Annotated in this window: 49 protein-coding genes and 2 tRNA genes (2 of these 51 only partly in view); 20 read left to right on the forward strand and 31 right to left on the reverse strand. The window is 50.9% G+C overall.

The features are described 5' to 3' along the window. The 4 genes from EG028_RS02265 to EG028_RS02280 all read right to left on the reverse strand — a co-directional run. Window position 1, reverse strand: partial view of a JAB domain-containing protein gene (locus EG028_RS02265; protein WP_120514422.1) — a 1-nt sliver only. Its footprint begins 476 nt before the window's first position; only 1 of the gene's 477 nt is visible here; the start codon is cut by the window's left edge — 1 of its three bases falls inside, at window position 1; its stop codon lies off the left edge, out of view. 170 nt (window positions 2-171) lie between these two features. After that, entirely contained in the window at window positions 172-480 is a 309-nt protein-coding gene (locus EG028_RS02270; RefSeq protein WP_120514423.1) for a MerR family transcriptional regulator, read from the reverse strand. A 133-nt stretch (window positions 481-613) separates the two neighbouring features. Continuing rightward, window positions 614-1,918, reverse strand: a complete 1,305-nt coding sequence (locus EG028_RS02275; protein WP_120514424.1) for a site-specific integrase — start codon at window positions 1,916-1,918, stop codon at window positions 614-616. A gap of 297 nt (window positions 1,919-2,215) precedes the next feature. Continuing rightward, window positions 2,216-2,289, reverse strand: a tRNA-Pro gene (locus EG028_RS02280). A gap of 162 nt (window positions 2,290-2,451) precedes the next feature. Between EG028_RS02280 and EG028_RS02285 the strand changes: the two genes are divergently transcribed. The 5 genes from EG028_RS02285 (at window position 2,452) to EG028_RS02305 (ending at window position 7,327) form a co-directional block, all read left to right on the forward strand. Then, window positions 2,452-3,717: a dihydroorotase gene (locus tag EG028_RS02285; RefSeq protein ID WP_241559036.1), complete on the forward strand. Its 1,266-nt coding sequence runs from the start codon at window positions 2,452-2,454 to the stop codon at window positions 3,715-3,717. A gap of 3 nt (window positions 3,718-3,720) precedes the next feature. Further along, complete coding sequence (locus EG028_RS02290) at window positions 3,721-4,200, forward strand: DUF4199 domain-containing protein (protein ID WP_120514425.1); 480 nt, start codon at window positions 3,721-3,723, stop codon at window positions 4,198-4,200. Continuing rightward, window positions 4,197-5,156 carry a glycosyltransferase family 2 protein gene (locus tag EG028_RS02295; RefSeq protein WP_120514426.1) on the forward strand — a complete coding sequence of 320 codons (960 nt, stop codon included), beginning with the start codon at window positions 4,197-4,199 and terminating at the stop codon, window positions 5,154-5,156. The genes EG028_RS02290 and EG028_RS02295 overlap by 4 nt, the downstream gene beginning before the upstream one ends. Beyond that, the gene (locus EG028_RS02300) at window positions 5,153-6,265 is read left to right on the forward strand and encodes a glycosyltransferase (RefSeq protein WP_120514427.1); all 1,113 of its coding nucleotides are present in this window, start codon (window positions 5,153-5,155) and stop codon (window positions 6,263-6,265) included. The genes EG028_RS02295 and EG028_RS02300 overlap by 4 nt, the downstream gene beginning before the upstream one ends. Before the next feature lie 81 nt (window positions 6,266-6,346). Further along, window positions 6,347-7,327: a hypothetical protein gene (locus EG028_RS02305; protein WP_120514428.1), complete on the forward strand. Its 981-nt coding sequence runs from the start codon at window positions 6,347-6,349 to the stop codon at window positions 7,325-7,327. A 4-nt stretch (window positions 7,328-7,331) separates the two neighbouring features. Here EG028_RS02305 and EG028_RS02310 read toward each other — a convergent pair whose 3' ends face one another. The 6 genes from EG028_RS02310 to EG028_RS02335 form a co-directional block, all read right to left on the reverse strand. Beyond that, on the reverse strand, window positions 7,332-7,823 hold the full coding sequence (locus EG028_RS02310) for a hypothetical protein (protein WP_123864524.1): 492 nt from the start codon (window positions 7,821-7,823) through the stop codon (window positions 7,332-7,334). A 195-nt stretch (window positions 7,824-8,018) separates the two neighbouring features. Then, a complete protein-coding gene (locus tag EG028_RS02315) occupies window positions 8,019-9,191 on the reverse strand; it encodes a M12 family metallopeptidase (RefSeq protein WP_120514430.1) in 1,173 nt (390 codons plus the stop codon). Window positions 9,192-9,367: 176 nt separating this feature from the next. Beyond that, window positions 9,368-11,908, reverse strand: a complete 2,541-nt coding sequence (locus EG028_RS02320) for a DNA gyrase/topoisomerase IV subunit A (protein ID WP_120514431.1) — start codon at window positions 11,906-11,908, stop codon at window positions 9,368-9,370. 25 nt (window positions 11,909-11,933) lie between these two features. Further along, a complete protein-coding gene (locus EG028_RS02325) occupies window positions 11,934-12,335 on the reverse strand; it encodes a hypothetical protein (RefSeq protein WP_123864525.1) in 402 nt (133 codons plus the stop codon). Window position 12,336: 1 nt separating this feature from the next. Then, window positions 12,337-13,179, reverse strand: coding sequence for a DUF1835 domain-containing protein (locus tag EG028_RS02330; protein WP_120514433.1), 843 nt, complete (start codon window positions 13,177-13,179; stop codon window positions 12,337-12,339). Between the two features lie 20 nt (window positions 13,180-13,199). Next, window positions 13,200-15,104, reverse strand: coding sequence for a DNA topoisomerase IV subunit B (locus tag EG028_RS02335; RefSeq protein ID WP_120514434.1), 1,905 nt, complete (start codon window positions 15,102-15,104; stop codon window positions 13,200-13,202). A gap of 399 nt (window positions 15,105-15,503) precedes the next feature. Between EG028_RS02335 and EG028_RS27620 the strand changes: the two genes are divergently transcribed. The 7 genes from EG028_RS27620 to EG028_RS02360 all read left to right on the forward strand — a co-directional run bounded on the left by EG028_RS27620 (window position 15,504) and on the right by EG028_RS02360 (window position 23,854). Further along, on the forward strand, window positions 15,504-15,659 hold the full coding sequence (locus EG028_RS27620; protein ID WP_162946217.1) for a hypothetical protein: 156 nt from the start codon (window positions 15,504-15,506) through the stop codon (window positions 15,657-15,659). A gap of 61 nt (window positions 15,660-15,720) precedes the next feature. Next, window positions 15,721-15,843, forward strand: coding sequence for a hypothetical protein (locus EG028_RS28000; protein ID WP_262707095.1), 123 nt, complete (start codon window positions 15,721-15,723; stop codon window positions 15,841-15,843). Between the two features lie 322 nt (window positions 15,844-16,165). Beyond that, the gene (locus EG028_RS02340; protein ID WP_120514435.1) at window positions 16,166-18,475 is read left to right on the forward strand and encodes a PSD1 and planctomycete cytochrome C domain-containing protein; all 2,310 of its coding nucleotides are present in this window, start codon (window positions 16,166-16,168) and stop codon (window positions 18,473-18,475) included. 127 nt (window positions 18,476-18,602) lie between these two features. Continuing rightward, window positions 18,603-20,060 (forward strand): DUF1501 domain-containing protein, encoded by a 1,458-nt coding sequence (locus tag EG028_RS02345; RefSeq protein ID WP_120514436.1) that lies wholly within the window; start codon window positions 18,603-18,605, stop codon window positions 20,058-20,060. 4 nt (window positions 20,061-20,064) lie between these two features. Continuing rightward, a complete protein-coding gene (locus EG028_RS02350) occupies window positions 20,065-21,081 on the forward strand; it encodes an NHL repeat-containing protein (RefSeq protein WP_120514437.1) in 1,017 nt (338 codons plus the stop codon). Between the two features lies 1 nt (window position 21,082). Next, window positions 21,083-23,212, forward strand: a complete 2,130-nt coding sequence (locus EG028_RS02355; RefSeq protein WP_120514438.1) for a c-type cytochrome domain-containing protein — start codon at window positions 21,083-21,085, stop codon at window positions 23,210-23,212. A gap of 351 nt (window positions 23,213-23,563) precedes the next feature. Further along, on the forward strand, window positions 23,564-23,854 hold the full coding sequence (locus EG028_RS02360; RefSeq protein ID WP_120514439.1) for a hypothetical protein: 291 nt from the start codon (window positions 23,564-23,566) through the stop codon (window positions 23,852-23,854). 57 nt (window positions 23,855-23,911) lie between these two features. Here EG028_RS02360 and EG028_RS02365 read toward each other — a convergent pair whose 3' ends face one another. From EG028_RS02365 to EG028_RS02380, 4 genes are all read right to left on the reverse strand, one after another. Beyond that, the gene (locus tag EG028_RS02365) at window positions 23,912-25,618 is read right to left on the reverse strand and encodes a RagB/SusD family nutrient uptake outer membrane protein (protein WP_120514440.1); all 1,707 of its coding nucleotides are present in this window, start codon (window positions 25,616-25,618) and stop codon (window positions 23,912-23,914) included. A 19-nt stretch (window positions 25,619-25,637) separates the two neighbouring features. After that, window positions 25,638-28,757 carry a SusC/RagA family TonB-linked outer membrane protein gene (locus tag EG028_RS02370; RefSeq protein WP_120514441.1) on the reverse strand — a complete coding sequence of 1,040 codons (3,120 nt, stop codon included), beginning with the start codon at window positions 28,755-28,757 and terminating at the stop codon, window positions 25,638-25,640. Window positions 28,758-29,449: 692 nt separating this feature from the next. Continuing rightward, a complete protein-coding gene (locus EG028_RS02375; RefSeq protein WP_241559037.1) occupies window positions 29,450-30,079 on the reverse strand; it encodes a response regulator transcription factor in 630 nt (209 codons plus the stop codon). A gap of 84 nt (window positions 30,080-30,163) precedes the next feature. After that, complete coding sequence (locus EG028_RS02380; RefSeq protein WP_120514443.1) at window positions 30,164-33,292, reverse strand: ligand-binding sensor domain-containing protein; 3,129 nt, start codon at window positions 33,290-33,292, stop codon at window positions 30,164-30,166. Between the two features lie 117 nt (window positions 33,293-33,409). Between EG028_RS02380 and EG028_RS02385 the strand changes: the two genes are divergently transcribed. The 5 genes from EG028_RS02385 (at window position 33,410) to EG028_RS02405 (ending at window position 39,193) form a co-directional block, all read left to right on the forward strand. Continuing rightward, window positions 33,410-34,432 (forward strand): beta propeller repeat protein, encoded by a 1,023-nt coding sequence (locus EG028_RS02385; protein WP_120514444.1) that lies wholly within the window; start codon window positions 33,410-33,412, stop codon window positions 34,430-34,432. A 359-nt stretch (window positions 34,433-34,791) separates the two neighbouring features. Next, window positions 34,792-37,185, forward strand: a complete 2,394-nt coding sequence (locus tag EG028_RS02390) for a glycoside hydrolase family 31 protein (protein ID WP_120514445.1) — start codon at window positions 34,792-34,794, stop codon at window positions 37,183-37,185. Between the two features lie 142 nt (window positions 37,186-37,327). Continuing rightward, window positions 37,328-38,551 carry a sterol desaturase family protein gene (locus EG028_RS02395; RefSeq protein ID WP_120514446.1) on the forward strand — a complete coding sequence of 408 codons (1,224 nt, stop codon included), beginning with the start codon at window positions 37,328-37,330 and terminating at the stop codon, window positions 38,549-38,551. Window positions 38,552-38,557: 6 nt separating this feature from the next. Next, a tRNA-Cys gene (locus tag EG028_RS02400) sits at window positions 38,558-38,632 on the forward strand. A gap of 84 nt (window positions 38,633-38,716) precedes the next feature. Beyond that, window positions 38,717-39,193: a CinA family protein gene (locus tag EG028_RS02405; protein WP_162946218.1), complete on the forward strand. Its 477-nt coding sequence runs from the start codon at window positions 38,717-38,719 to the stop codon at window positions 39,191-39,193. 106 nt (window positions 39,194-39,299) lie between these two features. On the opposite strand, the gene EG028_RS02410 is transcribed toward EG028_RS02405, so the two are convergent. The 9 genes from EG028_RS02410 to ftsY form a co-directional block, all read right to left on the reverse strand. Beyond that, window positions 39,300-39,941: a hypothetical protein gene (locus tag EG028_RS02410; protein ID WP_123864526.1), complete on the reverse strand. Its 642-nt coding sequence runs from the start codon at window positions 39,939-39,941 to the stop codon at window positions 39,300-39,302. Between the two features lie 382 nt (window positions 39,942-40,323). After that, window positions 40,324-42,249: an ATP-binding protein gene (locus EG028_RS02415; RefSeq protein ID WP_120514449.1), complete on the reverse strand. Its 1,926-nt coding sequence runs from the start codon at window positions 42,247-42,249 to the stop codon at window positions 40,324-40,326. A 207-nt stretch (window positions 42,250-42,456) separates the two neighbouring features. Then, window positions 42,457-43,035, reverse strand: a complete 579-nt coding sequence (locus tag EG028_RS02420) for a toxin-antitoxin system YwqK family antitoxin (protein ID WP_120514450.1) — start codon at window positions 43,033-43,035, stop codon at window positions 42,457-42,459. 103 nt (window positions 43,036-43,138) lie between these two features. Then, on the reverse strand, window positions 43,139-44,053 hold the full coding sequence (locus EG028_RS02425; protein WP_120514451.1) for a DUF4382 domain-containing protein: 915 nt from the start codon (window positions 44,051-44,053) through the stop codon (window positions 43,139-43,141). Window positions 44,054-44,684: 631 nt separating this feature from the next. Further along, complete coding sequence (glgB, locus tag EG028_RS02430) at window positions 44,685-46,664, reverse strand: 1,4-alpha-glucan branching protein GlgB (protein WP_120514452.1); 1,980 nt, start codon at window positions 46,662-46,664, stop codon at window positions 44,685-44,687. Window positions 46,665-46,750: 86 nt separating this feature from the next. Then, window positions 46,751-48,517, reverse strand: a complete 1,767-nt coding sequence (locus tag EG028_RS02435; protein ID WP_120514453.1) for a DEAD/DEAH box helicase — start codon at window positions 48,515-48,517, stop codon at window positions 46,751-46,753. A gap of 79 nt (window positions 48,518-48,596) precedes the next feature. Continuing rightward, entirely contained in the window at window positions 48,597-49,904 is a 1,308-nt protein-coding gene (gene rimO / locus EG028_RS02440; protein WP_120514454.1) for a 30S ribosomal protein S12 methylthiotransferase RimO, read from the reverse strand. Between the two features lie 187 nt (window positions 49,905-50,091). Next, window positions 50,092-50,970, reverse strand: coding sequence for a cupin-like domain-containing protein (locus tag EG028_RS02445; RefSeq protein WP_120514615.1), 879 nt, complete (start codon window positions 50,968-50,970; stop codon window positions 50,092-50,094). A gap of 222 nt (window positions 50,971-51,192) precedes the next feature. Beyond that, complete coding sequence (gene ftsY, locus EG028_RS02450; protein WP_120514455.1) at window positions 51,193-52,155, reverse strand: signal recognition particle-docking protein FtsY; 963 nt, start codon at window positions 52,153-52,155, stop codon at window positions 51,193-51,195. A 202-nt stretch (window positions 52,156-52,357) separates the two neighbouring features. Between ftsY and EG028_RS02455 the strand changes: the two genes are divergently transcribed. After that, window positions 52,358-52,819 (forward strand): DUF6934 family protein, encoded by a 462-nt coding sequence (locus EG028_RS02455; RefSeq protein WP_120514456.1) that lies wholly within the window; start codon window positions 52,358-52,360, stop codon window positions 52,817-52,819. A gap of 18 nt (window positions 52,820-52,837) precedes the next feature. Beyond that, window positions 52,838-53,071, forward strand: a complete 234-nt coding sequence (locus EG028_RS02460) for a hypothetical protein (RefSeq protein WP_120514457.1) — start codon at window positions 52,838-52,840, stop codon at window positions 53,069-53,071. Window positions 53,072-53,244: 173 nt separating this feature from the next. Here the strand turns inward: EG028_RS02460 and EG028_RS02465 are convergent, their stop codons facing one another. From EG028_RS02465 to EG028_RS02485, 5 genes are all read right to left on the reverse strand, one after another. Next, the gene (locus EG028_RS02465; protein WP_120514458.1) at window positions 53,245-53,418 is read right to left on the reverse strand and encodes a DUF4295 domain-containing protein; all 174 of its coding nucleotides are present in this window, start codon (window positions 53,416-53,418) and stop codon (window positions 53,245-53,247) included. Window positions 53,419-53,513: 95 nt separating this feature from the next. Beyond that, on the reverse strand, window positions 53,514-53,696 hold the full coding sequence (gene rpmG / locus EG028_RS02470) for a 50S ribosomal protein L33 (RefSeq protein ID WP_120514459.1): 183 nt from the start codon (window positions 53,694-53,696) through the stop codon (window positions 53,514-53,516). Window positions 53,697-53,728: 32 nt separating this feature from the next. Further along, window positions 53,729-53,968, reverse strand: coding sequence for a 50S ribosomal protein L28 (gene rpmB / locus EG028_RS02475; protein WP_119079658.1), 240 nt, complete (start codon window positions 53,966-53,968; stop codon window positions 53,729-53,731). 116 nt (window positions 53,969-54,084) lie between these two features. Continuing rightward, window positions 54,085-54,672, reverse strand: coding sequence for a carboxymuconolactone decarboxylase family protein (locus EG028_RS02480; protein WP_120514460.1), 588 nt, complete (start codon window positions 54,670-54,672; stop codon window positions 54,085-54,087). Between the two features lie 67 nt (window positions 54,673-54,739). After that, entirely contained in the window at window positions 54,740-55,294 is a 555-nt protein-coding gene (locus tag EG028_RS02485; protein WP_120514461.1) for a peroxiredoxin, read from the reverse strand. A 126-nt stretch (window positions 55,295-55,420) separates the two neighbouring features. Between EG028_RS02485 and EG028_RS02490 the strand changes: the two genes are divergently transcribed. Then, window positions 55,421-55,672, forward strand: coding sequence for a hypothetical protein (locus EG028_RS02490; protein WP_123864527.1), 252 nt, complete (start codon window positions 55,421-55,423; stop codon window positions 55,670-55,672). A gap of 19 nt (window positions 55,673-55,691) precedes the next feature. On the opposite strand, the gene EG028_RS02495 is transcribed toward EG028_RS02490, so the two are convergent. From EG028_RS02495 to EG028_RS02505, 3 genes are all read right to left on the reverse strand, one after another. Then, the gene (locus tag EG028_RS02495) at window positions 55,692-55,895 is read right to left on the reverse strand and encodes a hypothetical protein (RefSeq protein WP_120514462.1); all 204 of its coding nucleotides are present in this window, start codon (window positions 55,893-55,895) and stop codon (window positions 55,692-55,694) included. An 851-nt stretch (window positions 55,896-56,746) separates the two neighbouring features. Further along, a complete protein-coding gene (bshB1, locus tag EG028_RS02500; protein ID WP_120514463.1) occupies window positions 56,747-57,478 on the reverse strand; it encodes a bacillithiol biosynthesis deacetylase BshB1 in 732 nt (243 codons plus the stop codon). A gap of 75 nt (window positions 57,479-57,553) precedes the next feature. Further along, window positions 57,554-57,671: the final stretch of a DUF4294 domain-containing protein gene (locus EG028_RS02505; protein WP_241559038.1), read on the reverse strand. 482 nt of this gene lie beyond the right edge of the window; the window shows 118 of its 600 coding nt (coding positions 483-600); its start codon lies beyond the right edge, outside the window; its stop codon occupies window positions 57,554-57,556.

Here is a 57,671-nt window from a genome sequence, read left to right on the forward strand (position 1 = left end):
TAATAAAAAATTTAATTGTTTAAAAATTATGGAAGTGAAAACCGGCTTTTACCAAGTAAGACCGATGGCGCATGCGGAATAAAAAGCGCAGCGGTTTATGCCGAACGCCTTGGTCGCCCCGAAGGGAAAAGCCGAACTTTTGGAATAACTGGTAACAATAAAGATTTGTTATTATTTTTTTGCCTTATCAAGCACCTTTTTAATATCCGCATAGTTGTAGAACAGACTCCCTCCCATCTTGGTAAATGGCAAGGTTCCATTGATCCGTAGCGTTTGTAGAGTACCGGATGATATGTTGAGCATTTCCTTGACCTGATAGCTACGCAGCCACTTCGGCGTCTCTTTCGGACGCTGCTCATCTAAGAGGCACCGAATTTCAGAAAGAAGCTCCTGCTTGAATAATTCCAAATCGGTCCTGGTAACCCACAATTCGTGGCGACCAATAGCTCGATCCTCTTCATCACTTTTTCTTGCGCACATATTGCTTGAATTGAGAGAGGCAATATGCTTTAGGACCGATCTTAAAATATACAGGTTTATACAGTGTGTAAAAAATAAAAAGCCCTGATTGGGCTTTCGTCAATCAAGGCTTTATTAATTCAAAGCGATACTCTTACGCACCTGACCTGAGCGGCAACCGTTGAAGATACTCGACAGGAGACGGCAATGTAGCGCGGTTACTCAGTGCCGTTTCCAAATGATCAATATCACGCTCCACGGTCGCCTCATCTACTTCCGTATAAACTAGCGTCGTTGCGAGCTTCCTGTGTCCGAGTATTATTTGGATTGTCGTTATCGGAACACCATTCTGAAGCGCAATTACTGTTGCGAAAGTATGGCGGGCCACGTGAAAAGTTAGGGTGATGGGAATGGACAACGTTTCCTGAATGATTTTCAAGCCGCGATTCACCTGCTGATTGGTAATCTTTGGAAAAATTGTACCGTTTTCTATGCTCTTGGTGCTATCCATGTATCGCCTGATCATCCTGACAGCATCCGGCAACATAGGCACGGCAAAAGGCTCACCACTTTTGGTACGGTACATCTTGCAGTAGAACTTACCTGAAGGGTTTACCTCAAAATCATTCATACACAATTTGTCCACTTCAGCAAAGGACATTCCAGTATAAATACTGAAAACGAACATATCTCGAACTAATCGCAAGTCCTCGCTGTAAAACTTTTTTTCCTTGACCAAAGTAATGTGATGAAATTTAAGTTTCGCACGATGTTGTTCTTCAGTATGTGGCGTAAACTTTGCGACCTTATTTTTCTTAGTCCAGCCAAGCAGGTGAGCCCAGCCAATCAGCTTCTTTACCCGCTCAATATGCTTGGCAGTTCCGTTTGCATTACATGGATCGTGTTTTTTTATCGGATGATTTGGAATGTAAAACTCAAAATCTGATAAAAACGCATAGTTCACAACGGCAACTGGCAAATCATCACCAGTTTGCTTCTTTTGGGCTAATTTGTACTTAATGAAATTCTTTAAATAGGTTTCCGTGGCATCATAGTTCTTTAATGTGCCTTCTTTCAGTTTTTTCCTCCATTCACTCCCATGCTTTTCCAGGAGCTTTAAAAGCGTATGGTCTTTTTTCGCCGGCGCTCTTTCCCCGAGATATTGACTCTTGATGTCCTGAGCGCTAAACGGCTCTTGCATATCTACCAACTCCCGATAAGCAACTGTTATGTTAACTCGAACGTTTGCGATGTGATTGTTTAAGCTCGTGGCATCAATCGAGTTGCCGGTAACCCGCTCTTTTTTGCCATCCCATTTATTATGCTGAAATTTTCCAGCGAGCGAAATTTCGGCAGGAGGTTGGCCATCCATTGTGATGACCGCATACACATTGGCAAGCGAGGAATTTTTTTTTGTTTTACGAACTGTGAAGTTTACGGCGAATGTAGGTCCAGCCATGTCTTTAGATTTTTATCGGTTTTCGAATGAATTGATTCGATTCCCGCATCTTGGTCTATTGAGGCTGTAAACCGAGGTTCCAAAACCAAACAAAAGGCATCAAAATTTATGACACTGCTGTGTGATATTTAGAACATTGCAAAGAATTCTATGAGTAAATTTCTGTGAAAATTTTACTCATGGGATTACTCATGAACAGATTGGTGGAAATTGATAGATTTTGTTAGGGGCTAAAAGCAAAAAAGCCCGTAAAACATACGTTTTACAGGCTTTTAATACCGGATAAATCCGTTTTTGTCGGGACGACTAGATTCGAACTAGCGACCCCTTGCACCCCATGCAAGTGCGCTACCGGGCTGCGCTACGTCCCGAACTTCCGGTACCGTGTTTTGAAGACGGGATGCAAAAGTAACCATTCATTTCATTTTTGCAAAAATTTTATCATCTTTTTCTATGAATTTCTGTTTACATCCGTTCCTCTCCCCTATACATCTCACCACATAAATACGTACATTTGCCCGGGATAAATTCAAATGATGCATATTTTACTGAAAAGCGCAAAGATCGTAGCTCCTTCATCCCCTTTCAACGGGCAAATACAGGATATTCTCATTGAAAACGGCGTCATTACAAACATCGCCGCAAATATTCAACATTCTTCTGCCCAGGTCATAACCGGCAATAACCTCCATGTTACTTCCGGTTTTACGGACGTTTTCGCCCAGTTCTGCGACCCCGGGCATGAATACAAGGAAGATCTCCATTCCGGCGCCACAGCAGCCGCTAAAGGCGGCTTTACCACCGTCATGATCGTCCCCAACACACAGCCCGCCCTTCACACCAAATCGCAGATAGAATACGTACTCAGCAAAACCCGCTACGGGGCCGTACGCGTACTTCCCATCGGCGCCATCACCAAAAATCTGGAAGGCACTTCCCTCGCGGAAATGTACGAAATGAAAGAAACCGGCGCAGTCGCCTTTTCGGACGGGCTCAAACCCGTACAGGCCTCCGGTATCATGCTCAAAGCCCTCCAGTACGTAAAAGCATTCAACGGTACTATCATACAGATACCTGAAGATACCAGCATATCCGGCCATGGCCTCATGCATGAAGGCATCTTTTCCACCCGCCTGGGTATGCCCGGCAAACCCGCCATCGCGGAGGAGATCATGATCAAACGCGACCTGGATCTCCTGCGCTACACAGACTCCAGCCTGCACTTCACCGCCGTGAGCACCCGCAGGTCCATAGAGCTCATCGCCGCCGCCAAAACAGAAGGCATCCGCGTGACCTGCTCCGTCACCCCGTACCACCTGCTTTTCACCGAAGAAGACCTCGTTACCTACGACAGTTTCCTGAAAGTGAACCCGCCGCTGCGCAGCCGCGACGATGTGCAGGCCCTGCGCGAAGCCGTCACCAACGGTATCGTGGATTGTATCGCCACCCATCATCAACCGCAGGACTGGGACGCCAAACAGGTGGAGTTCGAATACGCCAAACACGGCATGATAGGCCTCGAAACAGCCTTCAGCGTTCTGCGCACCGCCCTTCCGGACCTTTCCCTGGAAAGGCTTACAGAACTGCTCAGCATCAGCCCGCGTAAAATATTCAACCTGCCGGAACTCAGCATCGCCCCGGACGCGCCCGCCAATCTCACCCTTTTTGACCCGGCCGAAGAATACCAGTTCACAGATGACCGCATCGGTTCAAAAAGCAAAAACTCCCCCTTCATCGGCCGGACACTTACCGGTACTGTAAAGGGGATTATCAACAATAACCAGACATTCTTAGCATAGATCATGAGGAGCAAGATCCATATCAGGTTCGGCCTGCTGGCCGCGGCAGTCAATTTTGCATTACTGCTGATCCAGTTTTTTGCCGGTATTTCGGTGGCGAACCCCGTTTTCAGGTTCCTGCCCGTGATATCGCTGCTGATCCTGGTGATGGCAGCCTGCCTGAAATTCAGTAAAGACGCCGGCGGAGAAGTCACTTTTGGCGAGGTATTTGGTACAGGCTTCCGCACAACGGCCGTCACCATCGTTATTTTTGCTATATTGTTCATCGTTTTTGTGCAGGTGGTGCCCGCCTACAAAGAACGGTTCATACAGGAAGCAGTAGCGGCAGGACCTAATGGCGCAAGCTCGGAAAACCCGGCGGAAGACATTGCCATGCTGCGCGACCGGTTCACCGTATCCGTATTGTCCGGCATCATCCTGATGAATTTTATACCGGGCCTTATCGCGTCCGTAATAGGCGCCGCAATAGCTAAAAAGAAATGAAACACCTAGATATATCCGTAATCGTTCCCTTAAAAAACGAAGAAGAATCGCTGCCGGAACTGGCCGCCTGGATCGCCCGTGTGATGGATGAAAACAATTTCACCTACGAGGTATGGATGGTGGACGATGGCAGTACAGATGAAAGCTGGAACATGATCCGCCACCTTTCCTCGCAAAACCCGCATATCAAAGGCATCAAGTTTCAGCGCAACTACGGCAAATCCGCCGCCCTCAACGAAGGTTTCCGCAAAGCCCAGGGCAATGTGGTCATCACCATGGACGCGGACCTGCAGGATTCCCCGGACGAGATCCCCGGCTTATACTCCATGATCGTCAACGATGGTTATGACCTCGTGAGCGGCTGGAAAAAAGTACGTTACGACAATACCCTCACCAAAAATATTCCTTCCAAACTATTCAACTGGGCCACTGTAAAGATGAGCGGCATCAAACTGCACGACTTTAACTGCGGGCTGAAGTCTTACAAAAGGAAAGTGGTAAAAACCATCGAAGTGTACGGCGAGATGCACCGTTACATCCCGGTGATAGCCAAGTGGAGCGGTTTCAGGAAGATCGGCGAAAAAGTGGTGGAACACCGCAAACGCAAATACGGCACCACCAAGTTTGGCCTGGAACGGTTTGTGAACGGATTCCTGGACCTCGCGTCCATCACCTTTGTAGGCCGCTTCGGCAAACGCCCGATGCACTTTTTCGGTGCGCTGGGCAGCCTTTTTTTCTTCATTGGTTTTATCATAGCCGGTTACCTGGCTGTGGCCAAAATATTCTGGATGCAATACAAAATGACCGAAAGACCCATGTTTTTCCTGGCCATGCTGTTGCTGATCATCGGTTCCCAACTATTCCTCACGGGTTTCCTCGCTGAAATGGTAGCCCGTAACTCCCCGGAAAGAAACTCTTACCTGGTGGAGGAAACACTGGAAAACCATCAAGGATGACCCACCAAAAAATAGTGATCATCGGCCCGGCCCACCCCATCAGGGGCGGGCTGGCTGCTTTTAACGAACGTCTTGCCCGCCAGCTGGCCGCCCAGGGCAACGAGGTATCCATCCACACCTTTACTTTCCAGTACCCTGAATTTATGTTCCCCGGCAAAACGCAGTACACCAAAGGCCCTGGCCCCGCGGACCTGCGCATTCACCGTACGGTGCATTCCCTCAACCCGCTCAACTGGCGCGCCACCGGTCTCCGCATCCGTAAAGAAAGGCCAGACGTAGTGATCATCGCCTACTGGCTGCCGTTAATGGCCATGAGCCTGGGCAGCATTGCACGATATATCCGGAAAAACGGGCATACCCGCATCATCGGGCTGGTACACAACCTCATCCCGCACGAAAAACGCCCGGGAGACGCCCTGTTGACGCGTTATTTTGTCAACAGCTGCCACGCCTTTATCACCCTCAGCAAAGAAGTGCTGGCGGATATCCGCAAACTCACGGACAAACCCGCCGTATTTTCCCCGCACCCGGTATATGACAGCTTTGGAGATGCCCTGCCCGCCACCGCAGCCAAACAGCACCTCGGCCTGGACGCCAACAAACGTTACCTGTTGTTTTTCGGCTTCATCCGTGCCTACAAAGGCCTGGACCTGCTGCTGGAAGCCATGCGCGACGAACGTATCCAGGCTATGACCAACCTCGAGCTGATCGTGGCCGGCGAATTTTATGAAGACAGGAAAAAATACGAGCCGCTGCTCAGCGACCGCGTAAAAGTGATCTCAGATTTTATCCCTGACGGCGAAGTAAAATATTATTTTTCCGCCGCCGACCTCATCGTACAGCCTTACAGAACCGCCACACAAAGCGGTATCTCGCAAATGGCCTATCATTTTGAGAAACCCATGCTGGTAACAGCCGTGGGCGGCCTCCCCGAGATCGTGCCGGACGGTAAAGCAGGTTATGTGGTGCCCCCGGACCCCAAAGCCATCGCGGACGGCATCCTGCGCTTCCTCGCCCAGCCACCGGGCGTTTTCGACGCTTTTATCCGTGAGCAGAAACAACTATATTCATGGGAGCATTTTGTAAATACCCTCGGTACTTTACAATAAATTGAAGAATTTAAGGTTATAGAAACACATGAAACCGAGCCCGGGCGGAGTTTCATTCGACTTTTAACTATAAATATCCGGATGAAAGGATTTACGGTCATACTTGCTTGTTTATTCACCACCGCCGCCATGGCCCAGCGCCTGGCCCCGGCAGACGTGGCAGCGCTCACGCAGACGGAAGATTCCCTCCGCGCCGTTCATTACGATGTGATCAACGGGAAAGTACAGGAGTTCCGCTCCTCGCGCAACGATCAGTTCATTCCCCAGCTTGTAAAAGCGTTGAAAACCAAATATTCCTTCTACTACCCTTTCGATTCCATCCGCACCATGGCCAAGGTGTACCCGCAAGACAGCACCTTCCGCATCATCACATGGCCGCTGGAAAATGATAACAGCACCTTCCGGCATTTCGGGGTGATACAGATGAACACCAAAGACGGTTCGTTGAAACTCTTTCCCCTGTTCGACAATTCCGATTTCACCAAAAATATGGACACCATCACCAACCACAAGGGCTGGTACGGATGCCTGTATTATGCCATCAAACAACAACATTATTTTAACGCTGAATATTACACCCTCTTCGGCTGGGACGCCAATTCACAGACCAGCCAGAAAAAGATCGCGGAGATGCTCACGTTCAAAAACGGCGAGCCTGTATTTGGCGGGCCTTTTTTCAGTTTCGCGGAAGATACCGTGCCCAAGCCAAACCGCAACCGCTTCGTCATCGAATACAAACGCGATGCCGTAGCCGCGCTCAACTACAACCCGGAAATGGACATGATCGTGTTTGACCATCTTATTTCCGAAACGGGAGAAGAAGTTAAAAAGTATACCCTCGTACCCGACCTGGATTATGAAGGTTTTAAATGGAAAGCCGGCAAATGGGTACACATCGAAAAAGTATTCCATGACGCTTTGCAGCAAGGCAAAGCTCCCGTAGGCGAGCCGATGGATAAAAAGAAAGTAGACCTCACCAAACCGCAGACCGCGGAAGATATAAACGCCGAAACGTTAGAAAAGGCCGCGCAGAAAGGGAAGAAAAAGAAGAAAGGGGAATAGGCCGTCAGAAACTCGGGAAATCTTCTTCCGGCAGCGGCACGTTGTTATGGGAATGATGAAAGATATGCAGCTCAAAGGCGCTGATCTTGTTCAGCGGATAATATTTCACCGGCCCGAAACCCAGCATCAACCTGATTTCCCGCAAGCTGCCCTTTAGCCCCCTGCCGTTATAGATCGGCACAAACACTACCCGTTTTCCGAAGATAGTCAGTGAATCCTTGATGATGATCTCAGGGCGTTTCCCATGTGTATATTCCGTGTAATACTCCCGCACCAGCTTAAACTTTCGTGAAAGACTCTTTTCATCCTCACCGATATCCTTCAGGTCCGCAGCCATCAGCTGCCGGAATGCCTTCTCATCGTTTTTTTCAATCGCCGTCAGCACCGCGCCGCTGGTTTCCGCAATCTGGTCCCTGTCCGCATCCGCGGGCTGCTGCGTGCAGGCGGTGAATAACAGTGCGGCAAAGACCCATAATCTCCAGGTGCTGTATTTCATAGTGATCCGGCTTTTGAATAAATAACAAACAGATTTGCGGGAATGGTGTATCCGCTCCCAATTTAAAACATTCAGCGCAATACGCGTATGCCGCCACATAAAAATGTAAGGTTGCCGGCCATTATCCGGGCATAAAGAAAAAGGGCCAACCATTTTGGTCAGCCCCTGATCGTGCAATTCCTGTTATGGTGTTTCTTATTGGTAAACTGTGGCGGCAGTGCGTTTATAGGAATATTCGCCCGAGCTGCCGTTTATCTGCCACCCCTCGCCCATGGCCTGCGTGGTTTGCCCGGGCTGGAGTGTATATTGTTCGTAGTGCGTGTAGTACGAGCCGTCGTAGTTACTTTCGTGCACCCAGACAGCGATCTCCAGCGGCCAGGGCCAGGTGAAGGCGGTCGTGATCCTCAACTCGTCCTCCCACTGGAACCCGCGCCCTTCAGGGGTTTGAACACGCACCTTGTTCAACTGCACGATCTGGATATTAGGCGGATTGTACAGGAGGTTGTACATCTGGACATCACCGTCGGACAACACGCTTTCCCTCGTATGTGTGTTACCGTTCAAATCCGTCCATACCGGTATGGCTGGGTCCCAGGCGCTGGAACCGCCGTTAGAACCGTACATCATGATAGAAAGGAAGTCCATCTGCCCGATCTCGAAGCCGGGGATGCCGCGCTCCAAATACGTTTGGTATTGGGAAACCCAGTCTGGCCTGATGTTGGCCCAGTTTATATTCACATAATAGTCACGGTCCCTTCTCGTTAATTCATGATAAAATCCAATAGCATGGCCTATTTCATGGATGGCGTTGCCGACTGAGCAGGCTGCACTTATGTTTACTTTCTGCAACCCGCCCTTCATGCCAAGGCTTTCGGACCAGCAGGCGTTGTTCTCGTCCGTTTTAAATTCGATGAAGTTCGGCTGGTTCGTACGCAGCACGAATTCCAGGTTCGTTCTATCCTCCCAGTGGGCAATGGCGTCTTCTACCACCTGTGGATTGGCAAGGTTCCAGTGAAGGGTGTAATACACCGTTCTGGAAGGCCAGAGCTGTATAAAGGTGGGAGGGCCTGCTGTACGGCCATCTTCATTGCCTTTGTATTCTCCTTTCAGGATGGCCAGCTGGCGGTCGCTCAGGTACACGTCCGGGTCCAGCTTATACCTGTCTCCGCTTTGGATGAGCGTCACTTTTTTGCCGTTAGCCTCTATGGTGACGAACTTTTCACCGGGCCGGAGGCCGGAGAGCTCCCCGCAGGAGGTACAGTTTTCAGCTGGTGGAGCGGCAGGGTCGGATATCTTATCTTTTTTACTGCAGGCAGTACCCAGCAGCAGGGTTACAACGGCGACGGACGCCGTGATCAGGTTTCGCATAGTCTCGTTTTTTTCAGATGAATAAAGGGTCTTGCACGGTTCAAAACAAGATAAAATGATTAACTGCGATGCGGCCGCAGTGAACAAAACAAAAAAGGCCGACCCAAAAAGGCCGGCCCAGGTACTTTGCAGAAAAAGAGCGACTGGTATTTTACTGCTTAGTCGCCTCTCTCCTGTCAGAATAATTCCGTTTGTATATTCCCTTCGTCATCCTCTTCTTTTTCCGCCTCTTCATCTTCTGTGATCAATTCAATGCTCACGAAATCGTCTCCGGCAATTTTGGTCCCGACTGTTTTCCAGCCAGCCACCTCATATACTTCATGCAGCGAAATCTCTTCTTCTTCGGGCGAACGTTTTTTGCCGGTGCGCAGGATCACAACAGGCTCCGCCTGCGTGGTCACCAATTCCAGGTAATTGTTCGGGCCTTCTTTGATGAAGGAGAATTTGTTGTTCAGCGTCTGTGTTTCGATCTTGAAACGTTTGATGTTGAACTGTTTTTTATCCGCGTCGAAGTATACGGCGGTCACGATCCTTTCAGGGTTGAACTTCTCGATGTAAACGGCATCGTTTGATTCGTAACGGTTCGTGATCTCGTAATTGGTAAGCTCGTAGGTGCCGTTTTTGTAGAAGACGAGGATCTTATCGTCACCTTCAAAAGAGCCCACGTAGATACCGCGCTGCTCGGTATTGAGGCGGCCTACCGCGTCATCGTACCATATCTTGATACCGCTGAGGGTGGACACGCCTTTTTCTTTGAACTTCACGGTGCGGATGGGCCATTTGGTCACCACGTTGCCCATGGAACTGCGTGCTTTGATGGGGATGGTCTCGAAGTAGAAATCGAATTCCTTTTTCTTGGCCGCGCAGTTCGGGCTGAGGCGTACAGTCACCACTTCGGCTTCCCCGTTCGGGTTCGCGGAGAAGTAATGTACTTTGGAGCCTTTTTCACCTTTGGTGAGGTGGTATTCCTTATCGCGGGTGATGCCGGTTACGTTGAAACGTTTGGCAAGACTGTAGCTGGTTTTGCCGTCTACATAGATCATATTGTAGGTCATCCGCTCATCTCCTTTACGGAATACGTCCACATGGATGATGTCTTTCCCCACAAATGTTTTATCCGCCACTTTGGTCACCAGCATTACGCCGTCGCGGCGGAATACGATGATATTATCCAGGTCCGAACAATCGGCAACAAATTCATCTTTTTTAAGCGAGGTACCGATGAAGCCGTCCTCACGGTTTACGTACAGCTTGGTATTGGCGATGGCCACCTGCTGCACCTGGATGGTGTCAAACAGTTTGATCTCGGTTTTGCGCTCGCGGCCTTTACCGTATTTTTTCAGCAGGTTCTCATAATAACCTACGGCATAATCTGTCAGGTTGGCGAGATCGTGTTTTACCTGTTTGATGTCCGCTTCGATGCCCCTGATCTGTTCCGTCAGTTCGTTGATATCCAGGCGGTAGATACGGCGCACGGGTTTTTCCGTGAGTTTGAGGATATCTTCCCGCTGTATCTCGCGTTTCAGCTGTTTTTTATACGGGCCAAAACCTTTGTCGATAGCCTGTAGTACGGTTTCCCAGTCCTTATGTTTCTGCTCCAGTTCTTTGTATATCCCTTTCTCGAAGAAGATCTTTTCGAGCGAGGTATAATGCCATTTTTCTTCCAGTTCCGCCAGCCTGATCTCCAGTTCCTTACGCAGCAGTTCTTTGGTGAAATCAGCGGAATACCGCAGCAGGTCGGATGCGCCCATGAACACCGGCCTGTCGTTCATGATCACACAGGCGTTCGGTGAAATGCTCACTTCGCAGTCCGTAAAGGCGTACAGCGCATCGATGGTGATGTCCGGCGATATGCCGGGTGCCAGCTGCACTTCTATCTCCACGTCTTTGGCGGTATTGTCCACCACCTTTTTGATCTTGATCTTCCCGTTGTCGTTCGCTTTTACGATGGATTCCATCAGCGCTGAAGTGGTAACGCCATACGGTACGTCTTTGATCAGGAGGGTCTTTTTGTCTTTCTCCTCGATATGCGCCCTTACGCGGACCTTGCCGCCGCGGCGGCCGTCGTTGTAATTGGTCACGTCTATCATGCCGCCGGTGAGGAAGTCCGGGTGCAGTTCGAACTTCTTACCCCGCAGGTACTTCACGGAAGCATCGATCAGCTCGCAGAAGTTGTGCGGGAGTATTTTTGTGCTGAGGCCCACCGCAATACCTTCCGCGCCCTGCGCAAGCAGCAGCGGGAATTTCATGGGGAGGGCGAGCGGCTCGTTCTTACGGCCGTCGTAGCTCAGTTGCCATTCCGTGGTTTTGTTGTTAAACGCAACGTCCAGTGCAAATTTGGAAAGGCGCGCCTCGATGTAACGAGCGGCGGCCGCATCGTCTCCCGTGCGTACATCCCCCCAGTTACCCTGGGTTTCGATCAGCAGGTCCTTCTGGCCGAGGTTTACGATGGCGTCGCTGATGGAAGCATCGCCATGCGGATGGTACTGCATGGTTTGCCCGATCACGTTCGCCACTTTGTTGAAACGCCCGTCATCCATTTCCTTCATGGCGTGCAGGATGCGGCGCTGCACGGGCTTCAGCCCGTCTTCCACGCCAGGTACCGCACGCTCCAGGATCACGTAGGATGCGTAATCCAGGAACCAGTCCTTATACTTCTCATCTACGTGCGCAAGGCCATGCAGTGATTCGTCCGGTGTTTCGTTGATGTTACTCATATACTTAACTGAAAAAAATTAAAGGTTATCGTTGCCCCGCCAGGAAATCGTCCCTCCAGACCCTCACCGAATCGATCTTCACATCGTCCAGCGTATTGAGCTCTATAAAGGAACAATCTTCGATGGCTTCCAGCTCGTGCCAGATGCGGATGGGGATCTCCACTTTCGCGGGGGCCGCTATCAAGTCTGTCCGTATTTCGCTCTCGTCTATCGGGCACCAGTGAAGGTAGGCCTTTCCGCTGAGCAGGTACATGATCTCGGGGTTCTTGTACTCGCTGTTGCCGAGGTGATAATGTTGCCCGCTGCTGGAGCCGGCGTTCCGGTAACAGAGAATGAAGGTGCCCGTCCTGAACGTCTGCCAGTCAAAGTTCCGGCCCCTGTTATCTTCCCCCCGCAGCTCAAGCGGCGTAATAGTGATCTGTGACATGTTATGCATTTTCAGCCGGTGCGGCATCGCCGCCGCCAGGCAATTTGATCTCGTAATCGCGCATCGTTTTCAGCTCTCCCTTATATTCCAGCTTGTCGTCCCTGATCAGCTCTTTCAGCCGCCAGTTGAGGAACTGGTCCATGACCGGGTATTTGAACTTGCCTACCACCTGCGCAATCACTTTATTCGCTTTCTGGAAATCTTTGCCGGATTGCTGGAGCAGGTCCTTGTCGAAAAAAGCGCTGGGCTCGCCACGCAGCTTTTTCCCGCCTTCCAGTATCCTTACGCCTCCGTTTTCATTCATGAGGCGGCGCCATTCGTCCCCGTCCAGCTCAAACTCCGCGAGGGATACTTCCCTGGCCAGTTTTTTGGCTTTAAGGAATTCCTTCGGCAGTATCTGGCTGAGGTGAGTGGGGTAAAACACGCCGTTCTTTTCGTTGAGGAAAGGCAGGTTGTTCAGGTAAATGAGGTGGATGCGGCCGGAGAAACGATCCAGCTGGCTGATGAGCCAGTAATAACCGCATACGTCCGTAGCATTTTGACCTGCCCATATCCAGATGATCAGCTCTTCTTCTTCACGGAGGCGGGCTTTCAGTTCCCGGATAGGGTCCGCGGGTGCCACGGCCACTTCTCCTTCCGCGGGAGCGGCCACTACCACGTCCTGCACGGTGTTCCACCATTCCTTGCGCGCAGAGCGCCCGTCCGGCGTGTCCAGGATAAAGAGCGGGCCTACGGCGAGGTCGTCCTCAAAACTCATTATTTCTCCTTCCAGCAGTGGGTCCAGTTCCATGGCCGCTTTCAGGTTGGCCTCGGAAGATTGCCCGAATACAATATGTAATGTCATCTCAGTTTGTACAGTTATAATTAAGCCTTGGCTTCTTCAGCCTCCTCTACCAGGTCTTTTTCGTAGCGCAGGTTGCTGATGATAAAGTCCTGCCTGTGCTGGGTGTTTTTGCCCATATAATATTCCAGCATTTTGGCCACCGGCATTTCCTGCGAAGGAATAATAGGCGATTTACGCATATCGTCGCCAATGAACTGGCCGAACTCTTCAGGGGAAATTTCACCCAGGCCTTTAAATCGTGTGATCTCGGGTTTATTGCCCAGCTTTTTCACCGCTTTCTGTTTTTCTTCCTCGCTGTAGCAGTAAATGGTCTGCTGTTTGTTCCGCACTCGGAACAGCGGGGTTTCCAGGATGTACACGTGCCCGTTCTTCACCAGGTCCGGGAAGAACTGGAGGAAAAACGTGAGCATCAGCAGGCGGATGTGCATGCCGTCCACGTCCGCATCGGTGGCTATCACGATATTATTGTACCGCAGCCCTTCCATGCCTTCTTCGATATTGAGGGCGTGTTGCAACAGGTTAAATTCTTCGTTCTCGTATACGATCTTTTTGGTGAGGCCGTAACAGTTCAGCGGTTTACCACGAAGGCTGAACACAGCCTGCGTCTCCACGTTACGGCTTTTGGTGATGGAGCCGCTCGCGGAATCGCCCTCCGTGATAAAGATGGTGGTTTCCTTTTGTTTGCTGACCAGCTCCTCTTTTTGTTTGCCGCTGTACTCCTCGTTCATATGCACACGGCAGTCCCGCAGCTTTTTATTGTGGAGATTGGCTTTTTTGGCGCGTTCGTTCGCCAGTTTTTTGATGCCGGCCAGTTCCTTCCTTTCCCTTTCGCTCTGTTCGATCCTTTTTTTGAGGGCGTCCGCCGCGGAAGAGTTCCGGTGCAGGTAATCGTCCAGTTGTTTGCTGAGGAACTCCAGCACGAAGGCTTTCATGCTCTGCCCGCCTTCGGACACCGTAATGGAGCCCAGTTTGGTTTTGGTCTGGCTCTCGAACACCGGCTCCTGCACGCGTACCGCAATGGCCGCACAGATGGAGGCGCGTATATCGGTAGCGTCGTAGTCTTTTTTGTAGAAATCCCGCACGGTCTTTACAAAGGCCTCGCGGAAAGCAGCCAGGTGCGTACCGCCCTGGGTGGTATGCTGGCCGTTTACAAAGGAATAATATTCCTCGCCGTATTGATTTTCGTGGGTAATGGCCACTTCAATGTCCTCGCCTTTCAGGTGAATGACGGGGTACCGCAGGTCGTCCGGGTTGGTTTTGCGCTGCAGGAGGTCCAGCAGGCCATTTTTGGAAATGAACTTCTGCCCGTTGAAATTGATGATAAGCCCGGCATTGAGGAAACAGTAGTTCCATATCTGGTTCTCCAGGAAGTCCGGGATATAATGATAGTTCTTAAAAACGGTATCATCCGGGCTGAAGGTCACCAAAGTGCCGTTCGGCTCGCTGGTGCCGGTTTCCTTGTGTTCCTTCGTGAGCACGCCCCTTTCGAACTCCGCGGCTTTGGCTTTGCCTTCGCGCACGGAAGTGACCTTAAAATAGCTGCTGAGGGCATTCACGGCTTTGGTACCCACCCCGTTCAGCCCCACGGACTTCTGGAAGGCCTTGCTGTCGTATTTCGCGCCGGTGTTGATCTTGCTCACCACGTCCACCACCTTGCCCAGGGGGATGCCCCTGCCAAAGTCCCGCACGGTCACGCTATGTTCGGAGACTTTAATGTCGATCTGCTTGCCGAAGCCCATCATATGCTCATCTATACAGTTATCCACCACTTCCTTGATGAGAATGTAAATACCATCGTCCATACTGCTGCCGTCTCCCAGCTTGCCGATATACATTCCGGGGCGCAGGCGGATGTGCTCCCGCCAGTCCAGCGAACGGATGGATTCCTCCGTATAGGCATTGAACATGTCTTTATTTTCTGCCATAGTCTGTCTGTTAATCTCTTGATGTTGAAACCGTTGGGGTGAGGCTGGCCCCGGCCCCTTACTAAATCTTTTAGCAAAACCCGGTCGTTGGCAAAAATAAAGGATTGTCCCAATATCCCAAGTAGATTTTATGCACCATACTTATTTTATTGGAATTGAAAGATTTGGGGGGATATTCACATTCTCCTCCCACGCTCCCCGCCTTTTAAGCAAAATAAATAACACGTTCGTATAATAACGCGTAATTAAAAAAATGCATATTTTATTAGATAAGTGATCAACAACGGGCTATCAAATAAATTTCTATTCAAATATTATTTTATATGATTAAATTATCTATATTTACATCCGGCTTCCGAAAGAAAACAGAAAACCTAGTAAAGAACTAAATGTATCCTGATGAAAACTGTCTTTTTTACGTTAGTTATTGCTGTATTGATAGTCGCACTCGTGGTTACCTTCCTGGTAAGCCAGGAACAGCGGGATATGCACCGTTTCAAAAACGTGTTCATCCGCATGATGCAGAAGTTCGACTCCTGGCAGATGTTACGCTGAGGGTATTTCTCCCTTAAATTTATCCAGAACACAACTTTTTAACTTATTAATCCCTATACCTATGAAAACCGGCTTACTATTTAAACTGGCATGCCTGTGCATTGCCTCCGTGGTCCTGATCGCCCATTTCGCGCGTACTTATATGAAGAAAACGCGCCTGGTGAAGCTGCGCTCCGCCCACTAAGCCAAAACACAAGCCATACCCTGGTAATAAAGGCATACCAGGGCACAGTTGAGAAAAAAAACTGACCCGTTCCATCTGGCGCGGGTCTTTTTTATTCCCTTTATAATATTTTTATCCTTTTATGATACTATCCTCACAAAAAAGCCCAAAACATTTGTAAACCCCGTCAGGATTGCGTATATTGTCTTCACACACAGGATTATACACTACAGTTACAGCTTACACTCGAGGATACGGTCCACGCCGTACCCCGGCCATTAATTGATATTACCGTCAATAGTGATGCGACCACATTACTGCCGGTACCATATTCCACACACCAATGAAAAGATACCAAATAGTAGCTATTGCTGCTGTAGGCCTGTTGTTCTTCCGTGCATGTACCTCCTCTTCAGGCACGCGTAATACATCCGCCGGCAAACTGCCGGATGAGGTAGATTACAATTTCCACATCAGGCCTATCCTCTCAGACAAATGTTTTACCTGCCACGGACCAGACGCCAACAAACGTGAAGCCGGCCTCCGCCTGGATATTGGAGACAGTGCATTTAAAGCGCTCAAAGAAACGCCCGGCGCCTTCGCTTTTATTCCCGGCAAACCGCATGAATCGGAAGTGTACAAAAGGCTTATCTCGGAAGATTCTTCCCTGCGCATGCCTCCTCCCAATTCCAATCTCCAGCTCACCCAGCACGAGATCAAACTGATCGAAAAGTGGATCAAACAAGGCGCGAAATACAAACCGCACTGGGCCTTCGTGCCCCCCAAAGCCGTGAAACCGCCGGAAGTGGACGATGAAAAATGGCCACGGAACGAGATCGATAATTTTGTACTGACGGCCATGGAGCAACATGGGCTCAAACCCAATCCCGAAGCAGACCGCGAGCGCCTGCTGAAACGCGCCTGCCTGGACCTCACCGGCCTCCCCCCTTCCCTCGACATGATGGACCGCTTCCTTGCGGACACCCGGCCCGACGCATACGAACGGCTGATAGACACCCTGCTGGCCATGCCGCAGTACGGCGAAAAAATGGCCGTGCACTGGATGGACGTAGCCAGGTATGCGGACAGTCATGGCTACCAGGATGATAATTACCGTAGCCAATGGCCCTGGCGCGACTGGGTGATCCACGCCTTTAATACAAACATTCCCTACAATAATTTCGTCACCTGGCAACTGGCCGGCGACCTTTTACCCGGCTCCACCCGCGAGCAGCTCCTCGCCTCCGGCTTCAACCGCAACCACAAGATCACCGAAGAAGGCGGGGTGATAGACGAGGAATACCGCGTGGAATATGTGCGTGACCGGACAAATACCCTGGGCAAAGCTTTCCTCGGCGTTACGATCGAATGCGCGCAATGCCACGACCACAAATACGATCCCTTCACACAAAAAGAATATTACGAGCTCACCGCCTTCTTCAACAACATCCGTGAAGTAGGCCTGGAATCCACCGTAGGCGGGCCTGAAACATACGCCAAAACGCCTTACATGGAGATTTCGAACGCGGAGGTGAAAGACGTGCTCTCGTTCGTAAACCGCACGGACACAAACCGGCTGATCGTATCCGTGATGGGCGATAAAGATTCAGTGCATCCTACGTATATCCTTAACCGTGGGGTATACGATGCCCACGGCCCTGAAGTGACCGCAGGCACGCCCCGCTCTATCATGAGCTTCAGCAATCTTCCGCCCAACAGGCTGGGGTTGTCCGAATGGCTTTTCAGCCGGCAAAACCCGCTTACCGCAAGAGTTTTCGTGAACCGTATGTGGCAGGAAGTATTTGGTAAAGGTATCGTTAAAACCTCCGGCGACTTCGGCATGCAGGGCGAGCTGCCCTCCCACCCCGAACTGCTGGACTGGCTGGCGGTGGACTTTATGGAGCACAACTGGGACATCAAACGGCTGATGAAAAAGATGGTGACCTCCGCCACTTACAGGCAGAGCGCCGTAGTGCCGAAAGACAAAATACAATCTGATCCTGATAATATCTGGCTTTCCCGCGCACCGCGCTTCCGCCTGCCCGCAGAGGGCGTACGGGACCTGGTGCTGGGCAGCAGCGGCCTGCTCGTGAAAAAGATCGGCGGCCCCAGCGTAAAACCCTACCAGCCGAAAGGCCTCTGGGAACTGGCCACCTCCGGCCGCGGCATCCTGGCGCGGTACCAGCAGGATCATGGCGAAAGCCTTTACCGCCGCGGGTTGTACACCTTCATCAAAAGAACCGTGCCGCCACCTTCGCTGATGATATTCGACGGCAGCAACCGCGACCAGTGTGAAGTAAAAAGATCCACCACCAACACGCCGTTACAGGCGCTCGTGATGCTGAACGACCCTACCGTGCTGGAAGCCTCGCGCGTACTGGCGGCAAAGCTGCTGCGGGAGAAGAAGGAACCGGTGGAAACGGCTTTCAGGATGATCGTTTGCCGCAAACCGCAACCGAAGGAACTCGCCATATTGCAGGAATATTATAAAGACCAGCAGGCGCATTTCCTCGCCCAGCCGGATATGGCGGACAAACTCATCCATAACGGTGAATACCAGCTGCCTGAAAAGAAAGAAGTACCGGCAGTAGCCGCGCTGATGCAGGTGATCACGGCTATATACAATCTCGAAGAATCGACCAGCAAAAGCTGACAGGCATTAGATACATACAAGCTGAACAGGAACACTGCACAGCTCTTGTCCGGCAATTATAACACCGCTGATAAAACAATCTCCTGAAAGATTCCGATCAGCATCCTAACATCTAAACACGTCTCTGATGGATAAAGAATTCCTGGAACACGGCCTGAATATGAACCGCCGCCGCTTCCTGAGCCGCCTGAGCCTCGGGCTGGGCAGCGTGGCCCTCGGTTCCCTCCTCATTCCGGACCTGCTCAGCGGCGGCGCGGGCGCCGAAGAAATGGGCTTCCCGCCCGGCATACCGCACTTCGCGCCCAAAGCCAAAAGAGTGATCTATCTCTTCCAGAACGGCGCACCCTCGCAGCTGGAATCGTTCGATTATAAACCGAAGCTCCGTGAAATGATGGGACAGGAACTGCCTGCCTCCATCCGTATGGGGCAAAGGCTCACGGGCATGACTGCCGGACAGGCTTCTTTCCCGCTGGTAGGCTCCTTCTACGACTTCAAACAATACGGCCAGGCCCGCGCATGGGTGAGCGACCTCTTCCCACATACGGCAAAAGTGGTGGATGATATCTGCATTATCCGCTCCATGTTCACCGAAGCCATCAACCACGACCCGGCGCTTACGTTCTTCCAGACCGGCGCGCAGCAGGGCAACCGCCCCAGCATGGGCGCATGGCTCAGTTATGGTTTGGGCAGCGAAAACAAAAACCTGCCGGCCTTCTGCGTACTGCTTTCCCGCGGCAAAGGCAACGGCCAGGGCGTATATTCCAAGCTCTGGACAAACGGTTTCCTGGACAGCATTCACCAGGGCGTACAGTTCAGCAGCGGCGAAAGCCCCGTGCTGTACCTGAACAATCCCACCGGCATGGATTCCACCGGCCGCCGCAAGATGCTGGACAAACTCTCCGAACTGAATCATCTCGCCTACAGCGAATTTGGCGATCCCGAGATCAATACCAAGATCGCGCAGTACGAAATGGCATACCGCATGCAGACCGCCGTGCCTGACATTACAGACCTCACCAAGGAACCCGACGATATCATCAAACTCTACGGCCCGAACTGCCTCGTACCCGGCACCTTCGCTTCCAACTGCCTGCTCGCGCGCAAACTCAGCGAGAACGGCGTGCGTTTCGTACAGCTGTATCACCAGGGATGGGATCAGCACGGCAACCTGCCTAAAGAAATGGCCAACCAGGCGATGGACGTAGACCAGGCTTCCGCGGCGCTCATCACCGATCTGAAACAACGCGGCATGCTGGACGAAACGCTCGTGATATGGGGCGGCGAATTTGGCCGTACCAATTACAGCCAGGGCAAATTGTCCGCCGATAATTACGGCCGCGACCATCATCCCCGCTGCTTCTCCATCTGGATGGCCGGCGGCGGCGTAAAACCCGGCATCGTGTACGGAGAAACCGACGACTTTGGTTACAACATCACCAAAGACCCCGTACACGTACACGACTTCCAGGCCACGGTGATGAACCTGCTGGGACTGGACCACGAAAAACTCATCTACAAACACCTCGGCCGCCGATACCGTCTCACAGACGTGTCTGGCACCGTTATAAAAGACCTGATAGCATAACTATATGAACAGAAGAAAATTCCTGCAGTCCGCAGCCATCGCCGGCGGCGCATTTTATATCAGCAATGGGTTATTTGCCCGCGAAAACGGCGCAGTGTATGGTCATAACAATATGAAGTACCGGCTGGACAACAAGTGGGGCAACCTCGATCCCGCACGCTTTCCCGTAAAGGACTGCCATGAGATGATACAGGACAAAAAAGGCCGCGTGTTCCTGCTCACAAACGAGACTAAAAACAATGTACTGATCTATAACAAAAGCGGTAAACTGCTGAACAGCTGGGGGCATGAATTCCCCGGTGCGCACGGCCTCACGCTGTCTCCCGAAGGCACGCTTTTTATAACGGACACAGACCGTCACCAGGTGTTCAAAACCACGCTGGACGGGAAGATCCTCCTCACTATCGATTACCCGGCCGAAAGCGGCGTGTATGCCAAAAAGGAAGCCTTTGTACCAACGGAAACCACCGTGGCGGACAATGGCGATTTTTTTATCGCGGACGGCTACGGCTCCCAGTACATCCTTCACTATAACGCATCCGGCAAGCTGCTCGGCTTCTTCGGCGGCAAAGGCAAGGAAGATAAACACCTGGACAACGCACACGGCATTACCATCGATAAAAGGAACGGAACGCCCACCCTGCTGGTAACAGACCGCACACGCAACTGTTTCAAACGTTTCAGCATGAGCGGCGAACTGCAGGAGAAGATCATGCTGCCCGGCGCCTGCGTGTGCCGGCCCGTGATCAAAGGCGATCATCTCTACGCGGCCGTACTGCGCTCTCCGGACCTGGGCAGCGAAGGCAGCGGTTTTATCACGATCCTCGACAAAGACAATAAAGTAGTGTCCAACCTCGGCGGCACCGCGCCCGAATATGAAAACGGCGTGCTTAAACCTATGCGGCAGGCGGAAAAAATATTACATCAGCCACATGATGTAATGGTGGATGATGAAGAAAACATTTATGTAGCGCAATGGGCTTCCAACAAAGTATATCCCTATAAATTCAAACGCGTGTAGCATGCTGAAAAAGATTGCGGACAATGCGCTTATCGCGTGTAATATATTTATCCTTTTCCTGCTCGTTTTTTATCAGCACCTGCACATCCCCGCCTGGCTGCAGGTGGCGGGCAGGATGCATCCTTTGCTGCTGCACTTCCCGATCGTACTGATCATACTCGCCGTATCGCTGGATTTCATGAAATTCAGAGACAGGAGCCTGCTGAACGGGCTTTGGCTGGTAGGCTGTTTATCCGCCGCGCTGTCCGTGATCATGGGCATCATCCTTTCCCGCGAGGAAGGATACGGCGGCGATATGCTTGCCTGGCACAAATGGGCGGGCGTTGCCGTGCTCTGGATCGCCACGGCGCTCTACTGGTACCGCAGCACCAAAGTGAAAGCTGAAACGCTTTCTGTCAACAAGCTGCTGAAACCCGGCGGCGCACTGCTGCTGATCGCCATCGCCGTTACCGGCCACTTCGGCGCGAACCTTACCCACGGGGACGATTTCCTGCTGGCGCCGGTAACGCCCAAGCCCAAAGGCGTACCGATTGCACAGGCCGCCGTGTTCGACCACCTCGTGAAGCCGATACTGGAACAGAAATGTTACAGTTGTCACAACTCCGCCAAAGCAAAAGGCGAACTACTGATGCAAACCACGGAGCAATTGCTGAAAGGCGGAAAGACCGGCCCTTTGTTCATCGCCGGCAACCCGGCCGCCAGCCTGATGATGGAGCGCCTTCATCTCCCGCTGGACGCGAAAGAGCATATGCCTCCTAAAAACAAAACACAACTTACGGATGAAGAAATAGACATTCTCCAACAATGGATCAGCCATGGCGCTGATTTTAAACTGATGGTATCCGCGCTTCCCCGGGAAGATACCCTGTACCAGCTGGCGGCTCAATTCCTTGGAGGGTCATCGGAAGAAGACTATACCTTCGCCGCCGCCAGCGAAAGCACGCTTAAAAAACTCAACAACAACTACCGCGTCATTTATCCCATTGCACGGAACAGCCCGGCGCTGGTAGCGAACTTTTATAACAAAGACCAGTACAACAAAAAGGCGCTGGAAGAATTGCTGCCGCTGAAAGACCAGCTGGTGGAGCTTCACCTGCAAAAGATGCCCGTCAAGGACGAAGACCTCGCAGTGATCAAACAATTCACACAACTGCGCAGGATCAACCTGGACTTCACCTCCATCAAAGGTGACGGGCTGAAAGAACTCGCCGCGCTGCCTCACCTGCAAAGCCTTGCCCTCTCCGGCACCGCCATCAGCCTGCCGCATCTGCAGCCGCTGATGCAAAATAAAACGCTGCGTGAGGTATATTGCTGGAGCACATCACTCACCAACGGCGAATGGGACCAGCTGGATAAACAAAAACGCATCCGTTTTGAAAGAGGATACAACGCCAGTGCCAGCGAGCCGCTGAAGCTGAATGCCCCTATCATAGAAAACGAACAGACCATTTTCCTCAACCAGCAGACGCTTTCCCTGCGCCACCCTATCAAAGGCACGGAGATAAGATACACGCTGGACGGTACGGAGCCTGACAGTGTGAATTCCCAGGTGTATATGGACAGCCTGCGGATTGACAGCTCCTTCACCGTAAAGGCCCGCGCCTATAAGGCAGGTTGGTACGGCAGCGAAGTGGTAAAGGCCCGTTTCCTGAAAACCACCTATCAGCCGGACGATGCCGTGCTGCTGAAACCCGCCAATGAAAAGTATACCGGTGAGGGCGCCAAAACTTTCCTGGACCACCAGACCGGCAATTTCGACTTTGGCAACGGCAAATGGCTCGGCTTCCGTTACAACGATATGGAGTTGCTGTTGCTGTTTAAAAAGCCCGTCAACGTGAGCGAGGTGACCGTGAGTACCCTGCAACGCAAAGACAGTTACATCTTCCCCCCGCAACGCCTGGAGATATGGGGCGGTGCCAATCCGGATAAACTTACCCTCCTTAAGACCATACATCCCGTCATGCCCGGCAAAGACACGCCCCCGGCCTATAATCCGCTGGAGTGTAAATTCTCCGGCAAGGAGGTGAGCTGCCTGAAGGTAGTGGCGGTACCCGTACCCAAACTCCCTTCCTGGCACGAGGGCAAAGGGAAAAAAGCATGGGTGTTCGTGGATGAAGTGCTGATCAATTAGACAAAATACTACCATGATCATCCGGCGATCTCTCGGTGATCCTCCGACCATCCTCCGACGACCCTCCGACCAAAGTACCTCAAACCCTTGCTACGACCGAACACGGTCGGAGGATGGTCGGAGGATGTCAGGAGGATGTCAGTAGGGTGATGCTTCAAATGCAGCACCATGGCCGGTTTAAGGGACGGCCATTTCCTAGTGATTTAGTAGGGAATGACCGAGAAATTTCAGTTAAACCAGGGAATAGGCCAATACCACTGATGATATTTTAACCCTCAAATCTTATTAGAATTAAAATAATATCAAAGTGCGTTTTGATTTAAAATACATTTGCTAAAATATTTAGCTCATATGGATAATAAAGACGTATTGATCCAATTTGAAGCGCTCAGGGAATCCATAGTAAACATGGAGACCAATGTGAATAAAAGATTAGATAGTTTAGAGGGTATCAACTCCAGGGTTGTTGAAAGGCTGGATGGCATCAGCGTAAGGCTGGATGGCATGGATGTAAGATTCGACATAAGGTTATCTAATATAGAAGCCCGGTTGGATAACATCGAAGAAGACATTAATGTAATCAGTAAATGGGTTCCTTTCAGGTCCCCCATACCTGATTTCAGTACGCCGCTGAAAAAGTAAACGCACAAAAAAGCCCTTTCAAACGAAAGGGCTTTTTTGTGTCAGTCACACATTATGTTAATCCCACAGCGGATGCTGCGGATATTTTGTTCCTGTTGTCACCGCGTCTATCTGCGCCTGCGGGATGGGGCGTACCACGTGGCGGGCCTGGATATTCTTCTGCCCGTCCGTATTGTGCAGCACCACACGGTCTATCAGCTGACCGGTACGCACCAGGTCGAACCAGCGGGTGAGCTCACCGCACAGTTCGCGGGAGCGTTCGTCCAGGAAAAAGTTGATGCTCAGGTCCGCAACCGTTACATCCATCTGTTGTGGGTTCGGATTGGGATAAGCCGCTCTTCTGCGCACCGCGTTGACAAACTCCAGCGCCTCTCCGGGGCGGCCATCCCTGTACAGCGCTTCAGCTGCGTTCAGGTAGGTCTCCGCAAGCCTCCACACGATCACGGGGCGGATAGAAGGATAGTTCATATCCGCGCGTTTGGTGTCGTAATATTTGATCATGGCCGGGGACATGGAAGTGTTGTACTTCCTCGGTGGTATGAGCGTGTAGGGGCTCGCCGCGATCTCCGCGTCGGTCTTGTTTATGCCAGGCATAAAGATGGCGGTATCCCCCACTTTGAATTTCGGGCCGCCGGCTACCGCGCCTGCGGGAGCGCCGGGAGGCAACGGGCTTGGCCATTTTGGTATCTTATTCGGATTATTGGCCAGCCAGGCTACCTGGAAGGTCTTTTGATAACGGGTATCTATCACTCTTTCCTTGAATACCGTGTCCGTCAGCCAGCGGGTAGGCACCACGCGGATGTACGGGCGGCCGTATTTCACATCGCGCTGCATACCATCAAGGTCTTCGTACTTTGGCACCCAGAGATGGTTCAGGATATTGTCGTGACCGCTGCTGTTGCCGGGGCCGTTATAAGGCAGGTTCGAGGTATGCTGAACGGTCCAGAGCACTTCGGAGTTCTCCTCGTTGCCTTCCGCGAACACTCTCCCGAAATCGTCCTGCAGGCGCAGGCCCGCGCCGGGCGCTACATTCCTGATCAGGTCCACGGCCACGGCGGCAGCGTTTTTGAAATCGTCCGGCTTGGCGTATTTGCCGCCCGCCCTGAACAGGTATACTTTCGAAAGCAGGTGCATAGCCGCCGCCTTATTGGTTTTGCCGGGCATCATGCCATCAGAGAAAGGCCCGGCGGGCAACAAGGGGATCGCTTCTGTAAGGTCCTTGATGATCTGGTTAAAAGCCACATCGCCGGTCTGTTTTTCAGCGGACGTTTTTGCGTCTGTCTGGAACTCGGTGTATACGGTGATGTCTTCAAACAGCTGCACCAGCACGAAATAATAGCTGGCGCGGAGGAATTTCACTTCCGCCACCATCCGGTCCCTTTTCTCCGGGTCCATGCCTTTCAGCTTCTCCCCCGCGGCAATCACGCCGTTGCAGTTATTGATGTACTGGTAACAGGGGCGCCACACGTTGTTCATCGTACCGGTAGTGGACGTATAGCCGCTGGCGTATTTGTTCATATCGTTGCTGCCGTCTTTCCCCGAAATAAATTCATCGGTGCCGGGCACGGTCATAAAGAAATAATCCATGGTTCCCCATACCGTGCGGCCGCCGGCGTAGCTGGCGTCGTAAGCCATCTGGAAGCCCTGCGCGGTTTCCAGGAATTCCGGCGTGATCACTGAATGCGGGGTTTCTTTCAGTTTATCCTGGCAGCCCGCTGCTGTAAGCGCGAGGGCAGTACCGAAACAAAACAATATCTTTTTCATACTAGCTTGTTTTAATCAGTTAAAAAGTCACGTTCACACCAAAGATCAGGGACCATGTGGGCGGCGTGTCCACCGCCAGCGCGCCTGCTGATTCAGGATCCAGTCCACCAAAATCGTTCACATAAGGAGAGAACAGGATGAAGGGGTCTTCCACGGTGGAATAAACCCTCAGGTTCTTCACGCCTATCCTGCGCGTAACGTTCGGCGCCAGGTTATACCCCAGCCCGATGCTCCTGATCTTCAGGTAGGAGCCGTCGAAATAGCTGAGGGTATTGGAGTTGGGGCTGTTCGTATTCGCCGCGTTCGGCCTGGGCCAGCGGTTCTCATGATTGGTGGGCGTCCAGTAGTTCACCGCCAGGTTGTTGTAATTGCTCTGGAAGGTGTTTGTAAACGATCCGCCGCTCCTGTGCATGTTGCTGATGAGCGTGCTGCCCATCCTTGCAAAAGCCGCCACGGTGAGGTCGAAACCTTTGTAGGTGAAACGGTTGGTCATGCCGCCTTCCCAATCCGGCTGGCCGCTGCCGAGTATCACACGGTCATCCGAAGTGCTGAGCTTTTTATTGCCGTCCGCATCTTCATAACGGATGTTGCCGATCACGGAGCCGGTGCCGGTAAGGGTTTGACCATATGCGCGGGCTGCCGCGGAATCTTCGGATGTATTCTGCCAGATGCCGATCCTGCGGAGGTCAAAAATGGAGCCGATGGGGTAACCCACGAACCAGTTATTGGAAATATCCCTGGTAACGCCGTCGGACAGTTCGGTGATCTTGCCGCGGTTGATCATGACGTTGAAGTCCGTGGTCCAGCCGAAGTCGTTGCGTGTTTTCGGAACGAAGTTCACGGTGTTCACCTGGAATTCTATCCCGAAGTTCTCCGTCTTACCTACGTTCAGGAGGATGGAGTTCGGAATGCCGGAAGTAGGCGGAAGGTTCTTGGGCAGCAGGAGGTCGCTGGTGAAAGCCTTATACACATCGATAGCACCGGAAATGCGGTTGTTGAACAACCCGAAATCCAGGCCTCCGTTCCAGGTGGTGGTATATTCCCAGGTCAGGTTTTTGTTGGGGATGCCGGCAAGGTATGCGCCTATTACCATGTTGTTGCTTCCATAATTGTACTTCACGTCCTGGAGGCTGCCAAGCGTCTGGTAGGGATTGATGGCGGTGTTGCCTGTTTTGCCGTAGCTGGCGCGCAGGCGGAGGTTGGAGAAGGTGGTATTGTCTTTCAGGAATTTCTCGTTGGTAATGTTCCAGGTCAAAGCCATGGACGGGAACAGCTTGAAATAGTTACCCGGCGCGAGACGGGAAGAACCATCGGACCGTACGGTGAGGGTCAGCAGATACCGGTCATCGAACCCGTAGTTCAGGCGGCCCATGTAGGAGATAATGGCCCATCTTTCCTGGTTGCCGTCTCCCGTAAGGTTGGAGCCGAATTGCGGGCCGAAGTATTGCAGGAAGTCCGCCGGCAGGTTCTGGTTGTTGAAGTTATTATCCTGGTAGTTGGATTGCTGGTAGCTGTACATGCCGGTAAGGTTCACGCGGTGTTTCTGCGCGAATATCTTGTCGTACGTGAGCAGGTTCTCCAGCGTATAATTGGAGGAAAAACGCGTGCGGTTGCTGGAGCGGGAAAGCGCGCCCAGGTTGTTCGTAGTATTGCTCGCATAAAAGTTGCCGTATACGTCCGAGCGGATCTCGATACCGGAGTTGAAGCGGTATTTCAGGCCGGGCAGGAATTCGTAGTCCAGGTAGAGGTTCGTGAAAGTGCCGAAACGTTTGCGCGTTTCAACAGCGGCGTCTTTCACAAAGTTAGCCAGCGGGTTCCAAACCTGGTTGGCATTGCCTTCCACGAAACCTACCAGGTTGCCGGCGGAATCGTAGGGCGTCGAAAGCGGGTTGGCTCTCAGGGCCTGGCCCATCGGGTTGGCGCCTTCGCCTTCTGTTACGCTATAGGTATTCAGGGAGCTGAGGCCTACTTTGAGACGGTCGCTGAAGTTCTGATCCACGCTGGCCTTTACGGTGAAACGTTCGAAGGACTGGCCGGGATAGATGCCCGTTTCCTTGAAGTAACCGCCTGAAATGGCGTACAGGGTAGATTCCGTACCGCCGGTAACGCTCACCTGGTGATTGGTGTTCATGCCGGTTTTATAGATGAGGTCCTGCCAGTCCGTACTGCGGCCCGTCCTTGCCGATTCTATCTCGTTCGGCGTAAACTCTTCGCCGGGATTGTTCAGGCGCGGATCGTCTATGCCGGTGTAGGGAGACGGGGAGCCCATAGCGCCCCAGTACTTCGCCCATTTCTTGAATGTGAAAAACTCTTCGCCGTTCATAACAGGGAATTTGCCACGGTTCTTCACCATACCATAATACCCCGAATAGTTCACCTGGGCTTTACCGATCTTACCGCGGCGGGTAGAGATCAGTATTACGCCGTTCGCGCCGCGTGAACCGTAAATGGCCGTTGCGGACGCATCTTTCAGCACTTCCACGGACGTCACGTCATCCAGGTTCAGGTCGTTGATATTGCCGTTGTAGGGGATGCCATCCACTACAAACAGGGGATCGTTCGAAGCGTTCAGCGAGCGGTTGCCACGGATAAGTATTTTAGGGGAAGAGCCGGGTTTGTTGTTGCCGCCGCTCTTCTGCACATCCACACCGGCGGCCTGGCCTTGCAAAGCCGCGCTGATGTTCGGCACCGGCGTGTTTTTGAGGGATTGCTCGTTGATGGAAACAATAGAGCCGGTAATGTCCGAACGTTTTTGTTTACCATAGCCCACTACGATCACCTCGTTGAGGTCCGCGTTGTTGGCCGTCAGCTGGATGATAAGGTTAGCCGGGGCTGTTGCGCCCAGCTTGATCTCATGTGTTACATACCCGATAAAGGAAATGCGGATGGTGCTGTTGGCGGGCACGTCGATGGAAAAGAGGCCGTTCGCATCGGTTGCTACACCTTTAGAGGTGCCTTTCAGCGCTACTGCCGCGCCGGGCAGCTTTTCCCCTGTAGCGCTTACGATCGTTCCTTTAACGGTGATCTGCTGCTCCTGGGCAAACAGGTGCGGTGGCAGCAATAAAGCCAGGAACAGTAACAGCAGGGATAACCCGCCGCGGCCCCGCCACAATGCATGGCAAGTAACATAATTCTTCATAACGGAATTTTTAAAAGTAAAAAGTGGGTGGAATGATCATGGGATTTCTGCTGAGTGCCCTTAAAGACGGGGCTCTGCTCCGGCAGGAATGATTCTTTATTTGTACAGTCAGCGTCATACAGTTTAGTTTATATGTTAGCTGTATGGGCGATAATACCGCGCGCATGGCGGATCATCATCCATACGGATGTCAATTACTGTAAACGTGACGGGTTGCCTTCAGGCAAGAGGTAAGCGGGAACAGACAAGCGGATGAAAACCGTTCGTGAAGGATATGGTCGGTCTTTGCCGGCGTGAGACGGTTATTTTATGGAAATAGCAGGCCCCTTCGGCATTGTAATGCCGCTCAACGCAGTCAGGTACGTGCTTGTATATATTTCCTGGATTAATTCCCGCTGAAGTCCGGGAAGTGATTTAACGTTTTCATACTCGTGGATTTAGAATTATCGTATCGGGCTACATACCAGTCGGTTCATCTCTCTGACGCCCTGCTGATATTGGTTGATCACTGCCCAGCGCAAACGTTTGCAGCCAAACAGCAAAAAATAAGCGTGTGATATACGCTTCAATACTCCGAATATCGGAAAAAAATGAACAGGTTGGGTGTTTGGGTTAATTTAGAGGAAGTATCGGGTAAAAAAAAGGAACCACTTGCGTGATTCCCCTGGCATTTGAGTATGTTAATATCCGCCTCAGCGGTTGAAATATTTGTTAACCGCATCGGTCCGGCTGCGGACGTGCAGCTTTTCGTAGATGTTGTGCACGTGCCGGCGCACGGTTTCGATGCTGATGAACAGGTTGCCTGCAATTTCTTTGTAGAGGAAACCTTTGCTCAGCTGGTCGAGAATTTCTTTTTCGCGGGAAGTAAGGGCTTCCAGCGCGGGGTTGGGTTTGGCCTGTTTCTGGAAATATGCCACCACCCTCCTGGCTATCTGGCTGCTCATCGGCGAGCCGCCGTCGTGCAGGTCGCGGATGGCGTCCAGCAGTTCACCGGGAGAGGTCTTTTTGAGAATGTACCCGCTGGCGCCTGCTTCCAGGGCCATAAAGATCTTATCATCGTCCTCGTATACGGTGAGCATCATGAATTGCATGTCAGGGAATTCCGCTTTGAGGCGAATGATGCATTCGATGCCATTCATACCGGGAAGGTTAAAGTCCATCAGCACCACGTTGGGTAACAATTGGGGTATTTTTTCCAGTGCATTTTCTGCATTGTTGAAAGCGCCAATACAAGCATATCCTTCTGAACCATTAATCAACAACTCCATGGCCTGACGGATATCATGATTGTCCTCAACAATAGCCACAGAGATGATATCCATGCTATTTTGTAGCTTTTTTTTCGAATATACCATCATTTCAGTTTAAAGTCATAACACCAAGATGTTATTAAAAGTAAATTTAGATCAATTTAATGGTATATCTAAGAAAACCGTTGTACCGTTTTGAGATATGATGTCCGCCTGCCCTCCTACCTGTTGCATGCGTTTCTCGATATTCTTCAGCCCGTTGCCGAACAGGCGTACCTTTTCGGGGTCAAAACCTTTTCCATTATCCTTGATCATAATCGTCATATTCTTAAAAACTTTCACCTCGATGATCACTTCGGAAGCCTGGGAATGTTTCACGACGTTGTGCATTGACTCCTTTACCGCGAGGTAAATATGCCTCCGCGTGCCGCCGCTCAGCTTCACATTGGGAATATTCTCCGGTATAATGAAGTGATGCTGGATATGCGCATGCTCCAGGAAATCGGCCGCAAAACTGCGCATATACGCGATCAGGTTCGCCAGCGAATCGTTCGAGGAGTTCATGGCCCAGATGATCTCGCTCATTTTGTCCACCAGCTCTCCCGCTGCTTCCGATATGCGTTCTATCTCTTTGGTCTGCCCCGTATCCTTGATCTTGCGTTTCGCGATTTCGCTCAGCAGGCGGATCGTGGAAAGACCCGAGCCAAGGTCATCGTGCATGTCGCTGGAAATACGCGCACGCTCCTGGTCCACCGCCTGTTCTTTCTCCAGCTTCAGCTTTTCGTTCCTGATCTTGTAATCCAGGTACAGCGCGGAGAAATAATAAGCGATGCCCAATACCAGCAGCAGCAGCAGGAACCTGAACCAGAGGCTTTGCCAGAACGGTATCCTGATCACGATCTGCAGGGTGGTGGGCTCTGTGTTCCACACCTCATCGTTGTTGCAGGCTTTTACTTTGAAGATATAATTACCCGGCCGCAGGTTCGTGTAACGGGCCATACTCTGGTTACCCGCCATCAGCCAGTCTTCATCCGCGCCTTCGAGCATGTACTGTACCTTGTTTTTCAAGGGGTTGGTAAATTCAAGGGGCACGTATTCAATGGCAATGGTATTCTGGTTGTAAGGCAGCTCTACTTTGTGCAGCAGCGATATCGCAGTGTCCGACTTAAACGGTTTGTCCAGCACCTCCAGCCGTTTGATGATCACCTTGGGCGTCCAGGGATTGTTTTTGAAGTTGCGGGGATAAAAACCCGTCACGCCGCGGATGCCGCCAAAGAACAGTTCGCCGTCCATGCTTTTGAAATAAGCGCCGGTGTTGAACTCGTTGCTTTGCAGCCCGTCCTCGAAGTTGTAGGTCACCAGGTTGTCCGCGTTCTGCCTGATCTGGGTGATGCCTTTGTTGTGACTGATCCAGATACCGTCTTTATCGTCCAGCAGCACGGCGTATACGAAGTCGCTCACCATGCCGGTGTAGTCGTAACTGTTGTAATGTTTCAGCCGGCGGTATTCTTCATCCAGCACCAGCAGCCCCTTATTCGTGGCCACCAGCAGCTGTTTGTGCGCGTTTTTGTTGAGCGATTTGATCTCTACGTCCCTCAGCCCCAGGTTGATCTGTATCCATTTGCTCTGGTCTGTTTTCCGGCAATACAGGCTCGCCTTGGTGCCTACGTACTGGTTGCCCCAGAAGTCTTCAAAAAAGCAGGTGAGCTGCTCGTCCGGGAAGCGGTGCACGATGGCCGCGGAGTATCCTTTATCGGTACTGGCGAATTTAAGGAGGTATTCGCCGTAGTTAAAATAGGTCTCGCCGTTCGGCCGCTTACTCACAAAAGGATGGATATCTTCCTGCACGGGCAGGCCCAGCGCCTGTACTTTGGTGGTGAGGTTGCGGAAGGTTTCGGATTTGACGTCGAACAGGCCGATGTTGCCTCTCATGAAATGGAACCACAGCGTTTCGTAGTCTTCACGGCAGATAGCGTGCAGGCTGTTGACCGGGAAAGTGCCGGGTTTCTCTTCGTTGGAAATACGTTTGAGGTATTTGCCGCCTTTTTCGTAGATGTCCAGGCCGTCCTGCAGCAGGCCGACATACAAACGGCCGTCGTCGTGTTTGTACACGGACTTCACGATGTTGTGGGAGATGCGGGGGGAGCGGTAGAGGGAAAATACCTTTTTGTTGGGGGCGTAGATCTTCAGCCCGTCCCCGTCTGTGCCTACCCACATATTGTCTCCCGCGTCGCGGTAAAGGGCGAGTATGCGGTTGAAGGAATTGGTTTCGAAGGTGTTGAAGCTGGTGATGTGGTTGGTGATCTCGTGGTTGGCGAAATTGAACACCAGCACGCCGTTGTTCCCTCCTATCCATGCGTTCCCGCGGCCGTCCAGCTCGATGGCGGTGGGCAGGAACGGTTCTTTTATCTCGTTTTCCATGGTGAAGGGAAGGTCCGTATACTTATTCCGTCTGGTATCGAAGATGGTGATATGACCGTTGCTGGCCACCAGCAGCGAATCGGTGTTCAGCACCTTGATCACGGGCCTGTCCGCCAGGGTGGGCAGGCAATAAGTGGTGAGCCGGGCGGTATGGATATCCATTTTCACCAGCTGCTCCTTCTCGAACACCATCCAGATATGATCGTCCTGTTTGACGAGCGCTTGCGCCATCATCTTGCGTTTCATGAAGGCGGGCGGGTACAGGATGATCTTTTTCAGTTCATATGTAATGTTGTCCAGCAGGTAAAGCCCTTTGGAAGGGCGCCATACCCAAAGGGTCTGGGTGGCCTGGTCTTCGCCGAGGATCTTGAATTTGGCCACAAAGTCCCGTTCCGCTTCGTTGACATAACCGGAATCCACGAATACGTCGCGGAAACTGTTTTTGTAACGGTCGTACAGGCTGATGCCGAGATTGTGGGCTACCAGGAGCTGGTTGCGGGCGTCGCGGTAAAAGGTGTGGTGCCGCGTGCCACTGAGGCCGAAGCTCTTGATAACGGCCCTTCCCTGCTGGGAAGCGGAACTGTATACCACACGTTCTTCCGGGCGGAGCGGATTTTTCTGAAAAGCGGGATTATAACGGTATTCGTTGAATACATACCCGTCGAACCGGTTTACCCCATCGAACGTGGAGATCCAGAGAAACCCTTCTTCATCCTGGATAAGGCTGTAAATGCTGCTTTGGGTCAACCCCCTGTCCACGCCGTAGGAATCGAAATTATACGTCCGTTCCTGCGCGGAGGCGGTTTGTATTAAGGCCAGGAACCAAAATAGGGCAAAGATGCTTATCTGAAGTGGTGAACGCATCAAGTAGATTAAAAGGGTATTAGCATGTTTGCGGTGAATGCAAATATATAATTCTACCTTACACTTTGTAACAAATTTGCATTTTTCTTATTTATTATTGCTACAAATTGATGTTTTATGAAATCCAGGGTTATCCTGTTCATCCTTTTTACCGCAATATTTGCAAACGCCCATGCCCAACGGATCTTCCACAAGATCGAGATCCTGACCACCGCGCCCATCAGCAGCATCCGCGGGCTGAGCGTGCCTTCAGACGAAGTGATCTGGGTATCCGGCACTCAGGGTAAGGCAGGGAGATCGGTAGACGGCGGCAAAAACTGGGAATGGTTCAGCATTCCCGGCTGCGACAGCTGCGATTTCCGTGATATAGAGGCCTTTTCGGCGGACCGGGCTGTGATCATGGGCATTGCCGAGCCGGCGCGGATCTTTCTCACCGAAGACGGCGGCAAAAACTGGAAACAGGTATACTTCAACGATACAAAAGGCATTTTCCTGGACGCGATGGACTTCTGGAATGAAAAAGAAGGAGTGATCGTAGGCGACGCGATAAACGGCCGTTTTAAAGGCCTGCGGACCAAAGACGGCGGCCTTTCCTGGCAGGACCTGGACATGCCCGAAGCGGCGGAAGGGGAAGCCTGTTTTGCCGCCAGCGGTACTACCCTGCGCGCTTTACCAAAGAAAAACACTTTCGCCATAGCGTCCGGCGGCGTAAAAAGCCGCTTTTTCCGGTACAGCGGCTCCCAATGGGCCGCTACAGAATGGCCGGCCACACAGGGCATTGCCTCCACCGGCATCTTTTCCTTCGCTTTTTATGGCACTAAAAACGGCGTGGCGGTAGGTGGTGACTATATGGATGCCAAACAGCAGAAAGGCAATTGCCTGGTGACATCAGACGGTGGCGTCACCTGGGCCGCTCCCCGACAGGCACCCCGGGGTTACCGCTCCGCGGTGGAGTACCGGGACCGTAATTGGGTGATAGCCACAGGCCCTACCGGCACAGACCTGTCCACGAACGGCGGGCAAACCTGGGACGCACTGGCAGATGAAGGTTTTCATGCAGTCAGAAAAGCCAAAAAAGGGAATCAAATATACCTGGCCGGCGGGAAAGGCAGGATCGCGGTATGGCGGATCACGCAATAACAGTGAATACAAATCAATCGTTAACAGGTAAAATAAAAGTACCGGGAAGATGCGGAAAGATCAGCCGGGAATTGCAAATCAGTTGTTAAGGAAAAGGCGCCCTGGAAAGGAGCGCCTGGAGTTTAATACGCTTATTGTATCACAACCGGAACAATAGGTTAAAGCAAAAAGTACATATACTTACAAGTTACTTGATCTCACTGCAATATTTTGGTAGAAGTTCGCCAAGGCGCGGATTTTTTTTGTGAAAGGGGGAAATACCCCGTTTAATGCAGGAAAAAAATAATTTTTGATTAATTTAGATTGAATCCGGCCTCAGGGCCAGGGGTATTATTAAGAAAAAGAAACAGATCGGCGCGATGCAAGTGGCAACATCATCGGGTAAATACTCGGTAAAACATTATCCGGACACAATTCAAACGTGGAAAAAGGAAGGAAACTACTTTTATTTCTATACCTCCACTACAATCCTCGAACTGCGGGTGATTTCGGACAAGATCGTCCGATTCAGGTATGCGGCGGACGGGCAGTTCCAGCGGGACTTCTCCTACGCGCTCAGTGAAAAACTGGAAGAATCCCCGGAATATTTCGAGATCCGCGAATGGGCGGATTCCTTTGAGATCATCACCACCGCTATCCGCGTATTTGTAGCGCGGGAAAACCTGCGGATCACTATTACAGATATAGAGGGGCGTATCATCAACCAGGACGAAACCGGCTTTCACTGGCAATATTACCTCCAGAAAGGCGGCAAGATCGTATACTGTACCAAACTCATCCAGGAAGGAGAATCTTTCTACGGCCTGGGTGACAAACCCACCGATCTGAACCTGCGCGGCAAACGCGTGGAAAATTTCGGTACGGATGCTTACGGTTACAGCAAGGACACCGATCCGCTGTACCGCAACATCCCCTTCTATTACGGTCTTCACAACGGTATTGGTTATGGCATTTTCTTCGACAATACCTTCCGCACCCTCTTCGATTTCGGCAAAGAAAGAGACGATGTGAGCAGCTTCTGGGCACGCGGCGGCGAAATGAACTACTATTTCATTTACGGCCCCGAATTGCTGAAAGTTGCGGAATCCTACGCCCGCATCACCGGCACGGCAGAGCTGCCGCCGCTGTGGGCGCTCGGTTACCACCAGTGCCGCTGGAGTTATTTCCCGGATACCAAAGTAAAAGATATCGCAAAAACCTTCCGGGACAAGGGCATCCCCTGCGATGCGCTGTACCTGGACATTGACTATATGGAAGGGTTCCGCTGCTTCACCTGGAGCAAGGAATATTTTCCCGATCCCAAAGGGCTGCTGGCCGGCCTCGCGGCGGACGGGTTCAAAACCGTGGTGATCATCGATCCCGGCATCAAAGTGGACCCGGATTATCCTGTTTACCAGGAGCTGGTGCAGAAAGGTTACGCCTGCAAACGCGCGGACGGCGCGCCGATGGAAGGTGACGTGTGGCCCGGTAAATGTGTATTCCCCGACTTCACCGATCCCAAAGTGCGGGACTGGTGGAGCGGCCTCTTCAAAGACCTTACAGCAAACGGCGTGCGCGGCGTATGGAACGATATGAACGAACCGGCGGTATTTGAGCTGGGTACGTTCCCCGAAGACGTGCGTCACGACTACGACGGCGAAAATGTAAGCCACCGCAAGGCGCACAACGTATACGGCCACCTCATGAGCAAAGCCACGGCGGCGGGCCTCAAAAAACACCTGATGCCCCACCGCCCCTTCGTGATCACCCGCTCCGCCTACTCCGGCACACAGCGCTGGAGTTCTGTCTGGACGGGAGACAACATCGCTTCCTGGGAACATCTCTGGCTGGCTTCCGTGCAATGCCAGCGCCTCTCCGTTTCCGGTCTTTCCTTTGCCGGCAGCGACATCGGCGGCTTCATCGGCGAGCCGGACGGCGAACTGTACACCCGCTGGATACAGCTGGGCACATTCCACCCGCTGATGCGTACACACTCGGCCAGCAACGAAACCGGCTTTGACCAGGATCCGTGGAGCTTTGGCCCCGAATATGAAGCCATCGTAAAATCGTTTATCCAGCTCCGTTACAGGCTGCTGCCATATATCTACACCACTTTCTGGCAATACGCCGCCTATGGCACGCCTATGTTGCGGCCGCTGGCGTTCGTAGCGCAGGAAGACCCGGAAACCCATGACCTCAATCATGAATGGATGCTGGGAGACAGCCTGCTGATCAGCCACGTTAGCGAAGCAGGCATGAAATCCAAATCCGTATACCTTCCGGAAGGCACCTGGTATTATTATTTCAACGACCAGCGATTCACCGGCGGCCAGGCTGTAACGGTGCCCACACCGCTCGCGGAAATGCCGCTGTTTGTAAAAGGCGGCTCCGTGGTATCGCAGTATCCTGACATGGAATATGTAGGCCAGAAAAAGATCATGGAAATGATCCTCCAGGTATATCATGGAGAAGGCACCACGCACAGCATCCTCTACGAAGATGCCGGCGATCATTATGCTTACAAAACCGGGCAGTACAACCTTGTGCGTTTCAAACAGACCTCCGATGCGCAGCAGTTCCGCCTGAAGAAAAAGTTTGTGGGCCGCTACGATATGGACTATACCCATCACCGCGTACGCGTGCACGGACTGCCTTTTACGCCGAAAGAATATATACTGGACGGCGCTGTCCAGCCCCTGCTGCCCGCGCATTTTGTACAGGGCGTTGTGGAGCTGCACCTGGAAAGGAAATTCGAGGAGCTGATACTCAGGTAATCTGAACAGCTGAAAACTATGATACTATACTGAAACGGGACCAATATGGTCCCGTTTTTTATGCCTTCCTAAAAAATGTTTGTCTGTTAAAAACCAATCTTCTATATTTGTCTACAAGATTGGTAGACTAATTAAAGACTTTATGCATCACCTGAACTGGATTGCACTCTCCATTGGCGGTTTCCTGTTCTTTATCGGGCTGGAATACCTTGTTTCGCGAAGAACGGGGAAGAACTATTTCCAATTTGCGGAATCTATTGCCAACCTGAACATTGGTATCGCGGAAAGACTGCTGGATATCTTTGTAACGGGTTTATTTTATTTCTTTTTCGACTACATCTACCGTCATTTCGCGATATGGGACATCAGGCCGAACTGGGCGACCTGGTTCCTGCTGTTCCTCGCTACAGACCTGGTATGGTACTGGTATCACCGGCTGGCGCACGAGGTGAACGTCCTGTGGGCAGCGCATGTAGTGCATCACCAGAGCGAGGATTTTAACTATACGGTGTCCGCCCGCATCACCGTATTCCAGGCGGCGGCGCGCTGCCTGTTCTGGTCCGTGTTGCCGCTGATAGGCTTCCCTCCCGCTATGATTACAGCATTGCTGCTGGTGCACGGCCTGTACCCGTTTTTTATTCATACGCAAACCATCGGCAGGCTGGGCATCCTGGAATATTTTATGGTGACGCCCTCCCATCACCGCGTACATCATTCATCCAACGAAAAGTACCTCGACAAAAACTATGGCGATGTACTGATCATCTGGGATAAGATGTTCGGCACCTTTGTGAGGGAAGACGAAAAAGAACCTTGTGTATACGGCCTTACCACGCCGCTGAAAAGCCATAGTTTTCTCTGGCAGCAGTTCCACTTCATGCTGGAGCTGGGCACGGCCTTCCGCCGCGCTACCAGCTGGAAACAGCGATGGAACGTGATATTCGGCAAACCGGATGATATCGATCCTGCTATCCGCGGGCAGCTGGAAGATATCTGGCTGCGGAAAACCGAGAGCCGCAAACAAACAAAAGGGCAGCGTATCTATATCATTATACAAACGGTGATCAGCATCAGCCTCCTGTTTGTGGTGAGCCTGCTGGAAGCGTATATACCCGCGGGGCTGGCGGTTTTTATTGTACTGTTTATACTGATCAGCCTCGTCAATACCGGGGCAATACTGGAACAAAAGAAATGGTTCTTTTACCTGGAATATGCGCGGATGCTCTTGCTGGCGGTTACCTGCATGCTGTATTTCCAGCACCTGTATGTATTTGTGAGCGTATTGATCTTCGTGGGGCTGCTTACATTTTATTTCTCAAAGATCGAAGAATCCTTCAAACGCTGGCTTTTCCAGCGCATCCATTAAAATAAATGTCGCGTGGCCGAGGGGTTAGGTAAAGGCCTGCAAAGCCTTTCACGGTGGTTCGATTCCACCCGCGGCTATCCAGCCATTAAAATGAAAAAGAGGAAGATCACTCATCTTCCTCTTTTTTTGTGCGCTGATTGGCATAATATTTAAGCCGTTATGGGCATGACTAATATCCGGATCATCCGTGACCAGTTATTGAGAGGCAGGAAAACAGTGGCGGTGGCGGAAAGCGTAACGGCGGGGCTTTTACAGTTCAGGCTGGCGGGTGCTGAAGATGCGGCGCAGTTTTTCCAGGGCGGCATTACAGCGTATAACCTGGGGCAGAAATACCGGCATCTGCGTGTGGAACCTATTCACGCGCAGAGTTGCAATTGTGTGGATGAACAGGTGGCGATAGAAATGGCGAAAAATGTATGCAGGCTGTTCTGCAGTCAATGGGGCCTCAGCATTACAGGCTACGCCACACCGGTGCCAGAGTCGGACAACAGGCTGTATGCCTGGTATGCCATTACGCAAGGGGATGAACTATTGCTGTCTCAACAGCTGCACGCCACATCGGCTACACCTTCGGCGGTACAGGAATGGTATGCGGAGATGGCGTTGTCCGCATTCGCCAATATCCTGACTTACGGGCACTAATGCGGAATTCCGGCGTGGGGCACGTTTTCCACATTCTATGCATTTTTTAACTCATTGCACCAGTTACAGCAACCTCGGCGTTTTTTATGAACTCGCGTTCCCGCTGTCACAACATTTTCCGTTTGGTGTTTGCCGGGTCCAGGATGCCGTTCACCAGCTTCTTCCATTGAAAATGCGAGTAGCCCATCATGGCGGCGGTTGCAGTAAAAAAATTCCTGATCTTATCCCATACTTTCCGCACCGCGGTATTCGGCACTTCGTTTCTTCCATACACACCGGCTTTTACTTCGCGGCCTTTCAGCTCCACCATAAACGAACTGGTGGCATATTGCTTAAAGAAATGGGAAATACGCCCTTTGGGCTGCCCGGGACGGGCTGCGGGCCTCACGCGCATGATAAAGGAAAACGATGCGTCCGGCACATAGATCTGTTCCCGTATATCTTCCACCATTACCCAGTCAAACCCCGCTCCTTCGCGGCTGCCCGGGCCTGGTACATTGATGCGGATATAATCGCCGGGAACGGCCGTCCGGTCCTGGGGCAGGCCTTCCCCGCTGATAAGCTGGAATGATGCGCCGCCGTTGCCGCAGAACTCTTTCCATTTATTGACCGATAATAACCGGTTCATAGCTTTTTCGAACAGGAGCCGCGCCTGGTCTTTGCTGGGGAGTATAATGGACTGGCAGTCATTTGTACTGTTGCCGGTCAGTTGCGGCGGGATGGCGAGTGTAATGTCTATAGTTTCCATACATCCTTCTTTCATTCATAAAAAGAGAAAACTATGCCATAAAACAGCCCTGGCCATGAAAGCGGCAAAAAAATGCCGGGAATAGACATTCCCGGCTACACATCCAAAATCTAAATAATGCTTATGATAAAAGGATATAAATGCATTCATATACCGCCAATTGCCATCCGCCCGAAGGCCGGCATTGCGCCCACAGCTACCGGAAAGTTCTTGCAACGGTAGTTCGCTGGCCGGGCACACGGTTGAATACGGTCCCGGTTATAACACCGCAGGGGAGTATAAAAATGATATTTGTTCCAGGTGGAAGTTGATTTCCAGGCCAAGAAACACTCAAATCAGTTATGAGAAAACAAGCAGGGCCCCGGAATGAGATTTTAACCGGCTAAAGTGCAGGATTGGACAGCTCAATTTTTCCACCGTTGATCGCTGCGTGAATGTGCTGTGTATCATATCGTAACAGCTTCTCCAGTACGGCATGCAGCACCTTTGGCTCCACGGGTTTTCGAATGTACCCGTCCATGCCGAGGCGGATATATTCCTGCTCCTGCTCTTTAAATGCATCGGAAGAAACGGCTACTACGGGGATGTGTTGCAACTGATGGTCTTTACGGAGATACAGGAAAGTATCGCGCCCGCTCATCACGGGCATGTGAAGGTCCATAAGAATGACGTCAGGTTTCAGGCTGCGCGTCATTTCGATGCCTTCCGCTCCGTCGTGGGCAAACCATACCTGTGTAATGCCCAGGCGGGCGAGAAAATGTTTCATGATGGTGTGATCGATATCGTTATCGTCCATCACCAGTATTTTGGAATCGGGGGGAAGATTGGGAAGTTCATTTGCAGGCGCTGGCAGCTCCTGTATCTCTTCGCTCACCAGCAGCGGCAGTGTGATAAGGAAATTACTGCCTTCGCCGGGAGTACTGCTCACGCGAAGGTTCCCTCCCATTGTTTCAGCTTTTCGTTTGGCAATGGCCAGCCCCAGGCCGCTGCCGCCCAGCTGGCGGTACAGCTCGCCGCCCTGTTCGAAAGGCTCGGAAATGGCGTCTATCTGGTCGTCTGTAATGCCTCTGCCTTCGTCGCATACCTGCAGGAACAGCGTGGTTTGTTTATGAAAACAGCGCACGCGGATGTTTTTGCCGGCGGAAGTAAATTTCAGTGAGTTGGAAAGGAGATTGTTCACCACCTGGCCGAGCATCATTTTGTCGCAGAGGATCATCTCCGGGAAACGGCTGTCTATCTCCAGGTGAATAAGGATGGATTCTTTGCTGGCGATGCTCTGGTATATGCTCACGGTATGCCTGAGCCATTCTTTCAGGGAGAAAGGTTCCGGCCTCAGTTCATCGGTAGTTCCTGCTTCGATCTTTGACAATTCTAAAACACTGTTTACGAGTTCCATAATATTGTGGCTCACCGCATTCATACTGCGTGCCATTTGCCGTGCCTGTACTCCTGTGGCGTTGTCCAGCCTGCTCAGCTCATCGCTCAGCAGTTCGCTCAAACCGGCAAGGGTGTTCAAAGGCGTTCTTATTTCATGGCTCAGTTCGCTGATGAACTGGGTTTTGGCTGTGTTGGCTTTAATCAGGGCAAAGGTACGTTCCCGCACGATCTGTTCCAGCTCTTTATTATATTTTTCCAGTTCCCTGCGCTGCCGCTCTATTTCCCTGCGGCTGCCCGAAAGCGAGATGTTGCGGCTCCGCAGCGCCCGCAGCAGGTCCATGATATTGTCCTGGTACAGGCTAATGGCTAAATAGTTGAGGTACAGCACTACCGGCATCACCATCCAGCGGTAGATGTTCTGGGTGGTCTGGCTTAACGGTAGCGGTTCTACGAGGTGAAAGTAATAAATAAATTCAAGGATAACGAGGCAGATAATTGGCATGGAAGCACATACGATGCGTGGCGCTTTTTCCTGCGGGCGCCAGATGAGCAGGGCTACGCTCATCATGAACACCGCAAGCAGCTGCACTTCCGTGACTCTCCCAAGGATGCTGCCATAATACAGGATCACGAGAATGTACAAAACGTGTAACCCTATCCGTGATACCGTATATCTCTGCCTCCCGTTGAGCCAGATGGTGGCAAAAAAAGCGGGACAGAAAAAACAAACGGCGGGAATGAGTATCAGCATCGAATGCAGCAGGAGGTAAAACGAAATGCCATACACGGCAACAAGCACGCCGGAGGCGAAGCTCACCACGTTCACGACTTTAATTCTTCTTGCTTCTTCTTTTCCTGAAATCTGCAGAATACCTGTCCTGTATACCTGCTGCATACGGGCACGGAATGATTGGGATAAAAAACGCGTCATCACGAATAGGTTTAAAAAACAAACAGCTTGGAATAATGATGCCCGGCCAATTTCAACGGTTTTTCATTTCACAGGCCGGGATCTGGTGATTCGGCCGGGTTGCAATTTAGTTTTGGTCAAATAGTCCAAATGGGTGGATACGATCGGTACTAAAAATAAAAAATTCTGTCCTGACGTGGTATATACGTATTAAGTGCTAAAACGGATTTATTCTTTTCCTTTCTTCTTTTTGCCGCCTGTGGCTGCTTCGTGCGGCAGGGGCGTGCTCTGGGATTTAGGCCGGTTGCCGATCACGGAATTGCTAAACTCTCCCCTTTCATAGGTTTCACGCATCATTGTGCCGTCTTCATCATACACTTTCCACTCGCCATGTTTTACGGAATAACCTTTCCGCGTTACTTCCGTCAGGTTCTCCTGTCCGCTCACGGGGTCTATCACCACGATGGTGTCTTTCTGCCCGTCGATGTCCACGGACAGCATATTGCCTACGGCGCTGACCCTGCCATTGGGGTAAAAATATTTACAAAGGCCATCCAGTACGCCGTTCTTGAAGGTTTCTTCCGCCATGATATCACCATCGGGGGTATATTTTTTCCAGATGCCTTCCCTGCGGTCGTTTTTATAAATGCCTTCCCAGCTGTATCCGGGCTCGCCGCGGATAGACGGCACCTGTTCCACCCATGGGCCCTGTTTACGTTTTTTGGCATCCGTCTGGTTGGCAGCGGTTTGAGCGGAGGCCAGCAGTGCAAAGCAGCTGCAAATGATGAGTAAGCATATTTTTTTCACAGGAGGAATGGATTTATGATCACAAATTAATCTTTTTCTTCAAATGATAAAGGCCCCGTGTATATCCGGGGCCTTTTATCTTGGAAAATTCAGGTTTTAATGTTTATCGTCTCAACGTCATAGTTGGCAGTTTTGTATCCTTATTCCGTTCTATTTTAACGTCCGTGACGGTAGTATCCCTGTACCCGTTGCCGGCGTTCACAAATACGCTGTAAGTACCTGTTTTGAGGCCGCGTACTTTAAACTCGCCCTGCCTGCCGGGTATGGCGTAGAGGGAATCGAGGCTGTTGAAAACGGTGATAACGGCCTGTGCGTCTGTGGGTAATACTTTACCGGACACAGAGCCGGTCTGGCGTACGGTCCATACATGGATGACCGGTTTGAGGATAAATTTGCCCCTGCTCACCTGGATGATAGAGCGCTGAACGTCGAAGTCGAGCCAGAGCTGGAGGTTGTCCGGGGTGATTTCGTCCCATTCTTCGTGCCTTACTTTGATCAGGATTTTCACCTGTCCATTGATGGATTTAAGCGGATAGGTTATGCTGTCTTTAACGAGTGAATTGTTGGGGCCGAGGGTGATACGGATCTTTTCGATGCGGCCTTTGCGGATAACGCCGTTTGCCAGGCTGGTGTCCACACCATTGCGGAGTTGCAGCAGATCGTATATACCGGGGTTGATGCCGAGGGTATCCCAAACGTCGCAATCCTTGTCTTTGTCTTTATCTTTCCAGTCTTCCCACCAGCCGCAGCGGTCGCGGTCATCCCAGCGGTCGTCATCGTCATTGCGGTCTCCATTGCCGCGATTGCAGGTATCCACGAGCACTTCCACCCGCTGGATGTCAATCATAACTTTGTCGAAAAGGCCGGGGTCGTCCGTCAGCATGAGGCTCACCTTTTGCATACCTTCGGGTACCGCCTGGGGCTCAGCCGAATTGTTTTTTGTACATGCGTAAATAATAACGGAAAGGGTGCCCAACAACAACACCGGCAGGCCCATTTTACGGAACATGTTTTTCATAATAAAGAATGGTTTAAGAGTGATAGTTTTTCAACCCGGTTAAAGCTCTTATATGGTCCGGCATCATCACGCGGAGGATGATGTCCGTGTTGTACTTCAGATAATGGTAATTAAAAACGCATTCTCACAGTTCCTTATTGCAGCATCCCTTTGATCGTGTGTTTCGGGGAAAGTTTAATACCCCCATAAAAAAATCGCTCCGTTGTTAATTGATTTTTTCAAAAAATAAACTGGGCAGTGTTATTTAGGGCAAGGGGCTCAGTATTTTTTGAAAAAATCAATTAACAACTCCGCTCCCCCGGCAAATCAAGGAATTGACGAAGGGGCGGACACCCCTGATCAGTTTATCTATAAAAAATTGATAATAAATTAGTTAAGAGGTTCTTTCTGAGATAATACAAGTGAACGCTGATTGAAAAAGAAAATTAAAAGAGTTAGGTTGGTTACGAACCGACTATAGTTAATTGCTGAACGGCTGTGCTCATTTTTGTTAACAAACGACAACCAGTCTCACCATCATTCTTATTTTTTAGGGGAGATATACAGCGGATGAATGCTTATTATTTGAAAAAATAAACTGGGCAATGTTTTTAATGCCGGCGTGCTCAGTATTTTTTCAAATAATAAGCATTCATCCGCGCCCCCCGGAGGGGAGCTTTTTGAGGATTGTGGCGCCCAGGGGCGGGAGCCGCAAGTGAATATCGTATGGCTTGCCAAACTTGCCGGGGACGGGTTTCAGCGTACCTGTATTGACCACCCCGCTTCCGTAGAAGTCCGGGGAATCGCTGTTGAGTATCTCTTCGAAAGGCTCGCCCCAGGGAATACCGATGGGATAATCTTCCCGGGGTATAGGCGTCATGTTCAGGGCAATGAGCAGTACCTCGCCTTTGTCGCTTTTACGGGCAAACACCAGGATGCTGTTCTCCTGGTCCGCCAGGTGTATCCATTCAAAACCCTTGCCTTCAAACTGGGTGCTGTATAACGCGGTTTCTGTCGTATACAGTTTATTGAGGGCTTTTACATACTGTTGAAGACCTGTATGGGTAGGATGTTTCAGCAGGTCCCAGCCCAGCTCTGATTTGTAGTTCCATTCCTTCGTGTCGCCAAACTCACCACCCATAAAGAGCAGTTTGGTGCCCGGGTGGGTGAACATATAACTGTACAACAACCGCAGGTTGGCAAACTGCTGCCAGTCGTCACCGGGCATTTTATAGATCATCGGGCTTTTGCCATGCACTACTTCGTCATGACTGAGCGGGAGCATAAAGTTCTCGCTGAAAGCGTACATGATGCTGAAAGTGATCTGGTTGTGATACCATTTCCGGAAAAGGGGGTCTTTTTTGAAATAGTCCAGTGTATCGTTCATCCAGCCCATCATCCACTTCATGCCAAAACCAAGCCCCCCCATAAATACCGGGCGGGAAACACCATAAAAAGAGGTGGACTCCTCGGCGATGGTTTGTGTATCCGGGAAGCGGGAATAGATGACAGAATTCAGCTCTTTCAGGAAAGCGACCGCCTCCAGGTTCTCATTACCGCCATGGACGTTAGGCTCCCAGCTTCCTGCTTTACGGGAATAATCCAGGTGGATCATGGAGGCCACGGCATCTACGCGGAGGCCGTCTATATGGAATTTGTCCAGCCAGAAACAGGCGTTGCTGAGCAGGAACGATTTTACTTCGTTGCGGGCGTAGTTAAACACATAGCTGTTCCAGTCCGGGTGGAAACCTTTGCGCATGTCCGCATACTCATAGCAGTGGCTGCCGTCGAAGCGGTAAAGGCCGTGCTCGTCGTAGGGGAAATGAGACGGCACCCAGTCCAGGATCACCCCGATGCCGGCGTGGTGGAATGCGTCTATCAGGGCCATCAGGTCCTGGGGAGAGCCATACCTGCTGGTGGGCGCGTAAAAACCGGTAAGCTGGTATCCCCAGGAACCGTCGAACGGGTGCTCCATGATGGGCATAAACTCCACGTGGGTGAAGCCCATATCCTTCACGTAAGGCACCAGCATGGTGATCATGTCGCGATAGCTGTAAAATACTTCGTGGTTATCGGGATCCGGGCGGCGCCAGGAGCCAAGATGCACTTCGTACACGGAAAACGGGCTGACAAGGCTGTTTTTGCCGGCACGTTTGTTCATCCAGGCCGTGTCTTTCCACTTGTATTGCAGGTTTGTAGTGACGGAAGCCGTTTTGGGCCTTACTTCCCAATGATTGGCAAAAGGATCTCCCTTGCGGAGCTCTTCCCCGGAATTGGAGCGGATAAAGTATTTATAAAGGGTATTTTCTTTGAGATGAGGCACAAACCCTTCCCAGATGCCGGACTTGTCCCAGCGGGGAAAAAGAGTATGACTGTAAGTGTTCCAGCTGTTAAAGTCTCCTATGACGGACACAAAAGCGGCATTAGGGGCCCAGACGGCGAAGTAGGTGCCGGTCACGCCTTCGTATGTCAGGGCGTGTGACCCGAATTTCTCGTACAGGCGGTCATGCGAGCCTTCCTGGAATAACTGGATGTCCTTTGCTGAAAATAATGAAAAGGGTTCAACGGGCTCCAGCTTACGGAAGGGTTCTTCATCGCGTGGAATTATGTTTTTCTTTTGTTGGGTCGCCATACCTTGCTCTGAATGCTTTCATACAAGGTAAAAAATAACCCGCAAACTATTGCCTGCGGGTTGAATTTATTTATCTGTGAAGATGTTTATGAACGTTTTCCGCGGAAACCGCCTCCACCGCCACCGCTTTTGGAGAACTCGCGGCGGGGACGGAAACCTCCGTCTTCGCCGCCAGACCATGATTTACGGGGCTTGTCGCCGTAGGAACGGAAACCACCGCCGCCGGATTTGCGTTTGTCGCCATCCTGGGAGGTCTCGATCCTTACGGAACGGCCGTTGTATTCCACTTTGGTGAAGCTCTGCTGTACTTTTTCCACCACATCGTTTTCTACCTCAAAGAAGGAGTAAACGCCTTTCAGGTCGATACGGCCGATCTTGTTGCCGCGAAGGCCGGTATTGTCGCAGATGAAGCGCAGCATATCGCCGCGGGTGAAATTGTCCACGGAGCCCAGGTTGATGAACAGGCGGGTGAATTTGCCCGTGCCGCGGCTGCTCATGGAGTTTTCGTCGGCACCCCGGCGTTCTTCCTTCACGTTCAGGTCCGGAGCGTTTTCGTAATATTCCAGGAATTCGTTGAATTCCAGGGAAGCGAAGCGGCGGATCAGGTCTTCTTTAGACAGGTCTGCAAATTCTTCGTATATACGTCCCAGGTAGGGATCGATCTGTTCTTCGTTTACGGTTACGTTATGCACTTTATGCACGAGGGCGAAGAGTTGTTTTTCACATACTGCAAACCCATCGGGCACTTCGGATTTCACGAACTTTTTGCCCAGCACGCGCTCGATCTGGCGGATCTTCCCGATGTCCCTGCCGCTGATAATGGCGATAGAAATACCGGTACGGCCCGCGCGGCCGGTACGGCCACTCCTGTGGGTGTAGTTTTCCACGTCATCGGGCAGCTCGTAGTTGATTACGTGCGTAACATTGTCCACGTCAATACCGCGGGCGGCTACATCCGTAGCTACGAGTACCTGGATGGATTTTTCACGGAAACGTTTCATTACTTTATCCCTTTGCTGCTGGGTAAGGTCACCATGCAGTGCGTCTGCATTGTAACCGTCGCGGATGAGGGATTCTGCGATTTCCTGTGATTCAATCTTGGTACGGGTGAAGATGATGCCGAAGATTTCGGGGTTGAAATCCACGATGCGTTTCAGCGCGGCGTATTTGTCGCGGGGGCGCACCACGTAGTATTCATGCTCGATGTTTACGTTGCCGCTGTTTTTACTGCCTACGGTCAGTTCAAACGGATTTTCCATGTAGTTCTTGGCAATCCGGCGTACTTCGGCGGGCATGGTAGCGGAAAACAGCCAGGTGGTCTTGCTTTCGGGCGTGTTGGACAGGATGCTGTTGATGTCTTCCTGGAAGCCCATATTCAGCATTTCGTCCGCTTCGTCAAGGATCGCGTAACGAACGTTGTCGAAGTTGATGGCGCCGCGCTCGATGATATCAAGCAGGCGGCCGGGTGTGGCTACCACGATGTGGGCGCCACGTTTCAGCTCGCGCAGCTGCAGGCCGATGGCGGTACCGCCGTATACAGCCACAATGCTCAGGTCGCCGAGATATTTGGAGAAATTCTTGAGATCGTTGGTGATCTGTAAGCAAAGCTCACGGGTAGGGCACAAAATGAGACCCTGGGGCTGGCGGATCTTCAGATCCAGTTGATGGAGCAGGGGAAGGCCAAAAGCGGCGGTCTTGCCGGTACCGGTCTGTGCCAGTCCCACAAAATCCCGGTCGCCCCCCAACAATACGGGGATGGCTTGTTCCTGGATCGGGGTGGGATTCACAAAACCGAGGTCTGTTACTGCTTTCAGCAGGTTTTCCTGCAGTCCTAATGATTCGAATGTTGTCATTTAATTTTTTTCGGTGGCCCGCTTGTTTTTTAACAGGCCGGGTGATCAATACGCCGGTGTCAATCAGTTGTAAACCATTTTAAACCAGCTCTCCTTCCAAGTCATAGTCGAACGCCTTGGTAATTTTAACCTGTACGAAATCTCCGGGTTTCAACTTCTTGTCCGTGTTAATGATCACTTCATTATCCACCTCTACTGAATCGAACTCCGTGCGGCCCAGGTATCGGCCGGATTCTTTTTTATCTACTATTACTTTAAATACTTTTCCTACTTTTTCCTGGTTCTTTTCCAGGGAAATTTCCTGCTGCGTTTCCATAATATCCTGCGCGCGGCGTTCTTTTTCCTCGGCGGGGATATTGTCTTCCAGGTCATAAGCGGAGGTGTTTTCCTCGTGACTGTAGGTGAACACTCCTACCCTGTCAAACCTCACTTCTTCCAGGAAACGTTTCACGTCTTCCACATCTTCTTCGGTTTCACCGGGAAAGCCAGCTATCAGCGTGGTACGGAGGCAGATGCCGGGTACTTTTTCGCGGATGGTCTGCACCAGGTCGAATATCTCTTTACGGGTGATCTGGCGTTTCATGGCTTTCAGCACAGGGTCCGCAATGTGCTGCAGGGGCATATCCAGGTATTTGCAGATATTATCCCTTTCACGCATTACATCCAGTATCTCCAGCGGGAATTTGGTGGGATAGGCATAATGCAGCCTGATCCATTCCAGTCCTTTTACGTCCGCCAGTGCATGCAGCAGCTCTGCCAGGCGGCGCTGTTTGTACAGGTCCAGGCCATAATAGGTCAGTTCCTGGGCAATCAGCATGATCTCCTTCACACCGCTTTTCACGAGTTTCTCGGCTTCCGCCACCACCTGTTCGATGGGTTTGGAAACGTGCTGGCCGCGCATCAGCGGGATGGCGCAAAACGCACAGGTGCGGTTGCAGCCTTCGGATATTTTCAGGTAAGCGTAGTGGGACGGGGTGCTGAGCAAGCGCTCGCCGATCAGTTCCGCTTTATAATCAGCATCAAACTTTTTGAGGATAAGGGGCAATTCCATGGTGCCAAACCAGGCATCCACACCGGGTATCTCTTTTTCAAGGTCTCCGCGGTAACGTTCGCTGAGGCAGCCGGTTACAAATACTTTGTCCAGTTTGCCGCGGCTTTTCAACTCCACCTGGTCAAGGATGGTATTGATGGATTCTTCTTTAGCCTTGTCTATAAACCCGCAGGTGTTCACCACCACAATATTATGGTCACGTTTGGCATTTTCATGCACCACGTCGATATCATTGGCTTTGAGCTGACCGCTTAAAACCTCGGAATCAACCATATTCTTGGAACAACCCAGCGTTATAATATTAACCTTGTCTTTCTTTAAAGTTCTTGTCTTCAAATAGCAATTTTTAGAATTTGCCACGAAGACACGCAGACACGCTCGGAAAATACAGCAGGCAAGCTGTTTGAGTGACTATGAGCCTAAGTGGAGGTCTAATGAGAAGTTGCAAAGGTAATGAAATAATTTGAATTACACAGGTTTACCAATGCGTCGAGGGTTAATTTATTGTTATAACAATGTTTTATCAGGCATGTATCTTTCGCATGGCGCGTTCCGCGCGTTCGTTGGCCACCCTCCTTTTATAGTGGTACCACCATTCCGGTGCCATTTTGATCAGCAGGTTGTTCATACTGCGCAGGCCGGCGATATGGTACAGGCCGTTCAGCTTGCCGCCGATGCTCTGGTCCAGGGCGCGGAGGCTCATGGCAAAACCGCCGTCCAGGTACTCCATGTGGTGCCAGTAGCCGCTGGGCATAAACATGCTGTCCCCATGCTCCAATACAGTGGTGTAGGCTTTGGCGTAACGGAGAGCGGGATACCGCTGCTCATCCAATTGTTCGCTCCAGTTCACGAAGCTGGCGGCACTTTCCACCGTCATGGGCATGCGGTAGATAAAGTCCGACTGGCTATTTTCCAGCAGCAGCACGCGTTTGCGGCCGATGAACTGGGTATGCAGGATATGGCTCAGGTCGATATCGTAATGCATATGGGCAATGGAGCCGGCTCCGCCCACAAACAGCATCGGGTATTTTTTCAGGAATCCTTTGATGAGGGAATCCGGCCAGTTGAAGTCTTTGACGAGCTGGGGAGCATGCTGGAAGATATTGAACAGGAATATGCGGAGCTGAACGGGGCCTTCCTGTATCATGTCCAGGTATTTACCAAAGGTAATATAGTCATCCGCGCCGTTTACCAGGGTTTTGGCGCCCGCGCGCTCATTATTGTAGACGCCAACTGTTTTGTCTCCCACCAGGGACTTGAAGTAATCCCAGGTCCATTTTTCAAAAGCAGGCCAGGATTTTGACAATCCGGTAACGATCAATGGTTTACGCCTTTCGTAATAACGTTTTCTGAATTCTTCTGGTGTAATGTTCTCTACTCGATCTATGGATTGCAATTGCATAAACATGAATCGTTAAATGGGTGAAACAATAAACAACAAAAAAGAGAGAAAAAATGATACCAAATTTAACAAATAGATGAATCCATAGTACAACGTGTATAAAACGTTGATAATTAGGGAAGGGCAAAGGGTATGGATGTCAGGTCTCCGGATTTAGCATGAGTAGTATTACAAAAAAAGCCGGAAGCAGAACTTCCGGCTTTAATCATTATTTTCTGACAATCAGCTATTTACACTAAAGAGCGTATCAACAAAAGCCTCTTTATCAAACACTTGCAGATCTTCCATTTTCTCCCCTATCCCGATATATTTCACGGGGATCTTGAACTGGTTTGCAATGGCGAGCACCACACCGCCTTTGGCGGTGCCGTCCAGTTTGGTAATAGCGAGGGAGGTCACTTCCGTAGCCGCGGTAAATTGACGGGCCTGCTCAAGTGCATTCTGGCCGGTAGAGCCGTCCAGCACCAGCAGCACTTCGTGCGGGGCATCGAGTATTACCTTGTTCATCACGCGTTTGATCTTGCTGAGCTCGTCCATGAGGTGGAGTTTGTTGTGCAGGCGGCCGGCGGTATCGATGATAATCACGTCCACATTGCGGGCAGCACCGCTCTGTACGGTATCGAAGGCCACAGCGGCGGGATCGGAGCCCATCTGTTGTTTTACGATCGGCACGTCCACCCTTTCGCTCCAGATGGTGAGCTGATCCACGGCGGCGGCGCGGAAAGTATCAGCAGCGCCCAGGAGCACGGATTTACCGGCTTTTTTGAAGTTATAGGCCAGCTTACCAATGGTGGTGGTTTTACCTACTCCATTCACGCCTACTACCATGATCACATACGGCTTTTTGCCTTCGGGCACATCGAAATCACGGAAACCGCTGTCTGGCGCATCCACGAGAATTGCCGAAACTTCTTCTTGCAGTATACGATTGAGTTCGCTGGTATTCAGGTATTTATCTTTAGCGACGCGTGCCTCTATCTGGCTGATGATACGAACGGTGGTATCCACCCCTACATCCGCTGCCACGAGGGCTTCTTCGAGATTATCGAGTACTTCTGCGTCAACTGTGGATTTGCCGGCAATGGCGCGGCCTATTTTGGAGAGGAAACTTTCTTTTGTTTTCTGCAGGCCCTGGTCCAGACTTTCCTTCTTTTCGCGGGAAAAGAGTTTATCAAAAAAACCCATAACAAATCGATCTTAATAAATAATGTAGGCGAAAATACAGAATGTAGCGGAGAAAGGCGGCAAATGTTGCACGAGACGGATAAAGTTCGAAAAACGGAGAAAGTGTTAGTGAGGGGCGAGAAAGTATTGGGGTAAAAAATGGGGAGCCATTGTAGTGGGGCGTAAATTTGGGAAGTTTGTTAACCTAATAATGGGATGAAAGATGCCATTTGAAAAATATGAGTTTGTTCCCAACGGGGATTATACGGAATTTACGTTTTTGAGCCAGGGGCCGAGAGGAAGGATCAGGAAGCTGGTAAGTTATTCGAAATTAAATGAGCGGATGAACGGGGAGACACTGTATAACCTCAGCTTTGGGGACATACACGATGCCTGGGTCCGGGATGAAGATATGTACAGGATCAGGTCGAATAACAATGACCGTGACAAAGTATTGGCAACGGTAGCCTTTACGGCATTGGAGTTTGCCGTCAGGCACCCCGATTGCAAGATATTTGTCCGGGGCAGCACCCCAGCCAGGACGCGGCTTTACCAGATGGGGATTAATGCCAATTGGGGTTATATCAGCGAGTTATTTTTACTGAAAGGATACCGCAGGGGGCAATTTGAAGCGTTCAGGCCAGGAGTAAACTATGAATTTTTTACCGCGCAAAGACGAACCTGAGATCAAAAATAAATTTATATGAATCAAGATCAATCCATTACAAAAGAGAACACCCGCAAAAGGGCCTTACCCGCATATCTGAAGCCACAAAAAGTAGACGGGCCTCCGCTCACGCTGGAAGGGTTACTGGAAATGCAGCGGCAGGCGATAGACTGGGAGCAGATGGATCTCCTTCTTACCAGTTGGGCGAAAAAAGATAATCCAGGGCGGATGGATAATGGCGCTGGAAGAGAGGCAAATACCGTAGATTAAAGAAGGGTAATAATGAAGGAAGATGTTGAAGGACAAGAAGAGGAATGCCCCGGATTTGCCTATTAAGCAAACAGCGGAGAAGCCGGATGAGTAAATAACCCATCCGGCTTCTTCAAAACACAAAAAGCCGTCCATCAGGACAGCTTTTTTGCAGTATGATTAGTAAAGCCGAATTACTTCTGGTTAATGTAGTCCTGTACTTTATCCTTGTGCACAATCGCTTCTTTGAAGGTATATGCACCGGATTTCGGAGAACGAACCGCCCTGATCACTTTAGTCCACACTTTCGCATCTGCTGCGGCCTTCGTGTCCTTTACTTTCGCGTTTTTAGAAGCCTGTTTTGCCATTTTGTATAAAAGTTAAGCGTTAATTGTAAGTCAATCGTGCAAGGAGCTAATCGTAAGAACCTTAAACGATTAACTGCTAACAATTAAAGTTGACCTTATTTGATTTCTTTGTGTACAGTCACCTTCCTCAGGATAGGGTTGTACTTTTTCAGCTCCAGACGCTCCGGAGTGTTCTTCTTGTTCTTGTTGGAGATGTAGCGGGAAGTTCCGGGCATACCTGAGTTTTTATGCTCTGTACACTCCAGGATTACCTGCACCCTGTTACCTTTCTTTGCCATTTTGTATTCTGATTAAGTTGATCCTTAATGAATTAGATGTCTTTGTTACCTTCCGCACGCAGTTCTTTCACTACGGCATACAGGCCACGTTTGTTAATGGTTCTGAGACCATCGGCAGACACTTTCAAAGTGATCCAACGATCTTCTTCCGCCAAAAAGAAACGCTTTGTCTGCAGATTGGGCAGAAACCTTCTCTTTGTCTTAATGTTCGAGAAAGATACATGATGACCTGTAATCGGTTTTTTCCCTGTCACCTGACATACTCTAGCCATGATTCTAAAAAATTTTGGACTGCAAAAGTCGCATTATTTTATGTAAATATCAAATTATGCGAAGTCTTTTTATTCACATAATTATTCGGTGTATATTTTATTGGACAGTTTTGACGTCACAGCAATACCCCCAAACTCCGCACAACAGCCCCCAGCCTCACTCCGTCCAAAATACGCTGCTGCTCCGTACCATGCTTCAGCAATGCATCCTCATGGGAGGTCACACACATCTCGCAACCGTTCAGCGCCGAAATCACCAGGCTCACCAGTTCAAAAAACTCCTTCCCCACCACCGGGTTTGCCATAATGCTCATCCGGATGCCGGCAGGCGCCGAGGTATAAAACTCCTTTCCCACGAAGTGGCGGAAACGGTAAAACACGTTGTTTGCGTTCATCAGGGAGGTGCAGCTCACCACCTCGGCCACTTCCTTGTCCGTAGCACCGGCCGCCAGGGCCAGCTGCTCAAAACCAGCCTGGAGGGTGGGCAGCTTCTCGTTCACCGCCACGGCCAGGCCCAGCAGGTAAGCGTCTTTTTTAGGCAGCGTAGCCGCTTCCAGCGCATTGGTGATATTGATCTTGAGGTCTTTCAGGTAACGCGCATCCACGGCCGCCAATGCAGCCAGCTTAGCGGGCACTTCCGCAGTGGGAAGGCCCACCACCTGCAATATCTGTTGCGCAGTATCCTGCGTATTAGTAGCAAACATATTAGAATTTGTTTCGGATTAAAAAATACCGGGCAGTTTCCTGCCCGGTAAAAATGACTGACGTCGATTAAGCATTGATAGTAGCTTCGCCTTTCTGCCAGTTGCAGGGGCACAGCTCATCTGTTTGCAGGGCGTCCATCACGCGGATCACTTCTTTCACGTTACGGCCTACAGAGAGGTCATAAACGGAAGTCCAGCGTACGATACCCTGGGGGTCTACCACGAAGGTAGCGCGGTAAGCGATCTTTTCATTTTCCTCCAGGATGCCCAGCTCGTCCGCGAGGGATTTAGAAGTATCCGCCAGCATGGGGAACTGCAGGCCACGCAGGTCGTCGTGATCTTTTCTCCAGGCGAGGTGGACAAACTCAGTGTCTGTGGAAGCACCGATCAGGATAGCGTCGCGGTCGGCGAAGTCCTGGTAGTGTTTATTGAATTCAGCGATTTCGGTAGGGCATACAAACGTAAAGTCTTTGGGCCACCAGAACATCACCATCCATTTGCCTGAAGCCTTGATCTCTTCGGAAGAGATGTCGTAAAATTCTTTCCCTTTTTCGATGGAAACAACTGCCTTTTTTGCGAACTCAGGGAATTGTGCCCCTACTGATAAAACTGCATTTTTCATGATACTATCTCGGATTTATTGATTTTATGCTACGCTATTTCGTAAAGCCGCCGCAAAGTTCACCTTCAAAAAGGGTAAAATCAAATAGATTTACTAACATATAATATCGATTTAATCTATAGTATTTTGAATCCTCATAGGCAGCAGTTTAAGCAAACCCTTATCCAGCAACAACTTGCGGATTTACAGGCATTTCAGGGACAAAATTCACGGTTGTTTTTAACAGAATGCTGTAACCTTTTGGCACGTTATTTAGTTATATATAGAGCAAGATTTAAAATGACAGGTTATGAAATTGAAGAACATACTTTTAGTGATCCTTACGGTTGGCCTTGCTTTGATTCCGTTTATCAAAAACAGCATCAACAAACAAGATGAATTTGACGCTACACAGGATTTATTCATCTAGTTTAGGCGGGTTATGGATGCAGTTATGAAGAGCTCCCCCTCTTCCCATATGCACCATACCAGCAGCGGGTTCCATTGTACCGTATTCTGAAAAAATTTCTGCGGTGAGCAGAAATGGGAAGTTTTTTGCCAGGCCGTCCAAAATGACCAGCATAGCAGAATTAGGAACTCCCGCCCCCTGACCGTTCAACATTCAACTAAGGCTTTCAGCCTACCATAAATTCAGGGCTGACCAACAGGTGCAAACCAGGTGGTCAGCCTTGGCTGTTTTTAGCCCTTTTAAGCGCCTGGCCATGCCCTCCTCTCCCATTTACCTGTCCGGGACAAAATTCGGCCTGAACGCATCTCTTTTGATCCCTTCCCCGTTAGCGGCAATTTTGAATCTGGTTGCTACTGCTCTGCTGCCCCACGAACTCTTTTACCCTGCTGATTGAACGCTTTACCCTACCTGACTAATGCTGTTAGACTGCTACTGTTAGACTACTTTATGGTTACTGTATCGTTACTGTTAGACAACACAACTACTACTATCAGATTACTGTCCCAAGTCAATTGTCATACTCATGACAATTGACCTATCCATATCTTTTCCACTTTTATACAAAGGCTAGCGAGATGAAATGATGGTATATTCTCTTATATCCAAAGTGAACGATACGTATAGGATACGTATACGAGAGGTATAGGAGAGCAGGAGGAACGGGATGATAAAATAATATCACGAAGAGGGTGTAGACCCGGTGTAGACCCGGTGTAGACCCGGTGTAGACCCGGTGTAGACCCGGTGTAGACCCGGCAGTCAGCGAGCTGCCTGCCGGAAAGGTCAAAGGCCGGTAAAGCCCTTTATACCGCAGGGAAAGGCTGCCATTTTTGCCTGAAAGGGATGATCAAAATGGCAGCGGGTGGGGGTAAGTATGCTTTTGATATGCTTTTGGTATGCTCTTGATATGCTTTTGATATGCTTCGGGTGCCGGCTGATAGTGTTCAGCCGAAAACGTTAAGGATGCTGAACATTTCCAGCCGGCTTTTTATTTATCCCGAAACTCAGGTAGTCTCATTAATAAGATCTTTCATACTTCTTACGCCAAGCATCTTCGCGGAGGTATACCCTTCCGCATAAGGCACGCCCACCATTTTGCCCAGCATCTTTGCCCGGTAGATCACGCTGTCGAAAAACTCGGGGGAGGAAATATACGTCTGCGGCTCATGGTCCTTATCTGCCAGGAACTGCGTCTTAAAACATTTGATGGCTTCCAGTTTCAGGTCTATCACTTCGCTGATGTCCACTACAAAATCAGGGGTAAAATAACGGTCCTGGATGAAATGGAACACCTGCTTCGGCCTCCATGCCTGCTGGGGCTGCCCGTTTTCATCAAAGGTCTCGACCTTGCGGAGGCCCGCCAGGAAGGCGCTGTCTTTGATGAGCTGCGCCGCGCGGCCATGGTCCGGATGGCGGTCATCGATGGCATTGGCCAGCACGATGTCCGGCCTGTATTTACGGATAGCAGCCACTACTTTCAGCTGGTCTTCGCGGGTATTTTGAAAAAAGCCGTCCGCCAGCCCCAGGTTCTCCCTTACATCCACGCCCATTACCCGGCAGGCCTCCTGCGCTTCCAGGATGCGGCCCTCGGGGGTGCCGCGGGTGCCCAGTTCGCCACGGGTAAGGTCTATAATGCCCGTCTTCATGCCCTGTCTTGCATGTACCATCAGTGTTCCCGCGCAGGATAACTCCACGTCATCCGGATGTGCGGCTATCGCCAGTATGTCCAGTTTCATGTTCCTTTAAATTTTGCCGAGCAAAGGTCGGGTATATGGGGAGATGTTCCAAATCAGGGGAAATGAGGAGGGAATTTAGTTGAAGCGGTTGTACAGCTGTATCTCCTGCACGATCAGCTCTATGTCCTTATCGTCCTGTGAATTGAACTCGCTTTTCAGGTTGCCGCCGAAGAAAAAGGCCACGGTCTGGTAC

It is taken from the genome of Chitinophaga barathri (assembly GCF_003807585.1).
Lineage (GTDB): Bacteria > Bacteroidota > Bacteroidia > Chitinophagales > Chitinophagaceae > Chitinophaga > Chitinophaga barathri.

What these genes read in the sequence shown, in the direction of transcription:
- EG028_RS02270 (WP_120514423.1), bottom strand. Translation starts at nt 480, where the DNA reads ATGTGCGCAAGAAAAAGTGATGAAGAGGATCGAGCTATTGGTCGCCAC.
- EG028_RS02275 (WP_120514424.1), bottom strand. Translation starts at nt 1,918, where the DNA reads ATGGCTGGACCTACATTCGCCGTAAACTTCACAGTTCGTAAAACAAAA.
- EG028_RS02285 (WP_241559036.1), top strand. Translation starts at nt 2,452, where the DNA reads ATGATGCATATTTTACTGAAAAGCGCAAAGATCGTAGCTCCTTCATCC.
- EG028_RS02290 (WP_120514425.1), top strand. Translation starts at nt 3,721, where the DNA reads ATGAGGAGCAAGATCCATATCAGGTTCGGCCTGCTGGCCGCGGCAGTC.
- EG028_RS02295 (WP_120514426.1), top strand. Translation starts at nt 4,197, where the DNA reads ATGAAACACCTAGATATATCCGTAATCGTTCCCTTAAAAAACGAAGAA.
- EG028_RS02300 (WP_120514427.1), top strand. Translation starts at nt 5,153, where the DNA reads ATGACCCACCAAAAAATAGTGATCATCGGCCCGGCCCACCCCATCAGG.
- EG028_RS02305 (WP_120514428.1), top strand. Translation starts at nt 6,347, where the DNA reads ATGAAAGGATTTACGGTCATACTTGCTTGTTTATTCACCACCGCCGCC.
- EG028_RS02310 (WP_123864524.1), bottom strand. Translation starts at nt 7,823, where the DNA reads ATGAAATACAGCACCTGGAGATTATGGGTCTTTGCCGCACTGTTATTC.
- EG028_RS02315 (WP_120514430.1), bottom strand. Translation starts at nt 9,191, where the DNA reads ATGCGAAACCTGATCACGGCGTCCGTCGCCGTTGTAACCCTGCTGCTG.
- EG028_RS02320 (WP_120514431.1), bottom strand. Translation starts at nt 11,908, where the DNA reads ATGAGTAACATCAACGAAACACCGGACGAATCACTGCATGGCCTTGCG.
- EG028_RS02325 (WP_123864525.1), bottom strand. Translation starts at nt 12,335, where the DNA reads ATGTCACAGATCACTATTACGCCGCTTGAGCTGCGGGGGGAAGATAAC.
- EG028_RS02330 (WP_120514433.1), bottom strand. Translation starts at nt 13,179, where the DNA reads ATGACATTACATATTGTATTCGGGCAATCTTCCGAGGCCAACCTGAAA.
- EG028_RS02335 (WP_120514434.1), bottom strand. Translation starts at nt 15,104, where the DNA reads ATGGCAGAAAATAAAGACATGTTCAATGCCTATACGGAGGAATCCATC.
- EG028_RS27620 (WP_162946217.1), top strand. Translation starts at nt 15,504, where the DNA reads ATGAAAACTGTCTTTTTTACGTTAGTTATTGCTGTATTGATAGTCGCA.
- EG028_RS28000 (WP_262707095.1), top strand. Translation starts at nt 15,721, where the DNA reads ATGAAAACCGGCTTACTATTTAAACTGGCATGCCTGTGCATTGCCTCC.
- EG028_RS02340 (WP_120514435.1), top strand. Translation starts at nt 16,166, where the DNA reads ATGAAAAGATACCAAATAGTAGCTATTGCTGCTGTAGGCCTGTTGTTC.
- EG028_RS02345 (WP_120514436.1), top strand. Translation starts at nt 18,603, where the DNA reads ATGGATAAAGAATTCCTGGAACACGGCCTGAATATGAACCGCCGCCGC.
- EG028_RS02350 (WP_120514437.1), top strand. Translation starts at nt 20,065, where the DNA reads ATGAACAGAAGAAAATTCCTGCAGTCCGCAGCCATCGCCGGCGGCGCA.
- EG028_RS02355 (WP_120514438.1), top strand. Translation starts at nt 21,083, where the DNA reads ATGCTGAAAAAGATTGCGGACAATGCGCTTATCGCGTGTAATATATTT.
- EG028_RS02360 (WP_120514439.1), top strand. Translation starts at nt 23,564, where the DNA reads ATGGATAATAAAGACGTATTGATCCAATTTGAAGCGCTCAGGGAATCC.
- EG028_RS02365 (WP_120514440.1), bottom strand. Translation starts at nt 25,618, where the DNA reads ATGAAAAAGATATTGTTTTGTTTCGGTACTGCCCTCGCGCTTACAGCA.
- EG028_RS02370 (WP_120514441.1), bottom strand. Translation starts at nt 28,757, where the DNA reads ATGAAGAATTATGTTACTTGCCATGCATTGTGGCGGGGCCGCGGCGGG.
- EG028_RS02375 (WP_241559037.1), bottom strand. Translation starts at nt 30,079, where the DNA reads ATGGATATCATCTCTGTGGCTATTGTTGAGGACAATCATGATATCCGT.
- EG028_RS02380 (WP_120514443.1), bottom strand. Translation starts at nt 33,292, where the DNA reads ATGCGTTCACCACTTCAGATAAGCATCTTTGCCCTATTTTGGTTCCTG.
- EG028_RS02385 (WP_120514444.1), top strand. Translation starts at nt 33,410, where the DNA reads ATGAAATCCAGGGTTATCCTGTTCATCCTTTTTACCGCAATATTTGCA.
- EG028_RS02390 (WP_120514445.1), top strand. Translation starts at nt 34,792, where the DNA reads ATGCAAGTGGCAACATCATCGGGTAAATACTCGGTAAAACATTATCCG.
- EG028_RS02395 (WP_120514446.1), top strand. Translation starts at nt 37,328, where the DNA reads ATGCATCACCTGAACTGGATTGCACTCTCCATTGGCGGTTTCCTGTTC.
- EG028_RS02405 (WP_162946218.1), top strand. Translation starts at nt 38,717, where the DNA reads ATGACTAATATCCGGATCATCCGTGACCAGTTATTGAGAGGCAGGAAA.
- EG028_RS02410 (WP_123864526.1), bottom strand. Translation starts at nt 39,941, where the DNA reads ATGGAAACTATAGACATTACACTCGCCATCCCGCCGCAACTGACCGGC.
- EG028_RS02415 (WP_120514449.1), bottom strand. Translation starts at nt 42,249, where the DNA reads ATGACGCGTTTTTTATCCCAATCATTCCGTGCCCGTATGCAGCAGGTA.
- EG028_RS02425 (WP_120514451.1), bottom strand. Translation starts at nt 44,053, where the DNA reads ATGAAAAACATGTTCCGTAAAATGGGCCTGCCGGTGTTGTTGTTGGGC.
- glgB (WP_120514452.1), bottom strand. Translation starts at nt 46,664, where the DNA reads ATGGCGACCCAACAAAAGAAAAACATAATTCCACGCGATGAAGAACCC.
- EG028_RS02435 (WP_120514453.1), bottom strand. Translation starts at nt 48,517, where the DNA reads ATGACAACATTCGAATCATTAGGACTGCAGGAAAACCTGCTGAAAGCA.
- EG028_RS02445 (WP_120514615.1), bottom strand. Translation starts at nt 50,970, where the DNA reads ATGCAATTGCAATCCATAGATCGAGTAGAGAACATTACACCAGAAGAA.
- ftsY (WP_120514455.1), bottom strand. Translation starts at nt 52,155, where the DNA reads ATGGGTTTTTTTGATAAACTCTTTTCCCGCGAAAAGAAGGAAAGTCTG.
- EG028_RS02455 (WP_120514456.1), top strand. Translation starts at nt 52,358, where the DNA reads ATGCCATTTGAAAAATATGAGTTTGTTCCCAACGGGGATTATACGGAA.
- EG028_RS02460 (WP_120514457.1), top strand. Translation starts at nt 52,838, where the DNA reads ATGAATCAAGATCAATCCATTACAAAAGAGAACACCCGCAAAAGGGCC.
- EG028_RS02465 (WP_120514458.1), bottom strand. Translation starts at nt 53,418, where the DNA reads ATGGCAAAACAGGCTTCTAAAAACGCGAAAGTAAAGGACACGAAGGCC.
- rpmG (WP_120514459.1), bottom strand. Translation starts at nt 53,696, where the DNA reads ATGGCAAAGAAAGGTAACAGGGTGCAGGTAATCCTGGAGTGTACAGAG.
- rpmB (WP_119079658.1), bottom strand. Translation starts at nt 53,968, where the DNA reads ATGGCTAGAGTATGTCAGGTGACAGGGAAAAAACCGATTACAGGTCAT.
- EG028_RS02480 (WP_120514460.1), bottom strand. Translation starts at nt 54,672, where the DNA reads ATGTTTGCTACTAATACGCAGGATACTGCGCAACAGATATTGCAGGTG.
- EG028_RS02485 (WP_120514461.1), bottom strand. Translation starts at nt 55,294, where the DNA reads ATGAAAAATGCAGTTTTATCAGTAGGGGCACAATTCCCTGAGTTCGCA.
- EG028_RS02495 (WP_120514462.1), bottom strand. Translation starts at nt 55,895, where the DNA reads ATGTTGAACGGTCAGGGGGCGGGAGTTCCTAATTCTGCTATGCTGGTC.
- bshB1 (WP_120514463.1), bottom strand. Translation starts at nt 57,478, where the DNA reads ATGAAACTGGACATACTGGCGATAGCCGCACATCCGGATGACGTGGAG.